This is a genomic window from Streptomyces dioscori (assembly GCF_003024195.1).
Lineage (GTDB): Bacteria > Actinomycetota > Actinomycetes > Streptomycetales > Streptomycetaceae > Streptomyces > Streptomyces dioscori.
Map to the genome: position 1 here is coordinate 1 of NZ_KZ679043.1, position 56685 is coordinate 56685.

56 protein-coding genes and 2 riboswitches (1 of these 58 only partly in view) are annotated in these 56685 nt (G+C 70.9%); of the genes, 36 read left to right on the forward strand and 20 right to left on the reverse strand.

Going from position 1 to position 56685, the window contains the following annotated elements; translation table 11 throughout:
• The 3 genes from C6Y14_RS16300 to C6Y14_RS16310 all read left to right on the forward strand — a co-directional run.
• Positions 1-501, forward strand: a 501-nt coding sequence (locus C6Y14_RS16300; RefSeq protein ID WP_199854756.1) for a cbb3-type cytochrome c oxidase subunit I, incomplete at its 5' end; no start/stop codon positions are given.
• Complete coding sequence (locus C6Y14_RS16305) at positions 498-896, forward strand: cytochrome c oxidase subunit 4 (RefSeq protein WP_107017427.1); 399 nt, start codon at positions 498-500, stop codon at positions 894-896. The genes C6Y14_RS16300 and C6Y14_RS16305, both read left to right, overlap by 4 nt.
• A gap of 130 nt (positions 897-1026) precedes the next feature.
• Entirely contained in the window at positions 1027-2328 is a 1302-nt protein-coding gene (locus C6Y14_RS16310; protein WP_107017428.1) for a L,D-transpeptidase, read from the forward strand.
• A 97-nt stretch (positions 2329-2425) separates the two neighbouring features.
• Here C6Y14_RS16310 and C6Y14_RS16315 read toward each other — a convergent pair whose 3' ends face one another.
• Positions 2426-2827, reverse strand: a complete 402-nt coding sequence (locus C6Y14_RS16315; RefSeq protein WP_107017429.1) for a response regulator transcription factor — start codon at positions 2825-2827, stop codon at positions 2426-2428.
• Positions 2828-3015: 188 nt separating this feature from the next.
• Here C6Y14_RS16315 and ctaE point away from each other — a divergent pair, with 188 nt between their 5' ends.
• From ctaE to C6Y14_RS16345, 6 genes are all read left to right on the forward strand, one after another.
• A complete protein-coding gene (gene ctaE / locus C6Y14_RS16320; protein ID WP_107017430.1) occupies positions 3016-3636 on the forward strand; it encodes an aa3-type cytochrome oxidase subunit III in 621 nt (206 codons plus the stop codon).
• 65 nt (positions 3637-3701) lie between these two features.
• Positions 3702-4511, forward strand: coding sequence for a cytochrome bc1 complex diheme cytochrome c subunit (gene qcrC, locus C6Y14_RS16325; RefSeq protein ID WP_107017431.1), 810 nt, complete (start codon positions 3702-3704; stop codon positions 4509-4511).
• Positions 4508-5581 (forward strand): cytochrome bc1 complex Rieske iron-sulfur subunit, encoded by a 1074-nt coding sequence (qcrA, locus tag C6Y14_RS16330; RefSeq protein WP_107017432.1) that lies wholly within the window; start codon positions 4508-4510, stop codon positions 5579-5581. The genes qcrC and qcrA overlap by 4 nt, the downstream gene beginning before the upstream one ends.
• A complete protein-coding gene (gene qcrB / locus C6Y14_RS16335) occupies positions 5578-7236 on the forward strand; it encodes a cytochrome bc1 complex cytochrome b subunit (protein WP_107017433.1) in 1659 nt (552 codons plus the stop codon). Before qcrA ends, qcrB begins: the two co-directional genes overlap by 4 nt.
• A 130-nt stretch (positions 7237-7366) precedes the next feature.
• On the forward strand, positions 7367-8431 hold the full coding sequence (gene trpD, locus C6Y14_RS16340) for an anthranilate phosphoribosyltransferase (RefSeq protein WP_107017434.1): 1065 nt from the start codon (positions 7367-7369) through the stop codon (positions 8429-8431).
• A gap of 229 nt (positions 8432-8660) precedes the next feature.
• Positions 8661-8777: riboswitch (SAM riboswitch) on the forward strand.
• 177 nt (positions 8778-8954) lie between these two features.
• Complete coding sequence (locus tag C6Y14_RS16345; protein WP_107017435.1) at positions 8955-10334, forward strand: aminotransferase class V-fold PLP-dependent enzyme; 1380 nt, start codon at positions 8955-8957, stop codon at positions 10332-10334.
• Between the two features lie 117 nt (positions 10335-10451).
• Here the strand turns inward: C6Y14_RS16345 and C6Y14_RS16350 are convergent, their stop codons facing one another.
• Both C6Y14_RS16350 and C6Y14_RS16355 read right to left on the reverse strand, forming a co-directional pair.
• Positions 10452-10733 (reverse strand): Lrp/AsnC family transcriptional regulator, encoded by a 282-nt coding sequence (locus C6Y14_RS16350; protein WP_107017436.1) that lies wholly within the window; start codon positions 10731-10733, stop codon positions 10452-10454.
• Positions 10730-11479, reverse strand: coding sequence for a rhomboid family intramembrane serine protease (locus tag C6Y14_RS16355; RefSeq protein ID WP_107017437.1), 750 nt, complete (start codon positions 11477-11479; stop codon positions 10730-10732). Before C6Y14_RS16355 ends, C6Y14_RS16350 begins: the two co-directional genes overlap by 4 nt.
• A gap of 157 nt (positions 11480-11636) precedes the next feature.
• Between C6Y14_RS16355 and C6Y14_RS16360 the strand changes: the two genes are divergently transcribed.
• The 6 genes from C6Y14_RS16360 to C6Y14_RS16385 all read left to right on the forward strand — a co-directional run bounded on the left by C6Y14_RS16360 (position 11637) and on the right by C6Y14_RS16385 (position 17547).
• Entirely contained in the window at positions 11637-11876 is a 240-nt protein-coding gene (locus tag C6Y14_RS16360; RefSeq protein ID WP_107017438.1) for a hypothetical protein, read from the forward strand.
• A 35-nt stretch (positions 11877-11911) separates the two neighbouring features.
• Positions 11912-13261: an NYN domain-containing protein gene (locus C6Y14_RS16365; RefSeq protein ID WP_107017439.1), complete on the forward strand. Its 1350-nt coding sequence runs from the start codon at positions 11912-11914 to the stop codon at positions 13259-13261.
• A gap of 352 nt (positions 13262-13613) precedes the next feature.
• On the forward strand, positions 13614-14645 hold the full coding sequence (locus C6Y14_RS16370; protein WP_107017799.1) for a C40 family peptidase: 1032 nt from the start codon (positions 13614-13616) through the stop codon (positions 14643-14645).
• A gap of 226 nt (positions 14646-14871) precedes the next feature.
• Positions 14872-15882 carry a C40 family peptidase gene (locus tag C6Y14_RS16375; RefSeq protein ID WP_107017440.1) on the forward strand — a complete coding sequence of 337 codons (1011 nt, stop codon included), beginning with the start codon at positions 14872-14874 and terminating at the stop codon, positions 15880-15882.
• Between the two features lie 32 nt (positions 15883-15914).
• On the forward strand, positions 15915-17147 hold the full coding sequence (locus C6Y14_RS16380) for a hypothetical protein (RefSeq protein ID WP_404828798.1): 1233 nt from the start codon (positions 15915-15917) through the stop codon (positions 17145-17147).
• 88 nt (positions 17148-17235) lie between these two features.
• The gene (locus C6Y14_RS16385; protein WP_107017441.1) at positions 17236-17547 is read left to right on the forward strand and encodes a DUF3253 domain-containing protein; all 312 of its coding nucleotides are present in this window, start codon (positions 17236-17238) and stop codon (positions 17545-17547) included.
• Here the strand turns inward: C6Y14_RS16385 and C6Y14_RS16390 are convergent.
• Complete coding sequence (locus C6Y14_RS16390; RefSeq protein WP_107017801.1) at positions 17533-18780, reverse strand: glycosyltransferase 87 family protein; 1248 nt, start codon at positions 18778-18780, stop codon at positions 17533-17535. The two genes, C6Y14_RS16385 and C6Y14_RS16390, sit on opposite strands and share 15 nt — an antisense overlap.
• Before the next feature lie 158 nt (positions 18781-18938).
• On the opposite strand from C6Y14_RS16390, the gene C6Y14_RS16395 reads away from it, so the two are divergent.
• Positions 18939-20081 (forward strand): glycosyltransferase family 4 protein, encoded by a 1143-nt coding sequence (locus C6Y14_RS16395; protein WP_107017802.1) that lies wholly within the window; start codon positions 18939-18941, stop codon positions 20079-20081.
• A 471-nt stretch (positions 20082-20552) separates the two neighbouring features.
• Here the strand turns inward: C6Y14_RS16395 and C6Y14_RS16400 are convergent, their stop codons facing one another.
• Positions 20553-22349: an AMP-dependent synthetase/ligase gene (locus tag C6Y14_RS16400; protein ID WP_107017442.1), complete on the reverse strand. Its 1797-nt coding sequence runs from the start codon at positions 22347-22349 to the stop codon at positions 20553-20555.
• Positions 22350-22636: 287 nt separating this feature from the next.
• Here C6Y14_RS16400 and C6Y14_RS16405 point away from each other — a divergent pair, with 287 nt between their 5' ends.
• The 6 genes from C6Y14_RS16405 to C6Y14_RS16430 all read left to right on the forward strand — a co-directional run bounded on the left by C6Y14_RS16405 (position 22637) and on the right by C6Y14_RS16430 (position 27955).
• Complete coding sequence (locus C6Y14_RS16405; protein ID WP_404828799.1) at positions 22637-23473, forward strand: metallophosphoesterase family protein; 837 nt, start codon at positions 22637-22639, stop codon at positions 23471-23473.
• 162 nt (positions 23474-23635) lie between these two features.
• On the forward strand, positions 23636-24169 hold the full coding sequence (locus C6Y14_RS16410; protein ID WP_225891127.1) for an SRPBCC family protein: 534 nt from the start codon (positions 23636-23638) through the stop codon (positions 24167-24169).
• A 42-nt stretch (positions 24170-24211) separates the two neighbouring features.
• Positions 24212-25417 (forward strand): ArsA family ATPase, encoded by a 1206-nt coding sequence (locus C6Y14_RS16415; RefSeq protein ID WP_107017443.1) that lies wholly within the window; start codon positions 24212-24214, stop codon positions 25415-25417.
• 58 nt (positions 25418-25475) lie between these two features.
• Complete coding sequence (locus C6Y14_RS16420; protein ID WP_107017444.1) at positions 25476-26000, forward strand: DUF5304 domain-containing protein; 525 nt, start codon at positions 25476-25478, stop codon at positions 25998-26000.
• Positions 26001-26053: 53 nt separating this feature from the next.
• Positions 26054-27007 carry an ROK family glucokinase gene (locus tag C6Y14_RS16425; protein ID WP_107017445.1) on the forward strand — a complete coding sequence of 318 codons (954 nt, stop codon included), beginning with the start codon at positions 26054-26056 and terminating at the stop codon, positions 27005-27007.
• Between the two features lie 171 nt (positions 27008-27178).
• Positions 27179-27955 carry an endonuclease/exonuclease/phosphatase family protein gene (locus tag C6Y14_RS16430; RefSeq protein WP_107017446.1) on the forward strand — a complete coding sequence of 259 codons (777 nt, stop codon included), beginning with the start codon at positions 27179-27181 and terminating at the stop codon, positions 27953-27955.
• A gap of 84 nt (positions 27956-28039) precedes the next feature.
• On the opposite strand, the gene C6Y14_RS16435 is transcribed toward C6Y14_RS16430, so the two are convergent.
• Together C6Y14_RS16435 and C6Y14_RS16440 are read right to left on the reverse strand one after the other, a co-directional pair.
• Positions 28040-28744 (reverse strand): hypothetical protein, encoded by a 705-nt coding sequence (locus C6Y14_RS16435; RefSeq protein WP_107017447.1) that lies wholly within the window; start codon positions 28742-28744, stop codon positions 28040-28042.
• The gene (locus tag C6Y14_RS16440) at positions 28737-29546 is read right to left on the reverse strand and encodes an alpha/beta hydrolase (protein ID WP_107017448.1); all 810 of its coding nucleotides are present in this window, start codon (positions 29544-29546) and stop codon (positions 28737-28739) included. Before C6Y14_RS16440 ends, C6Y14_RS16435 begins: the two co-directional genes overlap by 8 nt.
• A gap of 173 nt (positions 29547-29719) precedes the next feature.
• Between C6Y14_RS16440 and C6Y14_RS16445 the strand changes: the two genes are divergently transcribed.
• From C6Y14_RS16445 to C6Y14_RS16470, 5 genes are all read left to right on the forward strand, one after another.
• Complete coding sequence (locus C6Y14_RS16445; RefSeq protein WP_107017804.1) at positions 29720-30520, forward strand: lysophospholipid acyltransferase family protein; 801 nt, start codon at positions 29720-29722, stop codon at positions 30518-30520.
• Positions 30521-30558: 38 nt separating this feature from the next.
• Complete coding sequence (gene macS / locus C6Y14_RS16450) at positions 30559-31812, forward strand: MacS family sensor histidine kinase (RefSeq protein WP_199854757.1); 1254 nt, start codon at positions 30559-30561, stop codon at positions 31810-31812.
• 98 nt (positions 31813-31910) lie between these two features.
• Positions 31911-32558, forward strand: a complete 648-nt coding sequence (locus C6Y14_RS16460; protein WP_107017805.1) for a response regulator — start codon at positions 31911-31913, stop codon at positions 32556-32558.
• Between the two features lie 143 nt (positions 32559-32701).
• Entirely contained in the window at positions 32702-33730 is a 1029-nt protein-coding gene (locus C6Y14_RS16465) for a 6-phosphofructokinase (RefSeq protein ID WP_107017450.1), read from the forward strand.
• Between the two features lie 258 nt (positions 33731-33988).
• A complete protein-coding gene (locus C6Y14_RS16470) occupies positions 33989-34999 on the forward strand; it encodes a 2-hydroxyacid dehydrogenase (protein WP_107017451.1) in 1011 nt (336 codons plus the stop codon).
• Here C6Y14_RS16470 and C6Y14_RS16475 read toward each other — a convergent pair.
• Positions 34942-36837, reverse strand: a complete 1896-nt coding sequence (locus C6Y14_RS16475; protein ID WP_107017452.1) for an anthranilate synthase family protein — start codon at positions 36835-36837, stop codon at positions 34942-34944. The two genes, C6Y14_RS16470 and C6Y14_RS16475, sit on opposite strands and share 58 nt — an antisense overlap.
• 140 nt (positions 36838-36977) lie before the next feature.
• Positions 36978-37040 (reverse strand): trp operon leader peptide, encoded by a 63-nt coding sequence (locus C6Y14_RS45870; RefSeq protein WP_152776879.1) that lies wholly within the window; start codon positions 37038-37040, stop codon positions 36978-36980.
• Positions 37041-37182: 142 nt separating this feature from the next.
• Between C6Y14_RS45870 and C6Y14_RS16485 the strand changes: the two genes are divergently transcribed.
• Together C6Y14_RS16485 and C6Y14_RS16490 are read left to right on the forward strand one after the other, a co-directional pair.
• Complete coding sequence (locus C6Y14_RS16485; RefSeq protein WP_107017454.1) at positions 37183-38535, forward strand: class II 3-deoxy-7-phosphoheptulonate synthase; 1353 nt, start codon at positions 37183-37185, stop codon at positions 38533-38535.
• A 171-nt stretch (positions 38536-38706) separates the two neighbouring features.
• Positions 38707-38952, forward strand: a complete 246-nt coding sequence (locus C6Y14_RS16490) for a (2Fe-2S)-binding protein (RefSeq protein ID WP_107017455.1) — start codon at positions 38707-38709, stop codon at positions 38950-38952.
• Positions 38953-38966: 14 nt separating this feature from the next.
• Here the strand turns inward: C6Y14_RS16490 and bfr are convergent, their stop codons facing one another.
• Positions 38967-39446, reverse strand: coding sequence for a bacterioferritin (gene bfr, locus C6Y14_RS16495; protein ID WP_107017456.1), 480 nt, complete (start codon positions 39444-39446; stop codon positions 38967-38969).
• 183 nt (positions 39447-39629) lie between these two features.
• Between bfr and C6Y14_RS16500 the strand changes: the two genes are divergently transcribed.
• On the forward strand, positions 39630-40262 hold the full coding sequence (locus C6Y14_RS16500; RefSeq protein WP_107017457.1) for a sulfite oxidase-like oxidoreductase: 633 nt from the start codon (positions 39630-39632) through the stop codon (positions 40260-40262).
• A 126-nt stretch (positions 40263-40388) separates the two neighbouring features.
• Here C6Y14_RS16500 and C6Y14_RS16505 read toward each other — a convergent pair whose 3' ends face one another.
• The 6 genes from C6Y14_RS16505 to thiO form a co-directional block, all read right to left on the reverse strand.
• Positions 40389-40847 carry a DUF4396 domain-containing protein gene (locus C6Y14_RS16505; protein ID WP_107017458.1) on the reverse strand — a complete coding sequence of 153 codons (459 nt, stop codon included), beginning with the start codon at positions 40845-40847 and terminating at the stop codon, positions 40389-40391.
• 159 nt (positions 40848-41006) lie between these two features.
• Positions 41007-41876 (reverse strand): deoxyribonuclease IV, encoded by an 870-nt coding sequence (locus tag C6Y14_RS16510; protein ID WP_107017459.1) that lies wholly within the window; start codon positions 41874-41876, stop codon positions 41007-41009.
• A 96-nt stretch (positions 41877-41972) separates the two neighbouring features.
• Positions 41973-43901, reverse strand: coding sequence for a Stk1 family PASTA domain-containing Ser/Thr kinase (gene pknB, locus C6Y14_RS16515; RefSeq protein WP_225891128.1), 1929 nt, complete (start codon positions 43899-43901; stop codon positions 41973-41975).
• 183 nt (positions 43902-44084) lie between these two features.
• The gene (locus C6Y14_RS16520) at positions 44085-44879 is read right to left on the reverse strand and encodes a thiazole synthase (RefSeq protein ID WP_107017461.1); all 795 of its coding nucleotides are present in this window, start codon (positions 44877-44879) and stop codon (positions 44085-44087) included.
• Positions 44880-44882: 3 nt separating this feature from the next.
• Positions 44883-45089, reverse strand: a complete 207-nt coding sequence (gene thiS / locus C6Y14_RS16525) for a sulfur carrier protein ThiS (RefSeq protein WP_199854758.1) — start codon at positions 45087-45089, stop codon at positions 44883-44885.
• Positions 45086-46297 (reverse strand): glycine oxidase ThiO, encoded by a 1212-nt coding sequence (thiO, locus tag C6Y14_RS16530; RefSeq protein ID WP_107017806.1) that lies wholly within the window; start codon positions 46295-46297, stop codon positions 45086-45088. Before thiO ends, thiS begins: the two co-directional genes overlap by 4 nt.
• Positions 46295-46408, reverse strand: a riboswitch (TPP riboswitch). Its footprint overlaps the gene before it by 3 nt.
• Positions 46409-46459: 51 nt before the next feature.
• On the opposite strand from thiO, the gene C6Y14_RS16535 reads away from it, so the two are divergent.
• The 6 genes from C6Y14_RS16535 to C6Y14_RS16560 all read left to right on the forward strand — a co-directional run bounded on the left by C6Y14_RS16535 (position 46460) and on the right by C6Y14_RS16560 (position 51670).
• A complete protein-coding gene (locus C6Y14_RS16535) occupies positions 46460-46804 on the forward strand; it encodes a hypothetical protein (RefSeq protein ID WP_107017462.1) in 345 nt (114 codons plus the stop codon).
• Between the two features lie 79 nt (positions 46805-46883).
• Positions 46884-48113 (forward strand): NAD(P)/FAD-dependent oxidoreductase, encoded by a 1230-nt coding sequence (locus tag C6Y14_RS16540; RefSeq protein WP_107017463.1) that lies wholly within the window; start codon positions 46884-46886, stop codon positions 48111-48113.
• Between the two features lie 289 nt (positions 48114-48402).
• On the forward strand, positions 48403-48774 hold the full coding sequence (locus tag C6Y14_RS16545; RefSeq protein WP_107017464.1) for an Rv2175c family DNA-binding protein: 372 nt from the start codon (positions 48403-48405) through the stop codon (positions 48772-48774).
• A 118-nt stretch (positions 48775-48892) separates the two neighbouring features.
• Entirely contained in the window at positions 48893-49543 is a 651-nt protein-coding gene (gene thiE / locus C6Y14_RS16550) for a thiamine phosphate synthase (RefSeq protein WP_107017465.1), read from the forward strand.
• 147 nt (positions 49544-49690) lie between these two features.
• Entirely contained in the window at positions 49691-50614 is a 924-nt protein-coding gene (metF, locus tag C6Y14_RS16555) for a methylenetetrahydrofolate reductase [NAD(P)H] (RefSeq protein WP_107017466.1), read from the forward strand.
• A 57-nt stretch (positions 50615-50671) separates the two neighbouring features.
• Entirely contained in the window at positions 50672-51670 is a 999-nt protein-coding gene (locus C6Y14_RS16560; protein ID WP_107017467.1) for an SCO2102 family sporulation regulator, read from the forward strand.
• Between the two features lie 84 nt (positions 51671-51754).
• On the opposite strand, the gene C6Y14_RS16565 is transcribed toward C6Y14_RS16560, so the two are convergent.
• The 4 genes from C6Y14_RS16565 to C6Y14_RS16580 form a co-directional block, all read right to left on the reverse strand.
• Positions 51755-53269, reverse strand: a complete 1515-nt coding sequence (locus tag C6Y14_RS16565; protein ID WP_107017468.1) for a phytoene desaturase family protein — start codon at positions 53267-53269, stop codon at positions 51755-51757.
• A gap of 104 nt (positions 53270-53373) precedes the next feature.
• Positions 53374-53991, reverse strand: coding sequence for a DUF4126 domain-containing protein (locus C6Y14_RS16570; RefSeq protein ID WP_107017469.1), 618 nt, complete (start codon positions 53989-53991; stop codon positions 53374-53376).
• Between the two features lie 421 nt (positions 53992-54412).
• Entirely contained in the window at positions 54413-55054 is a 642-nt protein-coding gene (locus tag C6Y14_RS16575; RefSeq protein WP_107017470.1) for a TetR/AcrR family transcriptional regulator, read from the reverse strand.
• Positions 55055-55065: 11 nt separating this feature from the next.
• Positions 55066-56685, reverse strand: partial view of a YhgE/Pip family protein gene (locus C6Y14_RS16580; protein ID WP_107017471.1) — the 3' portion only. It continues 471 nt past the right edge of the window; only the last 1620 of its 2091 coding nucleotides appear in the window; the start codon falls outside the window, past its right edge; it ends in the stop codon at positions 55066-55068.

The window sequence follows — 56685 nt, forward strand, 5'->3', positions numbered from 1 at the left end:
GCGATGTTCTCCGGCTTCCACTTCTGGTGGCCGAAGTTCACCGGCAAGATGCTCGACGAACGCCTCGGCAAGATCACCTTCTGGACGCTGTTCATCGGCTTCCACGGGACGTTCCTCGTCCAGCACTGGCTGGGCGCCGAGGGCATGCCGCGTCGTTACGCGGACTACCTCGCGGCCGACGGCTTCACCGCGCTGAACACGATCTCGACGATCAGCTCGTTCGTCCTGGGCCTGTCGATCCTGCCGTTCTTCTACAACGTGTGGAAGACGGCCAAGTACGGCAAGAAGATCGAGGTCGACGACCCGTGGGGCTACGGCCGTTCGCTGGAGTGGGCCACGTCCTGCCCGCCGCCGCGGCACAACTTCCTCACGCTGCCGCGGATCCGTTCCGAATCCCCGGCGTTCGATCTGCACCACCCCGAGATCGCCGCTCTCGACCAGCTGGAGAACGCCGGTCACGGTGAGAAGGCCCTCGCCGGCGGCAAGGAGGCGGGCAAGTGAAGGTCCAGGGCAAGATGTTCATCTGGCTCGCCGTCTTCATCCTCGTCATGGCGATCGTCTATGGCGTGTGGTCGAAGGAGCCGGCCGGTACCACGGCGCTCTTCCTGGGCTTCGGCCTGAGCGTCATGATCGGCTACTACCTGTGGTTCACGGCCCGGCGGGTCGACACGGGCGCACAGGACAACAAGGAGGCCGACGTCGCGGACGACGCCGGTGAGGTCGGTTTCTTCAGCCCGCACAGCTGGCAGCCGCTCTCGCTCGGTATCGGCGGCGCGCTCGCCTTCCTGGGCGTCGTCTTCGGCTGGTGGCTGCTGTGGTTCTCGGCCCCGATCATCATGATCGGCCTGTGGGGCTGGGTCTTCGAGTACTACCGCGGAGAGAACCAGAATCAGTAACACGCGCTGAGCGCACGGAAGCCCGGACACCCCGTCAGGAGGTCCGGGCTTCCCCCTTTTGCCACGCGTTCCGTCCCTCGCACGGCTCAATGGGCGAGCCGTGACGGACCGCGGTTCCTACGCTCGGGACATGAGCCACTCAGCTTCCTCCAGGAGCGCCGAAGCCGGCCCGGCGCGCCCGCGGAACCGCACCGCCGCCGCCGGCTGCACGGCGCTGCTGGTCGCCATAGGCGCGGGCGTCACGGCCTGCGGCTCCGGCGGCCACCCGCTCACGGCCGAGCCCTACGACGCGGCGAAGGACCTCTCCTTCAGCGCCGCCGTCAGCGACGGGAAGAAGGCCGACCCGGACAAGCCCCTGGAGATCACCGCCAAGGACTCCGGCGGACGGATCACCGACGTGACGGCCACGGATGCCGCAGGACGGTACGTGGCGGGCGAACTCACCGCCGACGGAGCCCGCTGGCACAGCACCTCGCCGCTGGCCGCAGGCGCCCACTACACGGTGCGGGTGAGCACCGAGGACGACGACGGCGCGCCCGGGCGCAAGACCGTCGGCTTCGAGACCAGCGTCCCGAGGACCAAGAAGCGGCTCGACGTGACGTTCGGCCCAGACAAGGGCACGTACGGCGTGGGCCAGCCCGTCACCGCCGAACTCAGCGCCCCCGTCAAGGACAGGGCGGCGCGCGCGGTCGTCGAGCGGGCCCTCAAGGTGCAGTCGCAGCCCGCGGTCGAGGGCGCCTGGCACTGGGTGGACGACAAGGAACTGCATTACCGCCCCAAGGAGTACTGGCCCGCACACGCCACTGTGCGGGCCCACAGCAACCTCGCGGGCATCAAGGTGGCCGAGCGCCTCTGGGGCGGCGTGGCCAAGCCCCTGACGCTCACCACGGGCGACCGCCTGGAGGCCGTGACGGACGCCGCGGCGCACTCGATGACGGTCTACCGCAACGGTGAGGCGATCAACACCATCCCGGTCACCACCGGAAAGCCGGGCTTCGACACCCGCAACGGCGTCAAGGTGGTGCTGGGCAAGGAGTACTTCGTACGGATGCGCGGCACCAGCATCGGCATCGCCGAGGGCAGCGCGGACTCCTACGACCTGCCCGTCTACTACGCCACCAGGGTCACCTGGAGCGGCGAGTACGTGCACGCCGCGCCCTGGTCCGCCGGCTCCCAGGGGGCCGCCAACGTCAGCCACGGCTGCACCGGCATGAGCACCGCCAACGCCGAGTGGTTCTTCGAGACGGTCCGCGCCGGCGACATCGTCAAGGTCGTCAACTCGTACGGCGACATGATGGACCCGTTCGGCAACGGCTTCGGCGACTGGAACCTCACCTGGAAGAACTGGCGCAAGGGCAGCGCCCTCACAGCCGACACCCCGGAGGGCCCGCCCCCGGAGTCCCGCCTGAGACTCACCCCGGAACCGGCATAGGGCGGCCCCGCAGGGGCCCGCCCTCAGGGGCGCGGGGAACTGCGCGACCAGCCACAGCGGACCCGCAGTCGCCCCACCACGCCATCCAGGACGGCGCCTACGCGCTAAGAGCGGGCCTACTGCGAAGAAGCCCCGCCAGCGCGGCGGCGAACTCCACAGGCTCGACCGGCAAGGTCACAGCGGCCTCGGCCCGACTCCACGTGGCAAGCCAAGCATCCTGCGGCCGCCCGATCAGCAACAGCACGGGAGGACAGTTGAAGATCTCGTCCTTGATCTGCCGGCAGATCCCCATCCCGCCCGCGGGAACGGCCTCACCGTCCAGCACGCACACATCGATCCCACCGCGGTCCAGTTCCTTGATCACCGCCGCGGGGGTCGCGCACTCGATGAACTCCACCTGGGGGACATCGGTCGCGGGCCTGCGCCCCGTCGCGAGCCGCACCTGTTCGCGGGTGTTGGAGTCGTCGCTGTAGACCAGCACCGTTGCGGTCGGCTGCATTCTTCCTCCGGGACGTCAGCGTCGTAGAGACAGAGACGGACAGGGTCCGATGCGCGGATGCTACTCCCTCGATCACTTCGTCAACACCGGTTCGGACAGGGCTTCGATGGGCCATATGGGCTGGACACACCCCACAGACACCCCGAACGGCACCCCCCGAGGTGAGGGCGGGATAAGCGACCGACATAATGTCGGTCGTGGCGACAGCAACGACAGTAGATACCGGGCACGCGCACCCGTCGGTCAATCGGCCGAACCTCACCAGCGTCGGAACCATCATCTGGCTGAGTTCCGAGCTGATGTTCTTCGCGGCCCTCTTCGCGATGTACTTCACCCTCCGATCGGTGACCGGTCCCGACCACTGGAAGGAAATGGCGTCCGCCCTGAACTTCCCGTTCTCGGCGACCAACACCACGATCCTGGTGCTCTCCTCTCTCACTTGCCAGCTCGGCGTGTTCGCGGCCGAACGTGGAGACGTGAAGAAGCTCCGGATGTGGTTCATCGTCACCTTCGTGATGGGTGCGATCTTCATCGGCGGCCAGGTGTACGAGTACACCGAGCTGGTCAAGCACGAGGGCCTCTCGCTCTCGTCCGACCCGTACGGCTCGGTGTTCTACCTGACCACCGGCTTCCACGGCCTGCACGTGACGGGTGGTCTCATCGCCTTCCTGCTGGTCCTCGGGCGCACTTACGCGGCCCGCAGGTTCACGCACGAGCAGGCGACCGCCGCCATCGTCGTGTCCTACTACTGGCACTTCGTCGATGTCGTCTGGATCGGCCTTTTCGCCACGATCTACATGATCAAGTAGCCGGGCCAGTTCCCGCGTACATTCCAGAAGCATCGACGCTGAAGATCCTGACACCGGGGTAATCCGTGAAAAAGCTCTCCGCACGACGACGCCATCCGTTGGCGGCGGTCGTCGTCCTACTCCTCGCGCTGGCGGCCACCGGGGGGCTGTACACCGCGTTCGCGCCCGCGGACAAGGCACAGGCCGATACATCCGCCCAGTCCCTCGCCATCGACGAGGGCAAGAAGCTCTACGCCGTCGGCTGCGCCAGCTGCCACGGCACCGGCGGTGAGGGCTCGACCGACGGTCCCAGCCTGGTCGGCGTGGGCGCCGCGGCCGTGGACTTCCAGGTCGGCACCGGCCGCATGCCCGCCCAGCAGCCGGGCGCGCAGGTTCCGAAGAAGAAGGTCATCTACTCGCAGGCGGAGATCGACCAGCTCGCGGCGTTCGTCGCCTCGCTGGGCGCCGGTCCGAACGTGCCGACCGAGGAGCAGTACAACCCCGAGGGCGCGGACATCGCCGAGGGCGGGGAGCTGTTCCGTACCAACTGCGCGCAGTGCCACAACTTCACCGGCAAGGGCGGCGCGTTGACGAACGGAAAGTTCGCCCCGACGCTGGAGGATGTCGACCCGAAGCACCTCTACGAGGCCATGCAGACCGGCCCGCAGAACATGCCGTCCTTCCCCGACACCACGCTGACGGAGAAGAACAAGAAGGACATCATCGCGTACCTCGACGCGGTCAACAGCGACGACTCGGAGAGCCCCGGTGGTCTGGAGCTGGGCGGCCTCGGGCCGGTCAGTGAAGGCCTCTTCGGCTGGATCTTCGGTCTCGGCGGTCTGATCGCCGTAGCCGTGTGGGTCGCCGCCCGGACCGCAAAGGCCAAGAAGTCATGAGTAGCCAAGACATTCCAGAAGAGAACCTGCCCGCCGAGCGGGCCGCCGACGAGCACGCTCACGCGCACGGTGACGTGAGCGTGGCGCACGAGAAGGATCCCTTCGCGGATCCCGGTCTGCCGCCGCACGAGCACCGCATCCAGGACATCGACGAGCGGGCCGCCAAGCGCTCCGAGCGCACGGTCGCCCTGCTGTTCACGCTCTCGATGCTCTCCACGGTCGGCTTCATCGCGTCCTTCGTGACGATCCCGGCCGACCGAATCGTCTACATCTTCCCGCTCGGTCACATCAGCGGTCTGAACTTCGCCCTGGGCATGACGCTCGGCCTGGCGCTGTTCTGCATCGGCGCGGGCGCGGTCCACTGGGCCCGCACCCTGATGTCCGACGAGGAGATGACCGACGAGCGCCACGCCATCGCGGCGGAGCCCGAGGTCAAGGCCAAGGTGCTGGCCGACTTCAAGCAGGGCGCCAAGGAATCCGCGCTCGGCCGCCGCAAGCTCATCCGCAACACGATGTTCGGCGCGCTGACCCTGTTCCCGCTGTCCGGCATCGTCCTGCTGCGCGACCTCGGTCCGCTGCCGGAGGACAAGCTCCGGCACACGCTGTGGTCCAAGGGCAAGCTGCTCGTCAACATGAACACGAACGAGCCGCTGCGCCCGTCCGACGTCGCCGTGGGCTCGCTCACCTTCGCCAAGCCCGAGGGCCTGGAGGAGGAGGACCACGAGTTCCAGACCGAGATCGCCAAGGCGGCCCTGATGATCGTCCGGCTCCAGCCGGAGAACATCAAGGACAAGCGTGAGCTTGAGTGGTCCCACGAGGGCATCGTGGCGTACTCGAAGATCTGCACCCACGTCGGTTGCCCGATCTCCCTTTACGAGCAGCAGACGCACCACGTCCTCTGCCCGTGCCACCAGTCCACCTTCGACCTCGCCGACGGTGCCCGAGTGATCTTCGGCCCGGCCGGTCACGCCCTGCCGCAGCTGCGGATCGGTGTGAACGACGAGGGCTACCTTGAGGCGCACGGCGACTTCGAAGAGCCCGTCGGTCCTTCATTCTGGGAGCGCGGATGAGCACTACGACCACCCCGAACCCCTCGGGCGCAGGTGCGCCGGGCCGTTCGCGAGAGAAGGCGCCGGCCGGCGAGAAGATCGCCGACTGGGCCGACGGCCGGCTGGGGATCTACTCCCTGGCCAAGGCCAACATGCGCAAGATCTTCCCGGACCACTGGTCCTTCATGCTGGGCGAGATCTGCCTCTACAGCTTCCTGATCATCATCCTCACGGGTGTGTATCTGACGCTGTTCTTCCACCCCTCGATGAACGAGATCGAGTACCACGGAAGCTATGTCCCGCTCCAGGGGCAGCTGATGTCGGAGGCGTTCGCCTCCACGCTGGACATCAGCTTCGACGTCCGCGGCGGTCTGCTCATCCGGCAGATCCACCACTGGGCGGCGCTCGTCTTCCTGGCCGCCATGTTCGTGCACATGATGCGCGTCTTCTTCACGGGTGCGTTCCGCAAGCCCCGTGAGGTCAACTGGCTGTTCGGCTTCCTGCTGTTCGTCCTCGGCATGTTCACCGGGTTCACCGGTTACTCGCTCCCGGACGACCTGCTCTCCGGCACCGGTGTCCGCTTCATGGAGGGCGCGGTCCTGGCCGTGCCGGTCGTCGGCACGTACCTGTCGTTCTTCCTGTTCGGCGGGGAGTTCCCCGGCGGCGACTTCGTGGCCCGTTTCTACTCGGTCCACATCCTGCTGCTGCCGGGCATCATGCTGGGTCTGGTGGTCGCCCACCTGATCCTGGTCTTCTACCACAAGCACACGCAGTTCGCGGGCCCCGGCAAGACGAACAACAACGTCGTGGGCATGCCCCTGCTGCCGGTCTACATGGCCAAGGCCGGAGGCTTCTTCTTCCTGGTCTTCGGCTTCATCGCCGTGCTGGCGGCGGTCGCGTCCATCAACCCGATCTGGGCCCTGGGGCCGTACCGGCCGGACCAGGTGTCCACGGGCGCCCAGCCCGACTGGTACATGGGCTTCTCCGAGGGCCTGATCCGTGTCATGCCGGGCTGGGAGATCAACTTCTGGGGTCACACGCTCGCCCTGGGCGTGTTCATCCCGCTGATGATCTTCCCGCTGGTCCTGGTCGCGATCGCCGTGTACCCGTTCATCGAGGCGTGGGTGACCGGCGACCAGCGCGAGCACCACATCCTGGACCGCCCGCGCAACGCGCCGACCCGTACGGGATTCGGTGTCGCCTGGATCACTCTGTACATGGTGCTGCTGGTCGGCGGTGGGAACGACCTGTGGGCCACCCACTTCCACCTCTCGATCAACACCATCACCTGGTTCGTCCGGGTCGCGTTCTTCGTCGCCCCGGTGCTCGCGTTCATCGTCACCAAGCGGATCTGCCTCGGCCTGCAGCGCCGGGACAAGGACAAGGTGCTGCACGGCCGCGAGTCGGGCATCATCAAGCGCCTGCCGCACGGTGAGTTCGTCGAGGTGCACGAGCCGCTCAGCCAGGAGGCCATGCACACCCTCACGGCGCACGAGCAGTACCAGCCGGCCGAGATCGGCCCGACGGTCGACGAGAACGGTGTCGAGCGCAAGGTGAAGGGCCCGCAGAAGCTCCGCGCCAAGCTCAGCACCGCCTACTACGGCGAGGACGGCCAGATCCCCAAGCCGACCGCCGAGGAGTACAAGGAGATCACGAGCGGCCACGGCCACCACTGATCACCACCTGTTCGCCACGGCAGGAGCCCCGTCCATTGCATGGACGGGGCTCTTTGCCGTCCCAGGGGCTGGATAGGGTGGCCTCGTCCCTGAAACCTCACGCCCACGAACACGAACCCAGGAGCGGCAGATGAGTGCTGTGACCCCCGCTGGAGGCGACTTCGCGGCGGGCCGTTCCTGGCCCGCCCTCCTGAACGGCCTGCTGGACGGGCGCGACCTGAGCGCCGACGACACGGCCTGGGCGATGGACCTGATCATGCGGGGCGAGGCGACCGACGCGCAGATCGCCGGGTTCGCGGTGGCGCTGCGGGCCAAGGGCGAGACCGTCGAGGAGATCTCCGGCATGGTGCGCACGATGTACGCGCACGCCAACGTGATCGAGGTACCGGGCGACACCGTCGACATCGTCGGTACGGGCGGCGACGGCGCGAAGACGGTCAACATCTCCACCATGTCGGCCGTCGTCATCGCCGGTACGGGTGCCAAGGTCGTCAAGCACGGCAACCGCGCCGCGTCCTCCGCGTCCGGTGCCTCGGACGTCCTCGAAAAGCTCGGCGTCAATCTGGAGCTGACTCCGCGGCGGGTGGCCGAGGTGGCCGAGGAGGCCGGGATCACCTTCTGCTTCGCCGTGAAGTTCCATCCGGCGCTGCGGCACGTGGCGGCGGCGCGTGGGCAGCTGGGGATCCGGACGACCTTCAACTTCCTCGGTCCGCTCACGAATCCGGCCCGGGTGAAGTCCCAGGCCGTCGGGGTCGCGCACGCGCCCATGGCGCCCATCGTGGCCGGGGTCCTCGCGGAGCGCGGCAACTCCTCGCTCGTCTTCCGCGGCGACGACGGGCTCGACGAGCTGACCACCACGGCCACGTCCCGGGTGTGGATCGTCCGGGACGGCAAGGTGCGCGAGGAGGCCTTCGACCCGCGGGACGTGGGGATCGAGCTGGTGCCCGTGGAGGCGCTGCGGGGGGCTGACGCGTCGTACAACGCGGATGTCGCGCGACGGCTGCTGGGGGGCGAGCGGGGGCCCGTACGGGACGCCGTGCTGCTGAACTCGGCGGCGGCGCTGGTGGCGCTCGCGCCCGGCCCTGGATCGCTCGCCGAGCAGATCCGCGGCGGGATGGCTCGCGCCGCGGAGGCGATCGACTCCGGCGCGGCGTTGCGGACGCTGGAGCGGTGGGTGGCGGCGACCAACGCGTAGGCGCTGGCGCTGGCGGTGCGGGTTGGCGGGGCGGGCGTAAAAGATTGCGCAGTTCCCCGCGCCCCTAAAGGCCAAAAGACTGCGCAGTTCCCCGCGCCCCTGGGTACCCAGGGGCGCGGGGAACTGCGCAGCGGGGGGGCGGAGCGCCCAGGGGGTGACCGGCACCCAGGGCGTCCCGGGATGCGGACAGGGGGTTGCTGTCCGATCATCGTGTGGCATGATGCTGGCAGGTCATGAGTGACAGTCAACAGGCCCCGGCCGACTGTCCGGCAACCCTCCGTCCGTGGCGGGGTGCCCCGGGTGAAGACCAGGTCGTAGGCAGTGAGGTCTACGGCAAGCGCGGACCCCTCGCCGCCCGTCAGGGCGGATGCACCAGGGGTCCTGGTCGTTCGAGGGAGCCTTTCATGAGCAAGCGAATGCGATAGGGCGCAGAGCCCCACTTCCGCGTACCCCTTTCACCTTTCCCGTGCTGAGCCCTGTCCGCTCGCACGGTGATCTCGCCTGCCTCTCACAGGAGCTCGCCATGTCTGTCTCCACCGCTGCCGCCGACCGGACCGCCCACTGTGACACCGACACCTCGGGGTCGCTGCCCGTGCTGGGCCGGGACGTCACCGTTCCGCTCGTGACCGGCGGCGAGGTCACCTACGCGGCCCTCGACTACGCCGCCAGCGCCCCCGCCCTCCAGCGGGTCTGGGATGACGTGGCCGCGTACGCCCCCTACTACGGCAGCGTGCACCGCGGGGCCGGATATCTGTCCCAGCTCTCCACGGATCTCTTTGAGAACGCCCGCCGGACCGTCGCGGAGTTCCTCGACTGCCGCGCCGACGACGAGGTCGTCTTCACCCGGTCCACCACCGACTCGCTGAACCTCCTCGCCGCCGCCCTGCCCGCCGACTGCCAGGTCTTCGTCTTCGAGACCGAGCACCACGCCTCGCTGCTGCCGTGGCAGGACGCCCGCGTCACCTACCTCAACGCCCCGCGCACCCCGGGCGAGGCCGTCGCGACGCTGGAGAAGGCGCTGGCCGGCCGCGACCCGTACGGCCCGGCGCTCGTGTGCGTGACCGGCGCCTCGAACGTCACCGGTGAGCTGTGGCCCGTACGCGAACTGGCCGCCGCCGCCCACGCCCACGGCGCCCGGATCGTGCTCGACGCGGCCCAGCTCGCGCCCCACCACCCCGTCTCCGTACAGGAGTTGGACGTGGACTGGGTCGCCTTCTCCGGACACAAGCTGTACGCGCCGTTCGGTTCCGGCGTGCTCGCGGGACGCTTCGACTGGCTGCGCGAGGCCGACCCGTACCTGGCCGGCGGCGGTGCCTCGAAGAAGGTGTCACGGCGTACGGACGGCGGGGTGGACGTGGAGTGGCACGAGAGCGCCGCACGGCACGAGGCCGGGTCGCCCAACGTCATCGGCGCCTACTCCATCGCCTCCGCCTGCAAGGCCCTCACCGAGGCCGGCTTCGACACGCTGGTCGCCCGTGAGCAGCAGCTCGTCGGACGGGTCCGGCAGGGCCTCGCCGAGGTGCCCGAGGTCCGGGTGCTCTCGCTCTTCGGTGACGACGCGCCGCGCGTCGGCGTCATCTCGTTCGTCGTCGAGGGCTGGAACAGCTCGCACTTCGCCGCCGCGCTCTCCGCCGAGTACGGCATCGGCGTCCGCGACGGCCTCTTCTGCGCCCACCCGCTGGTCCGTACGCTCCTCGGCAGCGACCCGCAGTCCCAGGGCGAGTGCGGTGCCCCCGAGGCCGCCCCCGGCGAGAAGTCCCTGAACGCCATCCGTGTCAGCTTCGGCGTCGGCACCCCCGACGAGCACGTGGAGCGTTTCGTGGCAGCGGTCAAGGAACTCGTCGCGAACGGCGCGAGCTGGAACTACCGCACGGAGAACGGCCGCTGCGTGCCGGCTGCCTGACGGGCCGCGCCCCTGAAGGACTGCGCCGTTCCCCGCGCCCCTGGGGTGCCTTGGGGCGTACGTGTCGTGCGGGTGCGTGGGGGTTGCTCGCGCGGTTCCCCGCGCCCCTGACCGGGCCTAGTTGTCGCCGCCGATGGCGAACGCGGCCTCCAGGTCGTGCTGCGAGTACGTCCGGAACGCCACATGCGTGTCCGTCCCCTCCACGCCCGGGATCTTGCTGATCATGCCGGGAATGACGTCCGCCAGATCGTCATGGGCCTTCACCCGGACCATGGCGATCAAGTCGTACGTCCCGGTCACGGAGAACACCTCGCTGACGCTGTCCAGCGCCGCGATCGATTCGGCGATCTCGGGAATCCGGTCCACGCTGGTCTTGATGAGCACGATCGCGGTGATCACGGCTGGTTTTCTCCCTCGGTGGCCGTCGCTGGGGATTTCACTCTAGCCGGACGCCCGTACCGCACCCACGCGTAGAGGAACCCGGCGGAGAAGCCCAGCAGGTGCGCCAGATAGGCGACCCCCGGGCCCTGTGACGCGCGCCCCGCGGCCAGCCACTGCAGGGACACCCAGAACGGCAGCACCACCCACGCGGGAAACCGCAGCGGGAGGAAGAAGAGGAACGGGAAGAGACTGGTCACCCGGGCTTTGGGGAACAGGTACAGAAACGCGCCGAGGACCGCGGAGATCGCCCCCGACGCGCCGACGAGGGTCTGCGCCGAGTCGGCGTGGACGCCCGCGTAGCCCAGCAGGGCGAGGTATCCGCAGCCCAGATAGAAGAGGGCGAACTCGAAGTGGCCCATCCTCTCCTCGGCCATCGCCCCGAAGACGTAGAGGAAGAGCATGTTCCCCAGCAGATGCAGCCAGCTGCCGTGCACGAACAGCGCGGTGGCCGGGGTGCCGAGGGCCCGCAGCGTCCCCTGGAACAGTTCGACGGGCACCACGCCCCACCGTTCGAAATAGGCCCGCTGCGCGGAGAGAAGCTCGTCACCGGTGCCGTACGAGGGACTGAGCCCCGAGGCCGGACCGATCACGAAGATCGCGCAGCACAGGGCCATCAGTCCGTAGGTCACCGGAGCGGGGTGGCTCCGGATCGCCCTGACCGTTCTGACCGTCCTGTTGCCGGGGGCACCCCAGTTGCCGAGCATGCACAGAGCATGACGTAACGGGACCGAACCACACAGAGCGCCTCGCCGCTTCCGGTGGACGGGCGTCGAGTACCCGCCAGGCCGTAGGGTTACGAGCCACACGCACCGGGGAATCCGGTGCGGCACGAGGACTCAAGGAAAGAGAGCGACTGCCACGATGACGGTTCCCCTCCCGACGGCCGAGACCCGGTGGCGCTGCACGCTCTGCGGCAACCTCACGCGATTCGACGTGACCCGTTCGTCGAAGGTCGTCGAGTACGTACATCTGGACCTGGCCGGGGAACCCAAGGTCGAGGAACGCAACGTGGTCAGTGAGACCATCGACTCCGTGCGCTGCCGGTGGTGCAACGCGGTGGATCAGGTGGAACTGGTGGACAGGCCGGGCGCCCGCTCCTGACAGGAGCGGGCCCCGCACGGACGATGGGGTGAAGGATGGTGGAGACCACAGGCGGTGAGCCGGACGACGGCGACGCCGAGGTGCTCGACCGTCCGCTGCCCGACGGGGTGCGCCGCAGGGTCGTACAGATCGTGTCGGACGGGTTCGGCGGGCTGACCGTGGCCGAACTGCCCACACAGCTGCGGCAGTACGCCCGGTTCGCCCCCAATCGCCGTGCCAAGTTCGCGGGGACCGCGATGGCGGCGGCCATGGAGACCGATCCGCTGTTCAGACAACGGATCGCCGAGAAGCTCAGAGACGCCCAGCCCGAGCTGGCCGGCGCTCTCGACTCCGGTTCGCCGCCCCCGGCCGCGGACCCGCTCGACGTGGCGGCCGCGGCCTATGTGCTGCGCCCCACGGGCTGGGTCAAGTTGGTGACCGCCGCCGGCGAGGAGGCCCTGCGGGCGGACGCCGAGCGTGCCGACGAGGAGAGCCGCGTCGAGCTGGAGCGGCTGCGCGAGGAGCTGGCCGAGGCCCGTGGGCAGACCCGGGCCGAGACGGAGCGGCTGCGCGCCGAACTCGACGCGGCGAAGAAGGAAGCGGAATCGCTTCACCGCAAGCTGCGCGGGGCCTTCAGCGACGTCAAACGGGGCGAGGCGGCCCTGCGCAAGCTGCGCGGCGAGATGGAGGCCGTGCGGGGCGAAGGGCAGGCCCAGGTGTCCGCCGCCGAGAGCGAGAGCCGGCGGCTGAAACAGCGGCTCGGCGAGGTCGAGGGCTCCCTGGAGGCCACCCGCCGCGCGGCGCGCGAGGGGCGCAGCGTCGAGGACATGCGGGTGCGGCTGCTCCTGGACACCGTGCTCGAAGCCACCCAGGGTCTGCGGCGCGAACTCGCCCTGCCGCCGGTGTCGGTGCGGCCGGCGGAGACCGTGGACGCGGTCGAACCGGGCCGGATGACACCGAAGGACATCGCGGCCCGTGCGCTGTCCGACAGTGATCCCGCCGTCCTCGACCAGTTGCTCGCGCTGCCGCAGGCGCATCTGGTCGTCGACGGGTACAACGTCACCAAGACCGGCTATCCGCAGATGCCGCTGGAGAAGCAGCGGCTGCGGCTGCTCGGTCAGCTCTCCCAGCTCGCCGCGCAGACCGGCGCCGAGGTCACCTGTGTCTTCGACGGGGCCGAGCTGGCCGCCCCGGTGCTGCTCGCCCCGCCGCGCGGGGTGCGGGTGCTGTTCTCCAAGCCGGGTGTCACCGCGGACGAGTTGATCCGCCAGCTGGTGCGCGCCGAACCGCCGGGACGGCCCGTCATCGTCGTCTCCACGGACCGCGAGGTGGCCGACGGCGTGGCGAGCGCGGGCGCCCGTCCGGTGGCCTCCGTGGTGCTGCTGAAGCGTCTTTCGAGGGGTTGAGAGCCGCTCTCCGCGGGCACCCTCACGCCTTCGCGGTCCGCCGTCGCCGTTCTGCCCCGTACGTCCCATAGGTCCCTGACGCACCAAGAGCAACGCATGGCCGTCTTGCCCGACTTGGCGAAACCTTCACGCAACGTAGTGTCAAGAGAGCGTTACTGCACGTGAGTTGATTGTAAAGAATGCGATCGGTGACCGAGATTTTTCCGGGGAGGATTTGAACTGATCACAGGTGGTCACTAGGGTCAGGCGTCGAACCTCCACTCGGGTGATCACTCATTGGGAGTGACGGTGGAGGGGCACCGCCAACCGGCGTCTTCGGTGGGCGGCTGAGGTAATGAAGGAGCTCGCCTCCGTGGCGTCCCACCGTCGACCGAAGCAGCCGAGCCGCACCCGTGTGACCGTGCTCACCACCGCCGCCGCTGCCGCCGTTGCTCTCAGCTCGCAGGCTGCCAACGCCGCCCCCAGCGAGAAGCCCAGCAAGGACGAGGTCAAGGCCAAGGTCGACGCCCTCTATGAGGAGTCGGCGCTGGCCACGGACAGGGCCAACGGCGCCGAGGAGAAGCAGGAGAAGCTGGAGAAGGAGATCGACACTCTCCAGGACCAGGTCGCCCGCGGCCAGGACGATCTCAACTCCATGCGTGACGGCCTCGGTCTGATGGCCAGCTCCCAGTACCGCACGGGCGCCGTCGACCCCTCCGTCCAGCTGTTCCTCTCCTCGGACCCGGACGACTACCTCGACAAGGCGTCCGCCATCGACCAGTTGAGCGCTCAGCAGGTCGAGGCGCTGAAGAAGGTCCAGGACAAGCAGCGGGTCCTCGCCCAGCAGCGGCAGGAAGCGGCCGGCAAGCTCAAGGAGCTCTCCGACACCCGCGAGACCCTGGGCAAGAAGAAGAAGGAAGTCCAGGAGAAGCTCGCCAAGGCGCGCCAGCTCCTCAACACCCTGACGGCCGCGGAACAGGCGGCCATCAAGACCGCCGACACGCGTGCCAGCCGCGACGCCGGTGACCGCGTGGAGCTCGGCAACGAGGCGCCCGCCTCCGAGCGCGGTGCCGCCGCCCTCGCCGCCGCGAAGACCCAGATGGGCAAGCCGTACGTGTCCGGTGGCAGCGGCCCCAACTCGTACGACTGCTCCGGTCTGACGCAGTGGGCGTACAACCAGGCCGGTCAGTCCATATCCCGGACCACCTACACGCAGCAGAACGACGGCACGAAGATCGGCATGAGCGCCCTCAAGCCCGGCGACCTCGTCTTCTTCAACAGCCTCGCGCACGTCGGCCTGTACGCCGGCAACGGTGTGGTCCTGCACGCGCCGAAGCCCGGTGCCGTCGTCCGGCTTGAGTCCATGAGCACGATCGGCTCCTTCCAGTTCGGTGTCCGCGTCTGATCCGAGCGCCTCAGGGTTTTCCTGAAGGCCGGTCGCCACGCCGCCCGAACGGGCGAATTCCGGTGACTCCCGCTGACCCCACGCCCCGCCCATGACCTGCGTCTGGGGCGGGGCGTCGCGTTGTGTACCCGTATGGGTCTTTGGCCACCGCGTAGTCGCACGACTACTGTCTGGCGCGTTTCCCCCAACTCCGGGGGTCCGTCAGCGGAAGGGAGTGCGGCTTCCTGTGGGGTCCCATCGCCGCCCAGCACCGTCCGGCTTCGACCGGGGCGCCCGAGGCGCCACCCTGTGCGTACTGACCGTCGCGGCCGCGGCCCTCGGCGTCCTGCCGGCCGGCGCCGCGCCGCAGGACGACAACCGCGCCGAGGTGGACCGCCTGTACGAGGAGGCGGAGCACGCCACCGAGTCGTACAACAAGGCCGACGAGCGCGCCGATCTCCTGCACGACGAGGTGGACAGGGCGCAGGACCGGATCGCCAGACAGCAGGACCGCATCAACACCATGCGGGACGCGCTCGGTTCGCTCGCCGGGGCCCAGTACCGCTCCGGCGGCCTCGACCCCTCGCTGGCGCTGATGTTCTCCGACGACCCCGACGAGTACCTGGACAAGGCCGCCGCGATCGACCGCATCGGCGCCCGCCAGGCCGGGGAGCTGAGGAAACTGCAGACAGCCATGCGCGACCTCGCCCAGGAACGTGCGGAGACGACGAGCAAGCTCGACGAACTGGACAGGAGCCGCGAGGCCGTCGCCCGGCACAAACGCACCGTCGAGCGGAAACTGTCCAAGGCGCGGCAGCTGCTCAACTCGATGCCGGACGCCGACCGCGCCGCCTACGACCGGACCTCCCGCTCCGGCCGGACCCCCGACCTCACCGGCGCCGTCCCGTCCTCGGGGCGCGCGGCGTCCGCCGTCGCCGCGGCCCGCTCCGCGGTCGGCCGCCCGTACATCTGGGGCGCCAACGGGCCGTCCGGCTTCGACTGTTCGGGCCTCACCCAGTGGTCGTACGCGCAGGCCGGTGTCGGTCTGCCGCGCACCTCGCAGGCCCAGGCGCACGCCGGGCGGCAGGTGCCACTCTCCCAGGCGCAGCCCGGTGACATCGTCACCTACCGGGACGACGCCAGCCATGTAGGGATGTACGTGGGCAACGGCCAGGTGGTCCACGCGCCGTACCCGGGCGCCGCGGTGCGCTACGACCCGGTGGGCATGATGCCCGTCTCGGCCGTGACGCGCCCCTGACCCGTCGCCCCCTGCGCCGTACGATCAGGATCGTGGCTGGTCGTGGACGTGCGCCGAAGAGGGTCGTGGGGCTGTTGCTGGCGGGCCTGACGGGTCTGGCGGGGCTGGTCGGCTGCGGCGGCTCCGCCGGGACCGACGCCGCGTCCGCCGAGGTCCGCCAGGTGCTGGACCGGCGGGCGGCGGCGGTGCGCGACGGCAGCGAGAAGGCCTTCGTGGCGACGGCTCCGCCCGGCTCCGTCGCCGCCGCCGGACGGGCCGCGGCGCGCACCGGGTTCAGGAACCTGCGGGCGGTCCCGCTGACCGACTGGTCGTACCGTGTGACCGGCTTCCACCGCTCCGGCGACCGCGCCACGGCAGACGCGGAACTGCGCTACCGCATCGACGGCTATGACCGGGCACCCGTCGTCACCCCGCGCACGCTGAGCCTCGTCCGCGCCGGCGGACGCTGGTACGTGAGTGCCGACCGGCCCGCCGGTGACGCGAGCCGGCAACTGTGGGAGCAGGGGCCCGTGGTGGCCGTACGCGGCGAGCACAGCCTCGTCCTGGGGGTCGGGCAGTCCCGCGGCACGTTGCGCGGTTACGCGGGCCTGGCCGACCGCGCGGTGCCCGCGGTACGGGAGGCGTGGGGCGAGAAGTGGCCGGGGCGGGTCGTCGTCCTCGTACCGGAGTCGCTGGAGGGCATGGCGGAGCTGCTGGGGGCGCCCGCGTCCGGGTACCGGGGGATCGCCGCGGTCACCACGGGGGAGGTGGGCAGTTCCGGGAAGGCGCCCGCCGACCGGATCATCGTGAACCCGGACGCGTACGGGGTGCTGGGCTCCTTCGGGCGGCAGGTCGTGCTCACGCACGAGACGACCCATGTCGCGACCCGCTCCTCGACCTCGGCGGCGACCCCGCTGTGGCTGTCCGAGGGGTACGCGGACTGGGTCGGCTATCTGGGCAGCGGCCGTACGGTGGCACAGGTCGCGCCCGAGCTGACACGCGCGGTGCTGGACGGACGCGTGCCGGACGCGCTGCCGAAGGACGGGGACTTCGGCTTCGGCGGGGACGCGGGGAAGCTGGCGCGGGCGTACGAGAGCGGGTGGCTGGCCTGCCGCATGATCGCCGAGCGGTGGGGCGAGGTGCGGCTGGGCGAGTTCTACCGGGCCGTGGGGGCGCACGAGAAGCGTGCGGGGGCAGTGGAGGCGGGGCTGCGGGAGATCCTGGACACCTCACCGGAGGACTTCACGGCGCTGTGGCGGACGTATCTGCGGGACCGGCTCGGGTGACGGGCGGGGATCTGTCTCTCGGCCCTCGCCCCGGGCATCCGGCCCCGCCGCGATGGCCGGGCGGCGGGGCCGGTGCGACCCTGACGGAGTGACGGACAGCGAACGGCAGGTTGACCGGCAGCTGGAACGGACGATCCTGGAGCTGCTGGAGCGCCGTGCCCCGACCGCGACGATCTGCCCCTCCGACGCCGCGCGGGCGGTGTACACGGGTGCCGACGACGGCTGGCGCGCGCTCATGGAACCCGCCCGCCGCGCGGCCGGGCGGCTGGTCGAGGCCGGCGAGGTGGAGATCACGCAGGGCGGCCGGGCCGTCGAGCCGGCGAAGGCCCGGGGCCCGATCCGAATCCGCCGCGTGCGCCGAGGCGCCGGGGGCGGGCCCGTGACGTCAGGAGGTCAGTGATTCCTCGTCGGCGGGCGTCTCCCGGCTGGGCGCCGGGGCCGGGTCCGCGTACGACACGGTGTCACGCCACAGGAGCACACCCGCGGTGACGGTCGCGGCGACCAGCAGGCCGTTGCGGACCACGAGCAGTTCGATGCCGAGATCGGTGCTGGCGACGACGTCCGCGAAGAAGACGGGGAACTCCAGCACGGTGAAGAGGCACGCCACCAGCACCATCACCGCCGGCCACCCCATCCGGCTGCCGCGGAAGACCAGGCACACGGCGGCCAGACCGACCAGCCACACCAGATACTGCGGGCTGATGACCCGGCTCGTCGTGGTGAACAGCAGGACCGCCATGAACGCGGCGTCGGCGGCCGTGTGCACCAGGAACCGGGTCGCGCACAGCCGCCACAGGAGCAGCCACCCGAAGGCCAGCCCGGTCAGCATCAGCGCCACCGTGCTCACCACGTCGACGTACGGGCCGAGGAACTCCACCGAGCCGTAGTTGAGCAGGACCTGGCCCTCCCAGCCGTGGTGCCGGGCGATGTGGAAGACCAGCGAGCCGAGCGACTCGACCTCGGTCCCGCGGTCGCGCTGGAAGGTCAGGAACGCGAACGCGCCCGGCATCGACACGACGAACGCCAGCGCGATCGCCGCCGCGGTGGCGGCGGCCGCGCCCCAGGCCCTGCGTCCGGTCGTGCCCACGAGCAGCAGCAGCGGCCACACCTTCAGCATCGCGCCGAGCGCGGCGAGGACGCCCATCACCTTCGGGTGCCGTACGCCCGCGAGGAGAGCGGCCACGGCGACGGCGGTCACCATGACGTCGTAGCGCGAGTACACGGTCGGCCCGAGCAGGGGGACACCGATCACCCACACCCAGACGCCACGCACCGACACCGGCACCGGACTGTCGGGGCGCCGGGCCGCGTACAGGAGCAGTCCCAAGGCGATCAGGTCGGCGGCGAAGGCGAGGACGAAGAACGCCTGCGTGTAGGCGAGGAAGGGCAGGAGCGCCGGGGAGAGGATCGCGAGCGCGGCGGCCGGCGGGTACTGCCAGGTGACGTCGTCCAGCGGGAAGGTGCCCGTGCGCAGGATCTCGTACCAGTTCTGGTAGGTCACCGAGACGTCGCTCGTGACGTCCGGGCCGGGGAAGACGAACACCTTGAAGACGAAGAGGAGCAGCAGCAGTCTCGTCAGGCCCCAGGTCGCCAGCAGTACGTACGGGAACCTCGGCCCCCTGGCTCCCGCCATGCCCACCTGCCCTTTTCCGTACGGGTCCGCCGTGCCGCTCCGCCGCCGTCCCGCTGTGCGGTCATGATCCCCCGCGCGGCTGTGCGAGAGCCGTGAAGCGTGGCCGGGCCGGGCTGTGAAGTACGGGTTCGGTACTGTCGACGGCGATGCGCGAGACCATGCACAAGACCCTGATCGTGACCAACGACTTTCCGCCGAGACCGGGCGGTATCCAGGCCTTCCTGCACAACATGGCGTTGCGCCTGGACCCCGAACGGCTCGTCGTCTACGCCTCCACCTGGAAGCGGGGCCAGGAAGGTGCCGAGGCCACAGCCGCCTTCGACGCCGAACAGCCCTTCGTCATCGTACGCGACCGAACAACCATGCTGCTGCCCACTCCGCGGGTCTCACGGCGGGCCGTCGGACTGCTGCGGGAACACGGCTGCACCTCGGTGTGGTTCGGTGCGGCGGCGCCGCTCGGGCTGCTCGCGCCCGCGCTGCGCAAGGCGGGCGCGGAGCGGCTCGTGGCCACCACGCACGGGCATGAGGCGGGGTGGGCGCAGCTGCCCGCCGCGCGTCAACTGCTGGGCAGGATCGGGGAGTCGACGGACACGATCACGTATCTCGGGGAGTACACCCGGTCGCGGATCGCCACCGCGCTGACACCCGAGGCGGCCGGGCGGATGGTGCAACTGCCGCCCGGGGTCGACGAGAAGACCTTCCACCCCGGGTCCGGCGGGGACGCCGTGCGGGCGCGCCTCGGGCTCACCGACCGGCCGGTGGTGGTGTGCGTGTCGCGGCTGGTCCCGCGCAAGGGGCAGGACACGCTGATCCTCGCCATGCCGCGGATCCTGGCGAGCGAGCCGGAGACCGTGCTGCTGATCGTGGGCGGGGGGCCGTACGAGAAGGACCTGCGCCGGCTCGCGTACGAGACCGGTGTCGCCGACTCCGTGCGCTTCACCGGAGCGGTGCCCTGGTCCGAACTCCCCGCCCACTACGGAGCGGGTGACGTCTTCGCCATGCCGTGCCGTACGCGGCGCGGGGGGCTGGACGTGGAAGGGCTCGGCATCGTCTACCTGGAGGCTTCCGCCACGGGGCTTCCCGTGGTCGCGGGCGACTCCGGGGGCGCGCCGGACGCGGTGCTCGACGGGGAGACGGGGTGGGTCGTCCGGGGCGGCTCGGCCGAGGACGCCGCGGACCGGATCGTCACGCTCCTCGGCGACGCGGAGTTGCGGCGGCGGATGGGGGAGCGGGGGCGGGCCTGGGTCGAATCCCGCTGGCGGTGGGATCTGCTGGCGGAGGGGTTGCGGGGGCTGCTGTAGCGCGGCCGCGCCAGCTGCCATCGATCACCTGCGGGCCGGTGACGGCCGCACCCCAAGGACTGCGCAGTTCCCCGCGCCCCTGGGAGTGCGGGCCGGTGGGGGTGTGCCTCAGGGATTGCGCCGTTCCCCGCGCCCCTGAAAGCGCGCCTCCCGCTCGTCCTTCGGCTGCGGGGCGGTGGGGGTTGCCCGCGCCGTTCCCCGCGCCCCTGAAACGTGCCCTGCGGGCGTTTCAGCAGGGGCGCAGCCCTGCTCCCAGGGGCGCGGAGAACGGCGCAATCGGTAAGGCGCGGCCATCGCCGGCCCGCACTCCCAGGGGCGCGGGGAACTGCGCGATCGGTAAGGCGTCACCCCACCGGGCCGCACTCTCAGGGGCGCGGGGAACTGCGCGATCGTTAGGGGCAACCCCCACCGGCCCGCACCTCTAGGGGCGCGGGGAACTGCGCGATCTTTTACGTGCGCCCCCACCGGGGCTCAGGCCTGGTAGATCGCTTCGATTTCTGATGCGTAGTCCTTCGCCACCACGTTCCGTTTCAGCTTCAATGACGGGGTCAGATGCCCCGAGTCCTCCGTGAACTGGTGCGACAGCACACGGAACTTCCGCACCGACTCCGCCTTCGACACCGCCGCGTTCCCGTCGTCCACCGCGCTCTGGACCGCCGCGAGCAGCTCGGGATCGAGAGCCAGGGACGCCGCGGTCGAGCCGGCAGGCTTCCCGTGGTCCTCGGCCCACCGCCCGAGGAACTCCTCGTCGATGGTGACGAGCGCGCCCACGAACGGCCGCCCGTCACCGACGACCATGCACTCCGCGACCAGCGCGTGCGCCCGGATCCGGTCCTCGATGACGGCGGGGGCGACGTTCTTGCCGCCCGCCGTGACGATGATCTCCTTCTTGCGCCCGGTGATCCGCAGGTACCCGTCCTCGTCGAGCGTGCCGATGTCACCGGTGTGGAACCAGCCGTCGGCCAGCGCCTCCTCGGTCGCGCCCTCGTTGTTCCAGTACCCCTTGAACAGGTGCTCGCCGTGCAGCAGCACCTCGCCGTCGTCGGCGATACGGACCACCGAGCCGGGCAGCGGCTGCCCGACCGTGCCGATCTTCTGCCGGTCCCACGGGTTGAACGCGGTGGCCGCGCAGGACTCGGTCAGCCCGTACCCCTCCAGGACCGTGAAGCCGATGCCGCGGAAGAAGTGGCCCAGGCGCTCGCCCAGCGGCGCGCCGCCCGAGATCGCGTACTCGCCCTTGCCGCCGAGCACGGCCCGCAGCTTGCTGTAGACGAGTTTGTCGAACGTCTTGTGCTTGATCCGCAGGCCGATCGAGGGTCCTGCCGGGGTGTCCAGCGCGCGGCTGTACGCGATCGCCGTGTCCGCGGCCTTGTCGAAGATCTTGCCCTTGCCGTCGGCCTGCGCCTTGGCCCGAGCCGAGTTGTAGACCTTCTCGAAGACGCGCGGCACACCGAGGATCAGCGTCGGCCGGAACGAGGCCAGTTCGTCGGTGAGGTTCTTGATGTCCGGGACCATGCCCAGTTTGATCGGCGCCATCATCGGCGCGACCTGCACGAGCCGCCCGAAGACGTGCGCGAGCGGCAGGAAGAGGAGCACCGAGCACTCGCCGGTGCGGAACAGCGGCCGCAGCCGCTCCACGATGTTGCCGCACTCCGCGAAGAAGCTGCGGTGGGTCAGCACACAGCCCTTGGGGCGCCCGGTCGTACCACTGGTGTAGACGATCGTCGCCGGGTCGTCGGCCTTGGCGAGCGAGCTGCGTTCCTCGACCGCCGCGTCCGAGACGTCCTTGCCGGCGCGGTCGAGCTCGTCGATCCCGCCGCCCTCGATCTGCCAGACGTGCTTGAGGTGCGGCAGCCGGTCGCGCACCGACTCCACGGTGGCCGCGTGCGCGTCCAGCTCCACGACGATCGCGGTCGCTCCCGAGTCGCCGAGGATCCACTGCACCTGCTCCGGGGAGCTGGTCTCGTACACGGGTACGGTGACGGCGCCCGCGCTCCAGATGGCGAAGTCGAGCAGCGTCCACTCGTACCGCGTGCGGGACATCAGCGCGACGCGGTCGCCGGGCAGGACGCCCGAGGCGATCAGGCCCTTCGCGGCGGCCTGCACCTCGGCGAGGAAGACGGTGGCCGTGACATCCGTCCAGGTACCGCCGACCTTGCGGGCGATGACCGCGACATCGGGATGCTGCGCGGCGTTTCTGCGGACGATGTCGGTCAGATTGCCGTCCGCAGGGACCTCGTACAAAGCCGGAAGGCTGAACTCGCGCAAGACTGCTGCTCCTCATAGGGCGCCGACGCCACGACTTCGTGTGATGCGACGGAGCGGTCCAAGGCTCGGGCAGGTGCTCCGGGAGTCGGTTGTTGAAACCCTGAGCACGACTGGACTGCCCGGACGTTACCCGCCGGTAGTGCCTCTACGACAGGGGGGTCCGGCGAGATGTTCCCCGCGTCACACGTGTTGGCGTTCCTTGGCGCAGAGTAGTCCAACCCGTTACTGACTGGGTAGTAACCGCAGGTCCGCCCGCGTCTACACACCTTTGCTCCACAGGCCTACCCTTGATCGCCATGGCAGGTACACAAGGCGGCGGCGACAGCGGCGGCGAGCGAGAGACCCCGGGGGCACCCCCCAGGACCCGGATCCACGTCGTGAGCGACGTGCACGGCAATGTCCGTGACCTGGTCAGGGCCGGTGAGGGCGCGGACGCCCTGATCTGTCTGGGCGACCTCGTCCTCTTCATCGACTACGCCGACCACTCCCGCGGCATCTTCCCGGACCTCTTCGGCACCGAGAACACGGACCGCATCGTCGAGCTGCGCACCGCCCGCAGGTACGAGGAGGCACGGGCCCTCGGTGCCCGGCTGTGGGCGGGCGTCGACCGCGGCCCCGCCATCGAGAAGGCCGTACGCAAGCAGTACGCCGAACTCTTCGCGGCGTTCCCCACCCCGACGTACGCCACCTACGGCAACGTCGACATCCCGTCCCTCTGGTCGGAGTACGCAGGACCCGGCACCACCGTGCTCGACGGACAGCGCGTCGAGATCGCCGGCCGGGTCTTCGGCTTCGTCGGCGGCGGACTGCGTACCCCCATGCGGACCCCGTACGAGATCAGCGACGAGGAGTACGCGGCGAAGATCGAGGCCGTCGGGGAGGTCGACGTGCTCTGCACGCACATCCCGCCCGAGGTGCCCGAGCTCGTCTACGACACGGTGGCGCGGCGCTTCGAACGGGGCAGCCGGGCGCTGCTGGCCGCGATCCGGCGCACCAGGCCGCGTTACGCGCTCTTCGGGCACGTCCACCAGCCGCTCGCCCGGCGGATGCGCATCGGCGCCACGGAGTGCGTGAACGTGGGTCACTTCGCCGGGACGGGGAAGCCGTGGGCGCTGGAGTGGTGAGGGCCGCCGGGGCTACCGGCGGTCGCAGGGCCGGGGGCGGCGGGGCCTCCCCAGCGCGGTAGCGTTCACGCTGCGCACACAGGTAGAAAGCGTTCGTACCCCGCAGAACCCTCGTGCCCCGCAGAACCCCCTGTCCGGACCGCATCTGGAGGAGCCACAGCGATGGCGGAAAACACCAGTTCGAGTATCACGATCGAGGCGGCACCGGCCGATGTCATGGCGGTCATCGCCGACTTCGCCCGCTACCCCGACTGGACGGGCGAGGTGAAGGAGGCGCAGGTGCTCGCGACGGACGAGAAGGGCCGTGCCGAGCAGGTGCGCCTCGTCATGGACGCGGGCGCCATCAAGGACGACCAGACCCTGGGCTACACCTGGACCGGTGACCATGAGGTCTCCTGGACCCTGGTCAAGTCCCAGATGCTCCGCTCGCTGGACGGCTCGTACATCCTCAGGCCCGCCGGTCTGAGCGCCACCGAGGTCACCTACCGGCTCACCGTCGACGTCAAGATCCCGATGCTCGGCATGATCAAGCGCAAGGCGGAGAAGGTCATCATCGACCGCGCGCTGGCGGGCCTGAAGAAGCGCGTCGAGTCGGGCGACGCCGACAAGGAAGCCGCCGGGGAAGCCGGCACGGAAGCGGTCGAGGAAGCCGAGTCGGGGGACGCCGGGAAGAAGGCGGGGCCGGGCGACAAGTAGCGGCCCGTCGCCGCGCCGCCGCACCACGTACCGTTCACCTCCATGCGCACCCTCCTGATCACCGGCCCCGGCGGCTCCGGCCGTACGACCGTCGCCGCGGCCACCGCTCGGGAGGCCGCCCGCCGGGGCACCCGCACCCTGGTGCTCTCCGCGGACCGCACCGACACCCTCGGTGCCGCCCTCGGCACCCCCACCGGCTCCACGCCCGCCGAGACCGCCCCCGGGCTCACCGCCTGGCGGCCGGACGCCGGCGAACGGTTCCGGGCGGACCTCCTCGCCCTCCAGGAACAGGCCTCCACCGCCCTCGACCTGCTGGGCTCGGCCCGTCTGGACGCCGAGGAACTCACCCCGCTGCCCGGCGCCGAGGAACTCACCCTGCTCCGCGCCCTGCGCGACGCGGCCGCCGCGGACACCTTCGACCTGCTGGTCGTCGACCTCCCGCCGACCCCGCAGGCCCTCGCCCTGCTGGCCCTCCCGGAACAGCTGCGCCGCTACCTGCGCCGCCTGCTGCCCGCGGAACGCCAGGCGGCCCGCGCCCTGCGCCCCGTCCTCGGCCGCCTGGCCGGCGTCCCCATGCCGACGGACCGGCTGTACGAGACGGCGGCCCGCTGGGACGTCGAACTGGCCGCGGTCCAGCTGACCGTCGAGGACCCGGCCACGACGGTACGGCTGGTCGCCGAGCCGGGACCCGCGGGCGCCGACGCCGTACGGTCGGCCGTCACCGGACTCGCCCTGCGCGGGCTGCGCACCGACGCCCTGATCGGCAACCGCGTCCTGCCCGACGCGTCCCCCGACACCTGGCTGGCCGCCCTCGCCGCCCAGCAGCGCAAGTCCCTCGACGGATGGCGTGACGAGTGGGGCTCCGCCGGGACGTGCACGGTGCACGAGGTACCCCACCTGGGCCGCGACCCGCGCGGCGCCGAGGACCTGGCCCTGCTTCCCGTGCCCGGTCCGGACGGCGATGCCGATGACGGTGCCGCTGCCGGACCGCTCGTCTGGCCCGTCGTCGACCGGCTCGCGGAGGACGGCGTGCTCGTCTGGCACATCCCGCTGCCCGGCGCGATACGCGAGGAGCTGGACCTCGTACGCCGCGGGGACGAACTCGTCGTCACCGTCGGGCAGTTCCGCCGGATCGTCGCGCTCCCGTCCGCCCTGCGCCGCTGCGCGGTCGACGGCGCGTCCCTGCGCGAGGGCGAACTGCGTGTCCGGTTCGCGCCCGACCCGGATCTGTGGCCACGGACACGGTGAACGGCCTACCCCGTTCGGGTAACGTCGAGAGACACAGAGCCGATGCTTGGAGTCCGCCATGAGCGATGAGCGCCCCACGTCCGACGCGGGGGAGGACGCGCTCGACCCGGTGCAGGACGGCACGGTGCACGGCGAGGAGCGCGACGAGGTCCGGGCGACCGACGACGACGCCTGGGCGAAGGCGTGCGCCGAGGACCTCGCGGCCGAGAAGGCCCGCCGCCGCACCCAGTACGGCCAGCCGCCCGGCTCGGCCGCCGAGGAACTGCGCAAACTCGTCGACGCCGTCGCCGACAAGCTGTCCGGACTGCAGTCGCCCCTGCTCGGCGCGGTCGCCGGCGGCGCCGCCCAGCAGATGGTGAACCAGGTCGTGCAGCAGGCCAAGGCCGCCGTCGAGCCCGTCATCGAGCGCAACCCCGACGTGTTCGACCACCTCGCGAGCGCCGGCTCCGAGCTGCTCGCCGCGTACCGCTCCGCCGTCGAGGCGCAGGAACGGCGCTGGACCGCCCGCGACACCGCCGCGCGCCCCCGGGACGAGGGCACCGGCAAGGGCACCGGCAGCGGTGAACACATCGACCTCGACTGAAGCCGCTCGGGTACGGTTGGCCATAGCGGGGCTCGACCGAAACTGAGGGATTCATGGGACTCACCATCGGCGTCGACATCGGCGGCACGAAGATCGCGGCCGGGGTGGTCGACGAGGAAGGCAACATCCTCTCGACCTTCAAGGTGCCGACTCCCACGACGCCGCAGGCGATCGTGGACGCGATCGCCGCGGCCGTCGAAGGTGCCAGGGCCGGGCACGAGATCGTCGGCGTCGGCATCGGCGCCGCCGGATACGTCAACCGGCAGCGCTCGACGGTCTATTTCGCGCCGAACATCGACTGGCGGCAGGAGCCCCTGAAGGAAGCGGTGGAGGCCCGGGTGGGCCTGCCGGTCGTGGTCGAGAACGACGCGAACGCGGCGGCCTGGGGCGAGTACAAGTTCGGCGCGGGCAAGGGGCACCGGAACGTCATCTGCATCACGCTCGGCACCGGCCTGGGCGGCGGCATCATCATCGGCAACAAGCTGCGCCGCGGGCACTTCGGGGTCGCCGCGGAGTTCGGCCACATCCGGATGGTCCCGGACGGGCTGCTGTGCGGCTGCGGCTCGCAGGGCTGCTGGGAGCAGTACGCGTCCGGTCGCGCGCTCGTCCGCTACGCGAAGCAGCGGGCCAACGCGACGCCGGAGAACGCGGACATCCTGCTGTCGCTGGGCGACGGCTCGCCCGACGGCATCGAGGGCAAGCACATCTCGATGGCGGCGCGGCAGGGGGATCCGGTGGCGGTGGACTCGTACCGCGAGCTGGCCCGCTGGGCCGGTGCGGGTCTTGCCGACCTGGCCTCGCTCTTCGACCCCTCCGCGTTCATCGTCGGCGGGGGGCTCTCCGACGAGGGCGAACTGGTCCTTGACCCGATCCGTAAGTCGTACAAGCGGTGGCTGGTGGGTGGGAACTGGCGTCCCGTCGCCGATGTGATCGCCGCGCAGCTGGGGAACGAGGCGGGGTTGGTGGGCGCGGCGGACCTGGCGCGCGAGCCCGACCCGATCATGTAGCGGATCGCTACGCGGGGTGCGGGGACGTGCGCCGTCTGCGGCCGAGTGGGGGTCGCCCGCGCAGTTCCCCGCGCCCCTGAAAAGCGGGGCTGCGCCCCTGCCTTTCATCTTTTAGGGGCGCGAGGAACTGCGCGACCAGCCCCTACCGGCCCGCGGGATATCTTGATCCGTATGTCGACCATTCCGGCAGGAAACCCGTTGCCCAGCTCCCGGACAGAGCCCGACGGTTCGGTCGTCGTCCGGGTGCTCAGCTACAACATCCGGTCCATGCGGGACGACACCACCGCCCTCGCCCGAGTGGTCGCCGCCTGCGACCCGGACCTGGTCCTCCTCCAGGAAGCCCCCCGCTTCTTCCGCTGGCGCAAGAAGCTGGCCCGCCTGGCGGCGGCCTCCGGCCAGGTGGTCCTCTCCGGCGGAGCCACCGCCTCCGGCCCCGCCCTCCTCTGCTCCCTGCGCGCCACGGTCGAACGTACCGAGGACGTACTCCTCCCCCTCACCCCCGGCCTGCACCGACGCGGCTTCGCGACCGCCGTCGTACGGTTCGGCGGGGCGCACGGCCCCCGCGTCGGCGTACTGAGCTGCCATCTGTCCCTGCAGAAGGACGAGCGGGAGAAGCAGGGCGCGCTGCTCCTGGACAGCCTCGCCGCCCTGAACACCCCGCACGCCGTCGTGGGCGGCGACCTGAACGAGCGACCGGCCGGCCGGACGTTCAAGCGCCTCGCGGCAGCGCTCCAGGACGGCTGGGCGGTGGCCCCCTGGGGCGGGGAGCACACGTCCACGCCCGGCGACCCCCATCAGCGCATCGACGCGCTCTTCGCCACGGCGGGCGTGGAGATCCTGGGCTGCGGCGTACCCCTGGACCAGCCCGGTGTGACCGAGGCGGACCTGAGGGCCGCCACGGACCATCTCCCGGTCCTGGCAGCCCTCAGAATCCCCACCGCTCAGTAACGCCAACCATTCAATGGCCGGCCGTCAGAAACGCCGGGCGTCAGAAACGCCGAGTCAGGAACGCCGAGTCAGAAACGCCTGGAGTCAGACGACCGCGCCGCGGCCCGGATCGTCCTCGTCCTCCTCGTCGCCCCGCATCCGCCCCACCAGCGTGGCGAACCCGCCGAGGAAGCCGCCGATGCCCAGCGTGGCGAGGTACCACGTCATCTCCCAGCCGAGCAGCACCGCGAGAAGCAGCAGCACCGGGCCGCCGATCACGCCCAGCCAGGCGAACTTGGCCGTGGCGTCCGCGGCGGGCAGCGGGGGCGGCTCGGGCGGCACGAAGTGGCCCTCGTCGTCCTCGTCGAAGTCCTCCTCGGCCGGTTCGGACACCGAGAAGTCCCGGGGACCGGCGACACCGGGCGCGAACGCCACGGAACTGCCGAGCGGCTTCCCGGCACCCGGCTCGTCCTTGGGGGAGGCCTTCGCATCGGTCCTCGCGTCGGTCTCCGAGTCGGCCTCCGGACCCGTGGTGTCCGTACCGCCCTGCTTGCTCTTGGCGCCCTTGGGCGTCGCGGCGTTCTTGCCGCCGGAGTCGCCCGCGCCGCCGGCATCGTTCGTCTCGGGCTCCAGGAGCGCCAGGTCCTCCACGGACTTGAAGGGCTTCGCGCCGGGCGGGTCCGGCGGTTCGTCGCCGTATCCGGCCACGATGGCCTCCCAGGCCGCGGTCTCGTCGAACGACGGGCCCTGCTCCCCGCCGGGCGCCGCGTCCTTCTCGTCGGGCTCGCGGTCCGCGTCGTGCTCAGCCACCAGTGGCCGTCCCTTCCTGCTGACTCGCCTGACCCGCGCCGGCCTCCTTGCCGGCACCGGGTGCGAGCCGGGAGACGAAGGCGAAGCTCTCCTCGAAGATCCGGTCCGCGTCGTGGTCCAACGTCGCGACGTGGTAGCTCTGTTCCAGAAGTATCTCCGTGACATCCACGGACGACACCCGGCTGAGGATGCGGGCCGAGTCGGCGGGCGGCACGACATGGTCCTGCGGGCTGTGCAGGAGCAGCATCGGCTGGGTCACCTGGGGCAGTTCGCCGTCGAGGAGCCGGTAGAAGTTACGCATCGAGTGGGCCGCGTGCAGGGGCACCTTGTCGTAGCCGATCTCGATCCCGCCGTCCTTGGCGATGTCGCTGGTGATGCCGTCCACCGTCCGGACGAAGTGGCGGATCACCGGCAGTGCGTACGCAGCGAGGCCGTGCACCTTGTTCGCCGGGTTGACGACCACTATGCCGCCGACCTCGTCACCGTGCTTGGCGGCGAGCCGCAGGGTGAGCGCGCCGCCCATGGAGAGACCGAAGACGAAGACCCGGGAGCAGCGCTCGCGCAGGGCGCGCAGCTCGCGCTCCACTTCCGCGTACCAGTCCTGCCAGCCCGTGAGCTGCATGTCCTCCCAGCGCGTGCCGTGCCCGGGCAGCAGCGGCAGCGAGACGGTGAGACCGCGCTCGGCGAGATACTCCGCCCAGGGGCGCAGCGACTGCGGGGAACCCGTGAAGCCGTGGCAGAGGAGGACCCCGACCTCTCCCCCCTCGTGGTGGAACGGCTCAGCTCCGGGAAGGACCGGCACCTTCGGTCTCCTGTTCGTTCAAGGGCGACGCGACGATCACCCCGAAGCTTCGAGGCGTACTTCACCGTACGCGACGGCACTGACACCGACCAGGGCCGTCGGGCCCATTGACGGTGCTCCGGGTTAAGGTCTGATCGACATACACAGGAGGCACTCGGGTGATCTACGGCGCAATGAAGTTTTCCATCGGAGGGCCCCTGAAGCTCGCCTTCAGGCCCTGGGTGGAAGGCCTCAGGAACATTCCCGCCGAGGGCCCGGCCATCCTGGCGAGCAACCACCTGTCGTTCTCGGACTCGTTCTTCCTCCCCGCGGTCCTCGACCGCAAGGTCACCTTCATCGCGAAGGCGGAGTACTTCACCACGCCAGGCGTGAAGGGCAGGATGACCGCCGCCTTCTTCAAGGGCGTCGGCCAGCTGCCGGTGGACCGCTCCGGCGGACGCGGCGCGGGCGAGGCGGCGATCAAGAGCGGTGTCGACGTCCTGGAGCGCGGCGAGCTGTTCGGTATCTACCCGGAGGGCACCCGGTCGCCCGACGGCCGCCTCTACCGGGGCAAGCCCGGCGGACTCGCGCGCGTGGCACTGGCCACCGGGGCGCCCGTCATCCCGGTCGCCATGATCGACACCGAGAAGATCCAGCCGCCGGGCAAGGTGATGCCCAAACTGATGCGCCCGGGCATCCGCATCGGCGAACCGCTGGACTTCAGCCGCTACAACGGCATGGAACACGACCGTTTCGTGCTGCGCGCGGTGACCGACGAGGTCATGTACGAAATCATGAAGCTCTCCGGACAGGAGTACGTCGACATCTACGCGACGGCCGCCAAGCGGCAGCTCGCGGAGGCGGCGAAGGCACAGAAGCAGGCCCAGAAGGAAGTCCAGAGGGAAGCGCAGAAGGAAGCCGACCGGGTGCGCCAGGCGGCGGACCAGGAGCGGGCCGGCCGGGAGCAGGCCGACAAGGAGCAGACCGGCTCGTAGACCTGGACGCGGCCGCGGGGGATGGGGTACTGGGGGACATGGCCAAGCGCGAGAGAGTCATGAGGATGTCGGTCGAGCAGCCGCTGTGGCGCGCGCTCACGGGGTACCGCGTCCTGACGCTGTTCTACGCGATCGGTCTCTTCGTCGCGAAGAACGACGAGTTCGTCCGCCCCGGAGTGGCCATCGGCTACTACGTGCTGCTCGCCGCCTGGACCTTCGCGACCCTGCCCAAGGTGGCGAACGCGCAGAGCTGCACCAAGCCCTTCCTCGCGGCCGATCTGACCGTCGCCCTCACGGGCATCCTGCTCACCCCGGTCGCCGACGCCCACGACCGGATCGTGGCGGGCGGCCCGACCCTCCCCTCGATATGGACCGCGGGCGCGGTGCTGGCGTTCGCCATCAAGGGCGGCTGGCGCTGGGCGGCTTTCGCCTCGGCGCTCGTCGGCGTCGCCAACGTCGTACAGCGCGGCGCGCTCAGCGAGGACACCCTCCACAACGTGCTGCTGGTCTGGGTCGCCTCGATCGCCATCGGATACGTCGTCGAGGTCGCCCGTGCCTCCGAGCGCACCCTGGCCCGCGCACTGGAGATCGAGGCGGCGACCCGCGAACGCGAGCGGCTCGCCCGTGACATCCACGACGGTGTCCTCCAGGTGCTCGCCATGGTGCAGCGGCGCGGCTCCGCGATCGGCGGGGAGGCCGCCGACCTGGGCCGTCTCGCCGGCGAACAGGAGGTCGCGCTGCGCACCCTGGTCTCCGGCGGACTCGTGCCCGTCTCGCGGCTCTCGGAGGACGAGGCGGAGGGAGCCGTCGTCCGCACGGTGGACGAGCCGGACCCGCAGGACGACTCCGTCCCCCGCGATCTGCGTCCGCTGCTCGCCCCGTACGCCACCGCGAAGGTGACGTTCTCCGAGCCGGGCACCCCGGTGCCGCTCCCGGCCGGGGCCGTGAGAGAGCTGGCCGCGGCGGTCGGCGCGGCCCTGGACAACGTCCACCGCCACGCGGGCGCGGACGCGCGGGCCTGGATCCTGGTCGAGGACGAGCCGGACGAGGTGATCGTGACCGTCCGGGACGACGGCCCCGGTATCCCCGAAGGACGGCTCGCCCAGGCCGAGGGGGAAGGGCGCCTCGGGGTGGCCCTGTCGATCCGGGGACGGCTGCGGGAGATCGGGGGCACCGCCGAGCTGATCTCGGTGCCCGGCCAGGGCACGGAAGTGGAACTGAAGGTACCGAAGCAGGCACCGAAGGCCTCGAAGGGGCCCAAGGGCACACGGGGGAAGGCGGAAAAGGCATGACCGAGGGACAAGGACAAGGGCAGGGGCAGGGGCAGGGGCAGGGGCCGGGGCAGGGACCGGGATTGGAACAGGGACAGGGACAGGCCGCGATCCGGGTCATGGTGGTCGACGACCACCCGATGTGGCGTGACGCGGTCGCCCGCGACCTCGCCGAGTCCGGATTCGACGTGGTCGCCACCGCGGGCGACGGCGAGCAGGCGGTGCGCCGGGCCCAGGCCGCCGGACCCGACGTCCTCGTGCTGGACCTGAACCTGCCGGCCAAGCCCGGTGTGCAGGTCTGCAAGGAACTCGTCGGCCTCAACCCCGCCCTGCGCGTCCTGGTCCTCTCCGCGAGCGGCGAGCACGCCGACGTCCTGGAGGCGGTCAAGTCCGGCGCCACCGGCTACCTCCTCAAGTCGGCCTCCACGGAGGAGCTGATCGACGCGGTGCGCCGCACGGCCGTCGGAGACCCCGTCTTCACCCCGGGCCTCGCGGGACTGGTCCTCGGCGAGTACCGCAGGCTCGCCTCCGACCCCGGCCCCGCCACCGGCGGCGACGAGCCGAGGGCCCCGCAGCTCACCGACCGAGAGACCGAAGTACTGCGCCTGGTGGCCAAGGGCCTGAGCTACAAGCAGATCGCCGAGCGTCTCGTGATCTCCCACCGCACCGTGCAGAACCACGTCCAGAACACCCTGGGCAAGCTGCAGTTGCACAACCGCGTGGAGTTGGTGCGCTATGCCATAGAGCGGGGCCTCGACGACGCGTAAACCCGCCGATACACACCAACGAGTGATGACGGGTGATCAACTCCCGCACATTGCACCGGAATTGACCTTCCGCCCTCTCCTGAAGTGACCTGGATCACTATTAGCGTGAGTTCCGTCAGCCAACCATGGCGAAGGGACTTTCCATGCGGGTCGGAGTACTGACCGGTGGCGGCGACTGCCCCGGGCTCAACGCCGTCATCCGGGGCATCGTCCGCAAGGGCGTGCAGGAGTACGGCTATGACTTCACCGGCTTCCGGGACGGCTGGAGGGGTCCGCTGGAAGGCGACTTCGTCCGGCTCGACATTCCCGCCGTGCGGGGCATCCTGCCGCGCGGCGGCACCATCCTCGGCTCCTCGCGCACCAACCCCCTCAAGGCCGAGAACGGCATCCGCCGGATCAAGGAGAACCTCGCCAAATGCGAGGTCGACGCCCTGATCGCGATCGGCGGCGAGGACACCCTCGGGGTCGCCGCGCGCCTCACCGACGAGTACGGGGTGCCCGTCGTCGGCGTACCGAAGACCATCGACAACGACCTGTCCGCCACCGACTACACCTTCGGGTTCGACACCGCCGTCGGGATCGCGACCGAGGCGATCGACCGGCTGCACACCACCGCCGAATCGCACATGCGGGTGCTGGTGTGCGAGGTGATGGGGCGGCACGCGGGCTGGATCGCGCTCCACTCGGGGCTCGCGGGCGGCGCGAACGTCATCCTCATCCCGGAACAGCGCTTCGACGTCGACCAGGTCTGCGCCTGGGTGACCTCGCGCTTCAAGGCCTCGTACGCGCCGATCGTGGTCGTCGCGGAGGGTGCGATGCCCAAGGACGGCGACATGGTCCTCAAGGACGGGTCGCTGGACTCCTTCGGGCATGTGCGGCTGTCCGGTGTGGGGGAGTGGCTGTCCAAGGAGATCGAGCGGCGCACGGGTAAGGAGGCGCGGACGACCGTCCTCGGTCACGTCCAGCGGGGTGGCACTCCCAGTGCGTTCGACCGGTGGCTGGCCACGCGGTTCGGGTTGCACGCGATCGAAGCCGTCCGGGACGGGGACTTCGGCAAGATGGTCGCGCTCCAGGGGACCGACATCGTGCGCGTCCCGATCGCGGAGGCGACGGCCCGCCTGAAGACGGTGGATCCGCGACTGTACGAGGAGGTCGGGGTCTTCTTCGGCTGACTTCTACTCGCCCCCGCCGCCCCTACCCGTTCCCGTCCACGCATGGGGGCTGCGCCCCCTCGCCCCCTTTGTCCTCAAACGCCGGACGGGCTGAAAGATGCCTTTCAGCCCGTCCGGCGTTTGAGGACCGGGGGTTCGGGGGCAGCGCCCCCGAGGCAGGTACGGGAACGGGTAGGGGCGGCGGGGGCGAGAACAGTCCGGGGTTCGTATATTCGGCGGGGTAAGCGTACAAACACCGCCAAACCCCCGGAGGGCCCCGTGGAGATCCTCGCCTTCGGCGTCCAGGCCGACGAGAAGCCCCTCCTCGAAGAGGCCTTCCGGGCGGAGGGCCACCACGGCGTCCGCTGCCTGGACGTGTTCCTCAACCAGGACACCGCCCCCATCGCCGCCGGCTACGAGGCCGTCTCCACCAGCGTCAACTGCGAACTGGGCGGCCCCGTTCTGCAGACCCTCACGACCGGCGGCACCCAGCTGGTCGCCCAGCGCTCCACCGGCTTCAACAACATCGACCTCCAGGTCGCCGAGCGCCTCGGTATGACGGTCGCGCGGGTCTCGTACTACTCGCCGTACTCCGTCGCCGAGTTCGCCTGGACCCTCGCCATGGCCGTCAACCGCCGCATCGTCCGCGCCTCCAACCGCACGCGCGACTTCGACTTCCGGCTGGACGGGCTGATGGGCCGCGACATGCACGGGCGCACCGCGGGCATCCTCGGCACCGGCAAGATCGGCGAGGCGTTCACCCGTATCGCCCATGGCTTCGGGATGGATCTCCTCGGCTGGGACGCCGTCGAGAACCCCGCCTGCGTGGAGCTGGGCATGAGGTACGTGTCCAAGGAGCGGCTCCTCGCCGAGTCCGACCTGGTCAGCCTGCACGTACCGCTGCTGCCGGAGACCCAGCACCTGATCGACGCCGCCGCCCTGCGCACGATGAAGGACGACGCGGTCCTGGTGAACTCCAGCCGCGGCGGCCTCATCGACAGCCGGGCCCTGGTCGCCGAACTGCGCGCCGGCCGCTTCACCGGCGTCGGCCTCGACGTGTACGAGGCCGAGGCCGGGCTCTTCTTCCTCGACAAGTCCCTCGAAGTGGTGGACGACGACACCCTGGCCCGCCTGGTCACGTTCCCGAACGTCGTCGTCACCTCCCATCAGGCGTACTACACCGTGGACGCGGTCGGCCAGATCATCGCGGCCACGGTGGACAACGTCCTCGACTACCTGGCGGGCCGCCGCTCCGAGAACGTGCTGGCGCCCGCCCCGGCGCGGACCTGAACCAGCAGCTCCCGTACGACGTCCGTGCCGCGCAGGGTCAGTACCGACTCGGGGTGGAACTGCACCCCGGCGAAGCCGGGCCCGCGCAGCGCGTGCACCTCCTGGCTCCGGCTTCTGGCGACCTCCACGCCATGGGCCGCCAGCTCCAGCGCGGCCTCGTCGTCGCAGCGCGCCACGAAGCTGTTGTAGAAACCGACGGTCTCGGTCCGCCCGAACAGGTCGATATCGCTCTGGGCCCCTTGGTACGGGATCTCCTTGCGCACGGTCTCCAGGTCCAGCTCCGCCGCGATCAGCTCATGACCGAGGCACACCCCCAGGACGCCGTGCCGGTGCCCGCGCAGCACCTCAGCGGTGAGGCCGCGCAGGAAGGCCATCTTCGGGTCCGCCAGGTCGGACGGATCGCCGGGGCCGGGGCCCAGCACCAGCGGGCCCTCGTGGGCGAGGACGGCCTCCCGCAGGCCCTCCTCGTCGTACCGCCGCACGGTCACGGTCAGACCGGACGAGCGCAGCAGATGCGCGAGCATCGCCGTGAAGGTGTCCTCCCCGTCCACGACGAGCGCATGGCCCGACAGTTCGGCGGACGGCTCCTGCATCCGCAGCCAGAACGGCGCCAGCGAGGCCCGCCGCCCGTCGAGCGCGGCCCGCACCCGCGGATCGTCCGCGAGGCGCGCCCGCGCCTCCTCCCCGCCCGGCCGCCCGGGGCGTACGCCGAGAGCGGCCAGTACGCCCGCCGCCTTCGCGTGTGTCTCCGCGACCTCGTTCGCCGGATCCGACCCGCGGACGAGAGTCGCGCCCACCGGTACGCGCAGCCGTCCGCCGCCGTCGATGTCGGCGGTCCGGATGAGGATGGGGGAGTCGAGGGTCTGGGCGCCGCCGGAGTCGCGCCCGATGAGGGCGAGGGCCCCGGCGTAGTAGCCGCGTCCGCCGACCTCGTGCCGCTCGATCACCCGGCACGCGTTCTGCACCGGCGACCCGGTGACGGTCGCGGCGAACATGGTCTCCTTCAGCACCTCGCGCACGTCCAGCGACGACTTGCCGCGCAGCTCGTACTCGGTGTGCGCGAGGTGGGCCATCTCCTTGAGCCGCGGCCCGATCACGACGCCGCCCATGTCGCCGACCGTGCACATCATCTTCAGCTCCTCGTCGACGACCATCGAGAGCTCCTCGACCTCCTTGCCGTCGGCCAGGAACTCCAGCAGGTCCTCGGGCGTCGGCCCCTCGGCGGGATAGCGGTACGTGCCGCTGATCGGATTCATCACGACGGTCCCGCCGGACATCCGCACATGCACCTCGGGGCTCGCGCCGACCAGCGTGCGCTCCCCGGTGTGCACGACGAACGTCCAGTACGCCCCCCGCTCGCCCACCAGCAGCCGCCGGAACAGCGCCAGCGCGTCGGCCCGTCCGAACCCGGGGACCGATCCCTCGTACGTCCGCCGGATGACGAAGTTCGCGCCCTCGCCCCGTCCGATCTCCTCCCGCAGCACCCGCCCGACGATCCGCGCGTACTCCTCGTCCGCGACGTCGAAGCCGCCGTCCTCGACCCGCACGTCGTGCGCGGGCAGCTCCGCCAGGACCTGCTCCAGGGAGAACTCGTACGACTCCTCCGGGACGAGCACCGACAGGGGAGTGCCGTCGTCGTGGACGTCGAAGCCGCGCTCGCGGATCTGGCGGTACGGGACGAGGGCGAGCCCTTCGGGGAGGTCGGCCAGCCGCTCGTGCTCGGTGACCGGCCCGAGCAGCAGCTCGACGGTGTCGGCTCTTCCGGCGGGGCGGCCCGGCGTGCGGCGGCGCAGCAGGGCGAACGGGCGGGGATCGTCCAGCAGATCGAGCAGGTTCATGGGTTTTTGTTCCTTCTCGGAGTCTCGGCGTCTCAGTGCGGTGCATGAGGGGGGCGAGAGGTCGTGAGGAACGGTCCCGGTCGCGAAAACACCGAAGGCCGCCCCTCGGGCGGCCTTCGCGAAGTCCTGCGTACGCGCAGTCAGTGGGCCGCCGGGTGAGCGGTCCACCACCAGTTCTGGTTCTGGGTCGGGTGCGCGAACATGCGCCGCACCCTACCCCACGCCGGCGCCGCCGCGGGATCCGTGCGGACGGTGGCCGGTTCGTGGCGCTTCGATCGAGCACGATCCGTCTCAATTGATGAGCATGGGGAGGGATGCCCGACACGACCCCGTAATGTTGACGCCGTGACCGTGAACGCTAAGTCCAGCGCGAGCGCTGGCAACACCTGGCGAGACCTGCCCGCGGCGCAGCAGCCCGAGTACCCCGATGCCGAGGCTCTGCGCGAAGTGATCGCGGACCTTGAGTCGTATCCGCCGCTCGTCTTCGCCGGCGAGTGCGACCAGCTGCGCGCCCGGTTGGGAGCAGTCGCCAAGGGCGAGGCGTTCCTTCTCCAGGGCGGCGACTGCGCCGAGGCCTTCGACGCCGTGTCCGCCGACCACATCCGCAACAAGCTCAAGACCTTGCTGCAGATGGGCGCCGTCCTCACGTACGCGGCGTCCGTGCCGGTCGTGAAGGTCGGCCGGATCGCCGGCCAGTACTCCAAGCCGCGCTCCAAGAACACCGAGACCCGCGACGGCGTGACCCTGCCGACGTACCGCGGCGACTCGGTCAACGGCTTCGACTTCAACGAGAAGGCCCGGATCCCGGACCCCGAGCGGCTGAAGCGGATGTACAACGCCTCCGCCTCCACGCTCAACCTGGTCCGCGCCTTCACCACCGGCGGTTACGCGGACCTGCGCCAGGTGCACGCCTGGAACCAGGACTTCGTACGGACCTCGCCGTCCGGCCAGCGCTACGAGCAGCTGGCGCGCGAGATCGACCAGGCGCTGCACTTCATGAACGCCTGCGGGGCCGACCCGGAGGAGTTCAAGACCGTCGAGTTCTACGCCTCCCACGAGGCGCTGCTCCTCGACTACGAGTCGGCGCTGACCCGGGTCGACTCCCGCACCGGGCACCTGTACGACGTCTCGGGCCACATGGTGTGGATCGGTGAGCGCACCCGGCAGCTGGACGGCGCGCACATCGAGTTCGCCTCGAAGATCCGCAACCCGATCGGGATCAAGCTGGGCCCGACGACCACGGCCGAGGACGCGCTGCAGTACATCGAGCGGCTCGACCCGGACCGTGAGCCGGGCCGGCTGACCTTCATCGTCCGCATGGGCGCCGACAAGGTCCGCGACAAGCTGCCCGAGCTGGTCGAGAAGGTCACCGCCTCGGGCGCGACCGTCGCCTGGATCACCGACCCGATGCACGGCAATACGTACGAGGCGGCCTCCGGCCACAAGACCCGCCGCTTCGACGACGTGCTCGACGAGGTCAAGGGCTTCTTCGAGGTCCACAAGGGCCTCGGTACGCACCCGGGCGGCATCCACGTCGAGCTCACCGGTGACGACGTCACCGAGTGCGTGGGCGGCGGCGACGAGATCTTCGTCGACGACCTGCACCAGCGCTACGAGACGGCCTGCGACCCCCGGCTGAACCGCAGCCAGTCGCTTGACCTGGCCTTCCTGGTCGCGGAGATGTACCGGGACCAGTAGCAGATCAGCAGCCGTTCCGGCTGTTACAGACACGCACATTGGGGCGCGGATCACATACGATCCGCGCCCCGTCGCACTTTTGCGGCTCAGACTCGGCGGGTAAGGTTAGGTTAGCCTCACCGATCTTCGGGACGGCACGACCTATCGAATCCCGTCGGGAGGTGGCACCGCGTGTTCGTCTGCAACTGCTTCGGAGTGACCGAGGCACAGGTGAAGAAGCACGCGGCGGACGGCGCCTGCACCCCCCGGCAGATAGCGTCCGCCTGCAAGGCGGGCACCGACTGCGGATCCTGCGTCCGGCGCATCCAGGCCCTGCTGGGCCGGGGCGCCCTCCCCGGCCGGGACACGGCCAAGCAGGACATACCGGCGCTCGCGGAGGCGGGCCGCCGACAGGAGCGGCTGGACGAGGCGGCCTAGGGGCTTCCCGGGTCCTAGCTCTCCGGCTGTTCGATGAGCTGCGCGATGTAGAGCGCCTCGCCGAGCTTCTCCACCAGCTCCAGCTGGGTGTCCAGATAGTCGATGTGGTGCTCCTCGTCGGCGAGGATCGACTCGAAGATGTTCGCGGACGTGACGTCGCCCTTGGCCCGCATCACGTCGATACCGCGCCGGAGCCGGTCGATCGCCTCGACCTCGACCTGGCGGTCCGCCTGGAACATCTCGGTGACCGTCTGTCCGACCCGGACGTGGAAGAGCCGCTGGTAGTTCGGCAGGCCGTCCAGGAAGAGAATGCGGTCGGTGAGCAGCTCCGCGTGCTTCATCTCGTCGAACGACTCGGAGCGCGTGTACTTCGCGAGCTTCGTCCAGCCGAAGTTCTCCTGCATCTTCGCGTGCAGGAAGTACTGGTTGATCGCGGTGAGCTCGGCGGTCAGCTGCTCGTTGAGGAATTCGAGAACCTCGGGGTCGCCCTGCATCGCGAAGGCTCCTTCCAAGCGGGGGAACTGGTGGGTTGCGCCGCATGATTGCACCGGCGTTGAAGATCGTCCAGTAAGTGCATGCTTAGTAAGTAAGTACAGGCTTAGTCCGACTTGTCGCGGTTGACCGGGAGGGTACGGACCTGGTCATGTCCACCTCCCCGGGTCTGTCAGGATGGAGTCATGGGTCAGCCGGTGGGTCGTGAATCTGGAGAAGCAGCGCAGTCGGAGCTTCCGCCGGGGCAGCGACTGCAGCGGGGCTGGCCGGTCACGCACTACGGGCCCGTACCGAAGTTCCGCCCCGAGCGCTGGGAGTTCAGGATCTTCGGCGCCACCGCAGACGGTGAGAAGTACTGCTGGACCCATGACGAGTTCACCGCGCTGCCGTACGCCACGGTCGTGGCCGATCTGCACTGCGTCACGAAGTTCAGCATGGTCGGCGCGGAGTGGGGCGGGGTGCCGACCCGTACGATCCTGGAGATCGCCCCGCCGTCGCCCGCCGTCACCCATGTCATGGTCTGGGCGGAGTACGGCTTCAGTTCGAATCTGCGCCTGGATGACTTCGCGTCCGAGCGCTCGATCTTCGCCACCCGCAAGGACGGCGAACTGCTCACCGCGGAGCACGGCTTCCCGCTGCGTCTCGTCGTGCCGCAGCTGTACGCCTGGAAGGGCCCCAAGTGGGTCCGCGGTGTGGAGTACATGACCGCCGACCGCCGCGGCTTCTGGGAGGAGCGCGGCTATCACAACGTCGGCGACCCCTGGCGCGAGCAGCGCTACTCCTACCAGGAGGAGCCCGGGGACGGCCCCGAGCTCTGACCGTCCCGAGCCCTGATCCGTCCCGAGCTCTGACCGTCCCACGCCCTGACCCGCCCCGAGCCCTGGCCGTCCCGTCCCGCGACCGTTCAGGGTTCCGCCCGTCCCGGCAGCCGCTGTTTCAGCTGTTCAGTGGTGGTATTGGTGCACCACGGCGTGGCCCTTGCCGCGGCCGATCATCCACTTGTTGACCGGTGTCGTGACCACGAACGCGGCGGCCAGCGCGATCGCCAGCACCCACCAGAACAGCGCGTCCCCGAGCCCGGCGTCCATCGCGCCCGGCCAGACGACGATCACGCCGTTGTCGATCAGCTCCATCACGGCGATGGAGAGCGTGTCCGCGGCGAGCGCGACCCGGATCGCGGCCCTGAGGTCGACGCCCGCTTTCAGGACGCCGCGCAGGGTGAGCGCGTAACCGAAGAAGAAGGCCAGGGCGATCGCCAGGGCGAGCGTCGGCACGGAGCCCCAGCCGAGGGCGGTGCCGATCACCATGCCGAGCACCTCGCCGATGGCGCACCCGGTGAGGCAGTGCAGGGTGGCGCGGACGGCCATGGACCAGCTCGCGTGCGGGTGTCCGTCGTGCTGCATCAGAGCCCCCCAATGTTGAGTGACGGTCCTGTTTCAGAATCGGAACCCTATACCCCTAGGGGGTATTCTCTCAAGAGAGTTCACCCGCCGGGGAGCCGGGAGCCGGGACCGGGCGGGGTGGAGTGCGGTGGGGCGGGGCGGAGTGCGGGGAGTGTCCGCTCAGCCGTCCCTGAGCTTCTTCAGGCGCTCCACGTCCGCCGCGTGCCCCTCCTTGCCGCCGGGCGTCTCGATGACCAGCGGTACGCCCTCGGTGGCGGGGTGGGTCATCAGGGCGCGGAACGGGTCCTCGCCGATGTGACCGGCGCCGATGTTCTCGTGGCGGTCCTTGTGGGCGCCGGCCACGTCCTTGGAGTCGTTGGCGTGGATCAGCTTCAGCCGGCCCTCGCCGACCGTGTCCACCAGTAGATCGAGGGTCTGGTGCATCCCGCTGGGCCCGGTGAGGTCGTGGCCCGCGGCGAAGATGTGGCACGTGTCCAGGCAGACACCCAGCTTGGGATGGGCGTCGAGCGCCTCGAAGTACGGCCCGAAGTCCCAGGTCCGCGAACAGAGCGAGGAGCCCTGGCCGGCGGTCGACTCCAGCAGCAGGAACGGGTCGTCGTCGTGGGTCAGCTCGTCCAGCAGCGGCAGCAGATACTCACGCACCTGCCGGAGCGCCACCGAGCGCTCCCGGCCGCCGGTCGCCGAGCCCGTGTGCACGACCACGCCCAGCGCCCCGATGGCCCGGCCCCGGCGCAGTGAGTGCCGCAGCGACTCCACCGACCTCTCCACGGTCGCCTCGGTGTGCGAGCCGAAGTTGATCAGGTAGGGCGCGTGGACGTACGCGGGGATGTTCTCCACGGCGCAGGCCGCGCGGAACTGCTCGTCCTGGGCCGGGTTCCCGGGCGGTGTCGCCCAGCCGCGCGGGTTGGCGACGAAGACCTGGACGGTCTCGGCGGCCAGTTCACGCGCGTACGAGAGGCCTACGGAGGCAAGGCCTCCGGCGACCGGGACATGGCCGCCGACGGGGTTGCGGGACTGCTGAGTGCTCACCCTCCAAGGGTGTCACGCGGTCCCGGCCGTCCCGTCGGCGGCCATGTGCCTGCAAAAGCCCTGCCCTGAAACTCGGCCGCTCAGCCGCTCAGCCGCTCAGCGGATCTTGATGGTGATCCTCGATCCCTTGGGCGCCTGCTCGCCGCCCTCGGTCGACTGGCTGTCGACCGTGTCGCCGAAGAGCCCGAGCAGCCCGCGGTCCACCTCGACCTCGAAGCCGGCCTCTTCCAGTGTCTGCTTGGCGTCGTCGACGCTGTCTCCCACGACGTCCGGCACCTCGATCATCGGCGGCCCCTTGGACACCGTCAGCTTGACGGTGTCGCCCTGGGCCACCCGCTTGTCGGGATCGGGCGACTGCTCGGCGACCTGGCCGGCTTCATAGTCGGAGGTGATCCGTCCGGAGGCGACCTCGACCGTCAGGCCCGCGTCCTCCAGCTCCTGCCGGGCGTCCTCCACGTCGTAGCCGAGCACGTCGGGCACCTCCACCGGGCTGCCCTTGCTGACGACGAGCGCGATCGCCGAACCGCCGCGGCGCTCGGTGCCCGCCCCCGGCTTCGTGCCGATGACCTGGCCCACGACGACGTCTTCGCTGAAGGCCTTGGTGACCATGCCGGCCGCCAGCCCTTCCTTCTCCAGCCGCTCCTTGGCCTTGCTGAGCACGAACCCCCTGAGGTCCGGGACCCGCACGGTGTTCGGGCCCTTGGAGATCGTCAGCGTCACGGTGCCGTTGTCGCGGATCTTGGCGGTGGGCTTCGGGTCGGTGCTGATGACCCTGCCGAGCTTGACGGTGTCGCTGTACGCCTTCTCGGTCTTCACGCCGAGACCGGCGCCCTCGACGCTCTTCCTGGCCTGCGCCTCGGTCTTGTCGAGCACGGCGGGGACCTCGGTGAACTGGCCCGAGTTGATGTACCAGACCCCCGCGCCGACGCCGAGGACCAGCAGCACCGCGGCGACGATCGCGAGCACACCCCGGCGAGGTGCCCTCATGCGGACACGCCGCGGCGGCTCGGGCGGCGGGGACGGCAGGAAGCTGGTGCGGTGCAGCTCCGCGTCGTCGTCCTCGTTCACCGGGAGCATCCGGGGCACCGACAGCGAGCGCGGGATCACGCTCGTACGGTTCTCGGCGCCACCAGGGCGGTCCCCGGCGAGGGCGCCCGGGGGCACGGCGTCCAGCTGGTCGTCGCTCAGCGCACTGCGCGCGTCCAGGGTCAGGGCGAGCAGCGCCACCGCGTCGTAGGGGCGGACCCCGGGGTTGCGGGCGGTCGCCGAGGTGACCAGCTCGTCGAGTTCGTAGGCGAGGCCCGGCACGAGCGCCGACGGCGCGGGCACGTCCTCGTGGAGGTGCTTGTAGAGCACCGCGGCGGGTGAGTCGCCCGAGTGCGGACGGTCGCCGGTCAGCATCTCGTAGAGGAGGATGCCGCACGCGTACACGTCCACGCGGGGGTCGGCCGTGCCGTGTTCTATCTGCTCCGGCGCGAGATACGACACCGTGCCCAGGACGGCGCCCGTCGTGTGGGTGACCGTGTCCACGGCCCGTACGAGCCCGAAGTCCGCGACCTTCACCCGGCCGTCGTCCCCTATCAGGACGTTCTCCGGCTTCATGTCGCGGTGCACGAACCCGGCGCGGTGCGCGGCGCCGAGCGCGGCGAGGACCGGCTCCAGGATGTCCAGCGCGGCCCGTGGCTGCAGCGCCCCGCGCTCGCGCAGTACGTCACGAAGGGTGCATCCGGCCACGTACTCCATCGCCAGATAGACGTACGGGCCGTCGGTCCCCTGGTCGAAGACCTGCACCACGTTCGGATGGGCGAGCCTGGCCACCGACTTGGCCTCGCGGATGAAACGGTCGACGAACGAGACGTCGGCCGCCAGGGTCGGGTGCATCACCTTGAGCGCGAGCACCCGGTCGAGACGGGTGTCCACGGCCCGGTAGACCGTGGCCATCCCGCCGACCGCGATGCGGGCCTCGACGCGATACCGACCGTCGAGCACATGCCCGACCAAGGGGTCTTGAAGGGTCGTATCCACGCAGGTGAGTGTACGAGCCGCCACTGACGGAGCCGCCCGTGCGGGCGATTCCGGGGCGGTACTGAAGCCGACCTGTGACGCACCCCGCATGCCGGCAGGCACGCTACGGCATACACATTTGGTACGGATTCGGGCGCGCGTTCCCGCCAAAGGCCGGAAAGCCCCGAAGAGCCCGATGAAGCGTCAGAAAGCGGGGCGCTCCGGGTCGAGTCGTGCGATTCCGTCCGACGTGGACGAGGCCTCCGCGAAGTGGCGGCGCGGAATGCGCCCCGCCCGGTACGCCAGGCGCCCGGCCTCGACCGCGTGCCGCATGCCCTCGGCCATGAGGACCGGCTCCTGCGCCCGGGTCACCGCCGAGGCGAGCATCACACCGGCACACCCCAGCTCCATGGCGAGCGCCGCGTCCGACGCCGTACCCGCTCCCGCGTCCAGGATCACCGGCACGCGCGCGTGCTCCACGATCAGCTGGAAGTTGTGCGGGTTGCGGATCCCGAGCCCCGACCCGATGGGCGACCCGAGCGGCATGATCGCGGCGCAGCCCACGTCCTCCAGCTTCCGGGCGAGGACCGGGTCGTCGTTCGTGTAGGGGAGGACCGTGAAGCCGTCGTCCACGAGGGTCTCGGCGGCGTCGAGCAGCTCGATCGGGTCGGGCAGCAGGGTGCGCTCGTCGGCGATGACCTCCAGTTTGACCAGGTCCGTGCCGAGCGCCTCGCGCGCGAGGCGGGCCGTCAGGACGGCCTCCCCGGCGGTGAAACAGCCCGCCGTGTTGGGCAGTACGCGGATGCCGAGCCGGTCGAGCACGGAGAGGACCGAGCCGTGCGACCCGGGACTCACGCGCCGCATGGCGACCGTCGTCAGCTCCGTGCCGGACGCGACGAGCGAGCGCTCCAGGACGTCGAGGCTGGGGGCACCGCCGGTGCCCATGATCAGACGGGACGTGTAGGACGTACCGCCGAGGAAGAAGGGGTCGTCGGCCATGGGTCAGCCTCCTTGGACGGCGGTGAGTACTTCGACGCGGTCTCCCTCGCGCAGGAGGGTCGTCGGCCACTGCGTGCGCGGGACGACGGTCTCGTTGAGCGCGGCGGCGACACCGGAGGGGGCCGCGCAGAGCGCGGTCACGAGGGTGTCGAGAGGGGTGTCGGCGGCGAGCTCCCGCCGCTCCCCGTTGACGAGGACGGTCACGCTCATGCGGGCTGCTCCGTGAGTGCGGCGGCGGTGTCGAACCGGCCCGGGGTGAACGGACGCGCCACTTCCGGGAGTTCACCGGTGGTCAGCGCGTGCGCCAGGGCGTCGCCGGTGACCGGGGTGAGCAGCACGCCGTTGCGGTGGTGGCCGGTCGCCAGGAGCAGCCCGGGAAGGTCCGTCGGGCCGAGCAGGGGCGCGTTGTCGGGGGAGCCGGGGCGCAGTCCGGCGCGCGTCTCGGTGAGCGGCAGTTCGGTGATGCCGGGGACGAGTTCGTGGGCGTCCCGCAGCAGTTCGTACACACCGCCCGCGGTCACCGTGGTGTCCCAGCCCAGTTCCTCGCTGGTCGCGCCGACGACCAGCTCGCCGTTCTCGCGCGGCACCAGGTAGACGTGGCTGCCGCGGACCACGGCCCGCACGGTCCGGCTCAGGAAGGGCGCGCCCCGGCTCTGTGACGCGGGGGCGGGCTCCGGCATGGCCAGCCGCAGCACCTGCCCCTTCACGGGCCGCACCGGCGGCAGTACGTCCTCGGGCACACCCGCGAGACGTCCGCTGAGGCTGCCCGCGGCGAGGACGACCTGACCCGCGGACAGCTCGGTGCCGTCCGTGGTGACGACTCCGGTGGCCCGGTCCCGTACGACGGTCAGGCGCTCGGCCCACGTCCGGTGGAGGACCACTCCGGCCCGCTCGCAGGCCGTGACGAGGGCCGCGGCGAGCCGTCGCGGGTCGATCTGGTGGTCGCCGTCCACCCGCAGTCCGCCGCGTACCCCGGGCGCGAGCATCGGCTCCAGACGGCGGCACTCGCGGCCGCTCAGCCACTCCGACTCCAGGCCCGACCGGCTCTGCAGGGCGTGCAGTTCGCGCAGATGCGCGCGGTCGTCGGCGTCGAGCGCGACGGTCAGCGTGCCGCACCTGCGGTAGCCGAGATCCTGGCCGGTGGCCTCCGTCAGCTCCGCGACGAAGTCCGGATAACGCTCCGCCGAGGCCAGGTTCAGGCCGAGCAGGGTCTCCTCGCCGTAGTGCAGCTCCGTGACGGCGGCCAGCATTCCGGCCGCGACCTGCGCGGCGCCGCCGCCGGGTTCGGGATCCACCAGCGCGGTCGTCAGCCCGCGCTGCACGGCCCGCCACGCGGTGACCAGGCCGATGATCCCGCCTCCGACGACCAGGACATCGGTGGTCGGGATGCTCGGGGATGCTTGCGGTGTACGCGACATGGGCGTCCAGCCCCTCCCTTCGCCGGCATGACCCGGATCAGGTTCGTACGGTCGGAGGCCGTCCCAGCCTCCCTCTCAGCCCGGTACGCCCGGGCTCCCGCGAGTGCTTTACGTTGGCCACCCTAGCTCTTCGCCCCGCGCCCCAGTAGGGAGCCTCACGGCATGGCCCGCTCGCTCGACGGACTCGTTCTCGCCCCCGTGGCCGACCAGGCACCGGGTCAGGTGGGTACGCGCACCCGGTTCTCGTACCACGAGAAGGACGGTGAGATCTGGGCCGAGTACGCGGGCGGCGACGTCGTACGCGGCCACCTCGTCGGCACCCGCGAGGGCGACCGGCTCGACTTCCGGTACGTACAGCTGAAGACGGACGGGACCACCTCCTCCGGGCACTGCGTGTCCCAGGTCGGCGAGACCCCTGACGGCCGGGTGCGGCTGGCGGAGACCTGGGAGTGGGAGTCCCAGGAGGGCAGCGGGACGAGTGTGGTCGAAGAGGTCACCCTCGGCTGACGCCGTGACGGGGCGTTGTGCAACAGCTCACCGACCGCGCCCCTGACCGACGATTTCACCGACTGTCTATGGTGACCGGGTGAGCGAGCTGACACAGGAAACGGGCCCGGCGGCGGGCGTACGCGTCGTGATCGTCGGCGCGGGCATGGCAGGGGTCCAGACCGCCGTCGCCCTGCGGGAACAGGGCTTCCCCGGCAGTGTGACCCTGATCGGCGCGGAACCCCACCAGCCGTACGACCGGCCGCCGCTGTCCAAGGCCGTCCTGCTCGGCAAGGCCGAGGGATCCGCCTTCGACGTCGACTTCGAGACCCTCGACGTGGAACTGCGCCTGGGCCTGGAAGTGACCGGCGTCCGCCCGGACACCCGCGAACTCGACACGGCCGAGGGACGCGTCCCGTACGACGTCCTGGTCGTCGCCACAGGAGCGGAACCCGTCCGGCTGCCGGGCACCGAGGGCGTACCCGGAGTCCATCTGCTGCGCACCCTCGACGACGCCGAGCGGCTGCGGCCCGTCCTCGCCCGGCAGCACGACATCGTGGTGGTGGGCGCGGGGTGGATCGGCGCGGAGTTCGCCACGGCGGCGCGCGAGGCGGGGTGCTCGGTGACCGTCGTCGAGGCCGCCGACCGGCCGCTCGTCGGCGCGCTGCCGGCCGAGGTGGCCGCGCCCATGACCGCCTGGTACGCGGACAGCGGGGCGTCGCTGCGCACCCACGCGCGCGTGGAGCGCGTCGAGCCCGGCGCGGTGGTGCTGGACGACGGCTCGCGGCTGCCCGCGGGCGCCGTGGTCGTCGGGATCGGGGCGCGGCCCGCGACGGGCTGGCTGGCCGGTTCGGGCATCGAACTGGGCGTCCACGGGGAGATCGTCGCGGACGACCACCTGCGCGCCTCGCTCCCGGACGTGTACGCGGTCGGAGACTGCGCGTCGTTCCCGTCGGGCCGGTACGGGGAGCGGCTGCTGGTCCACCACTGGGACAACGCGCTCCAGGGGCCGCGCACGGTCGCGGCGAACATCGTGGGGGAGACGCCGGCGCCGTACGACCCGGTGCCCTACTTCTGGTCCGAGCAGTTCGGCCGCTTCGTCCAGTACGCGGGGCACCACGGGGGCGCCGACGCGCTGCTCCGGCGGGGGGATCCGGCGGGGCCCTCCTGGTCGGTGTGCTGGCTCCGGGAGGGGCGGCTGGTGGCGGTCCTGGCGGTGGGGCGACCGCGGGACCTGGCGCAGGGGCGCCGGCTGATCGAGTCCGGCACCCGAATGGACCCCACGCTCCTGACGGACCCGTCACGCCCCTTGAAGAGCGCGGCGCTCTGACCGGCCGTTCGTCGTCTGCGGCCCCGGTGGGGGCGGGCCGCGCAGTTCCCCGCGCCCCTGAAAAGCGGAGCTGCGCCCCTGCTTAGCGCCCCTAAGGGGCGCGGGGAACTGCGCGCTCAGCCACGTCCGGCCCGCACCCGACGTACAACCGGGGGTTTGAGGGGCGCGGGGAACTGCGCGACCGGCCACGGACGGCCCGCACCCGACGTGCGGACGGTGTGCGCGCCGGCCGGGGCCGGGCGGACCGCCCGGGTACCGGGTGTCAGTGGGAGATGGCAGGCTTGTACCCGTGACCGAGATTGACGCAAAGATCGATGCTCTCGTCCCCGCCTGGCTCACCCTCCCCGACATCGCCGAAAAGTTCGGCGTCGAGGTGACGCGCGTCCGGCAGCTGGTCAGGGAAGGCCAGCTGATCGCCGTACGCCGTGGTGAGAACCGCGCGCTGCACGTCCCCGCCGCTTTCATCGACGTGGACGAACAGAAGGTCGTCAAGGGCCTCGCAGGCACCCTGACGCTCCTGCGGGACGACGGCTACAACGACGAAGAGATGCTGGAGTGGCTCTTCACCCCCGACGAGAGCCTGCCCGGCACCCCCGCGCAGGCTCTGAGTGAGAATCGCGGCACGGAGGTGAAGCGCCGCGCCCAGGCGCTCGCCGTCTGACCTGAGGACACCGCACCACCGCAACGCCGCACGGCGTACGGGCCGCGGGCCGCGAGCTGTGAAGACAGGACCGGGCCCGCGGCCCGTACGCCACCGACACCACACGGGGGACCCACGCATGCCCGAATCCACCGCACGCGCGCAGCTCGCCGACGCCAGGGTCTACCTCTGCACGGACGCCCGCAGGCGCCAGGGCGACCTCGCCGCCTTCCTGGACGCGGTCCTCGCGGGCGGCGTGGACATCGTGCAGCTGCGGGACAAGGGCATGGAGGCCGCCGAGGAGCTGGAGCACCTCGCGGTGTTCGCGGACGCCTGCCGCCGGCACGGCAAGCTCCTCGCGGTGAACGACCGCGCCGACGTCGCCCACGCCGCCGGAGCCGACGTCCTGCACCTCGGCCAGGGAGACCTCCCCGTCCCCGCCGCCCGCGCGATCCTCGGCGACGAGGTCCTGATAGGCCGCTCCACGCACGCAGGACCGGAGGCCTCGGCCGCCGCCGTCCAGGACGGCGTGGACTACTTCTGCACCGGCCCCTGCTGGCCGACCCCCACCAAGCCCGGCCGCCACGCGCCGGGCCTCGACCTGGTCCGGCACACGGCCGCGCTCGGGACGGACCGCCCCTGGTTCGCCATCGGCGGCATCGACCTCGGCAACCTCGACGAGGTGCTCGAAGCGGGCGCCCGCCGTGTCGTCGTCGTACGGGCGATCACCGAGGCCGACGACCCGGGCGCGGCGGCGGCGGAGTTCGCCAAGCGGCTGCGGACGGCCTGAGCCGAGGGCCGATCGCGTGCCGGTCAGGGCCCGCGCTCCAGGATCGGTCGAGCGCCGGTTGTCCGAGGAGTGGACAACAAGTCGACAAATCGGGCAAATTCCCCACGCCCGGTTGGGGGACCGTCTCCCCCTGGCTAACCTGCGGGTATGGCCCTCGGATCTGCTTCCACCAGGACTGACCGCGCACGCACCGTGCGTGACATGCTCGCGACCGGCAAGACGACCTTCTCGTTCGAGTTCTGGGCGCCGAAGACCGAAAAAGGCGAGCGGAACCTGTGGAACGCGCTGCGCAGGGTCGAGGCGGTCGCCCCCAGCTTCGTCTCCGTGACCTACGGCGCCGGCGGCACCACCCGCGCGGGCACGGTCAAGGCGACCGAGCAGATCGTCGCCGACACGACCCTCACCCCGGTCGCCCACCTCACCGCGGTCGACCACTCCATCGCGGAACTGCGCAACATCATCGGCCAGTACGCGGACGCCGGGATCCGGAACATGCTCGCGGTGCGCGGCGACCCGCCCGGCGACCCCATGGCCGACTGGGTGGCGCACCCCCAGGGCCTCACGTACGCGGCCGAACTGGTCCAGCTCATCAAGGAGTCCGGCGACTTCTGCGTGGGTGTCGCGGCCTTCCCCGAGATGCACCCGAGGTCCGCGGACTGGGACGCGGACGTGGCGAACTTCGTCGACAAGTGCCGGGCCGGCGCCGACTACGCGATCACGCAGATGTTCTTCCGCCCGGACGCCTACCTGCGGCTGCGTGACCGGGTCGACGCGGCGGGCTGCGCTACGCCGGTCATCCCCGAGGTGATGCCGGTGACCAGCGTGAAGATGTTGGAGCGATTGCCGCAACTCAGCAACGCATCCTTCCCGGATGCCCTGAAAGAGCGGATCCTCACAGCCAAGGACGATCCGGCGGCTGTACGCTCCATTGGCATCGAGTTCGCCACGGAGTTCTGCGCGACACTGCTGGCCGAGGGAGTCCCCGGACTGCATTTCATTACGTTGAACAACTCCACCGCGACGCTGGAAATCTACGAGAACCTGGGCCTGCATCACCCACAGCAGGCCTAGACCGGTCGCATCGTGATACGACACACTGCGTAGCGGCCATCTGGGAGAGGGGCGTACATGGGCTGGACGGTCCTCTACATCGCATTCGGCATCGTCGCGCTGTGGCTGCTGGGCGAGGTGCTGCTGCAGTACAAGGCGCGGCTGCGCTGGCGGCTGCTGGCCTTCGGCGGCTTCCTCGGGGTGGTCATCGGTGTCCTGATCCCGTCGGTGGTGGTCATCGGTCTGGGCGCCGCCGCCTTCGCCGTCGGGCAGACGTACGTCACGCTGTCGTTCCGCAGCGGCTTCGCGGCCGGCTGGGCCGTCGCCGGACGGCCGGGCATCACCAAGCGCCGCCGCGGCGAACCCGAGCGCCAGGAACCGACCCTGGAGGTCACGGACCTCCAGGCCGCGCAGAGCGGAACGTATCCTCAGGACGACTTCGGCCGCGGCGAGAGCTTCGGCGGGGACGACGCCTTCGGACGTGAGGAATCGGTTTTCGGGCAGCGCCCCGCGAACGCCGCCGAGTCCACCGCCGTCTACGAGCCGCAGCCGCTGCCCGACGACACCGGCCAGTACGGCGTCTACAGCGAAGCCGCCTACGCGGCCGCCGCCGACGCCGCGTACGCCGCCTCCGCCCAGGCGCAGGCACAGGGCGGCCAGGCCGACCAGGGCCAGTCCCAGGACCAGTTCGCCCAGAACTACGGGTACGACGGCTACTCGGGCTACGACCAGCAGCAGTACGGCTACGACACCGGACAACAGCAGCAGTACGCCCCCTACTCCGACCCGTACGTCGGCTCGCAGTCCTACGACGCCTCCTACGGCCAGTCCTACGACACCTCGCAGCAGCAGTACGGGCAGCAGGGACAGCAAGGGCAGCAGGGTTACGAGCAGGACCAGTACGCGGCGGGCGCCTACAACGGCGCCGAGAACACTCCGCCCGGCGGGGTCTGGGTGCCGCAGCAGCGGAACACCGAGGACCCGTACGGCGGCGAACTCCCGCCGGAGCAGCCCTATCCGTACGAGGGCAACGGTCAGCAGCAGGGCGGGTACGACGAGCAGCGGTACCGGTACTGACACCGGCACCGGCACCGGCGTCGGCACCGATGTGCTCTCACGTCGGAGTCTCTGGCCCCGTCCCCGTCCCCGTCTCCGCCCCCGTCACTGCGAGCCCCTGAAGTCCGGCCCCTCCACGATCAGTCCGGCGACCAGCGATCCCGACATCCCGGCGTGCGGAAGCCCGCCGCCGGGGTGCGCCCAGCCGCCGACCGCGAACAGCCCCGGTATCCGGGTGGTGTTGCCCGGCCGCAGCCGGGTGCCGCCCTCGCCGGCCAGCGCGGGAGCGGGTATACCACCGCCCGGGGCCCCGGTCTCCCGCTCCGTGTGCAGGGGCGTCCGTACCTCGCGCCACAGCACGCGTCCGCGCAGCCCTGGCACGGCCCGCTCCGCGGCGGCGACCATACGGTCCGCGAAGGCGTCGGCGGCACCGGCCGCCGCCCAGTCGTGGTGTGCGAGGGACGGGACCGTCGCCGTGAGCACCACGGACTCGTGGGCGTCGTCCGGGCGCAGCAGCGGATCGTCCGGACGGTCCACCCACACCGTGGGCCGCGGCGCCGCCGTACCCGCCGTGAAGGTGTGGTCCAGCTCCTCGGTCCGGTTCGGTGTGTGCACGACCGTGCGGTGCGCGGCGCCCGCCTCGCGCGGGCCGCGCAGGGCGAGGCAGACCACGGCCTTGCCGCGGGACGGGGACGTGGGCTGCGGCCCGGGTGCCTCGCCCCCGTACAGATCGTCGCGGCCCGTCAGGCTCTTCAGCAGCTCCGGCGGACCGCCCACCACGAAGTCCGCCTCGGAGACGGTTCCGTCGCGCAGTTCCACGCCGGTCGCCCGGCCGTCCTTCTCGGTGATCGCGACGACCTCGGCCCCGAAGACGAACTCCACCCGGCGGGCCACGCACCGCTCGTGCACGGCCCGCGCCAGCTCGCGGATCCCGCCGCGCACGTACCACGCGCCGAAGGCGTGCTCCATGTACGGCAGGACGGCCGCGCTCGCCGGGACCGCGCGCGGGTCGAGGCCGTACGCCAGCGCGTAGCTCTCCAGGAGGGCGGCGAGGCGGGGGTCGCCCAGCTCCCAGGCGCCGACCTCCGCGAGCCGGGCCGCCGTGCGGGTGCGCAGCAGGCGCCGCTGCCGCAGCGCGGGGTAGGGCTCGCGCTCGCCCAGCACCTGCCAGTCCGCCCACAGCGGCTCCTCCAGGAGCGGCCTGCGCGTCCGGTCCCAGGCCTCGCGGGCCCGCACCAGGAAGTCGCCCCAGCGCTCACCGGCGCCCGCGCCCAGTGCCCCGTCCAGGGCCGAGACGACCCCCGCGCGCGAGGCGTTGGGCAGCGACACCTCCGTGCCGTCGGCGAAGACGTGCCGTGCCGCCGGGTCGACCTGGACCAGGTCGACGCACGCCTCCAGGGGCTCCTTGCCGGTCTTCACGAACAGATCGCGGTGAACCGCGGGCAGCTGGAGCAGCCCGGGGCCCGTGTCGAAGGCGAACCCGTCGCGCTCGAAGCGGCCCAACGCTCCGCCGTACGTCGCCGCCCGCTCGTACACCGTCACCCGGTGGCCCGCGACGGCCAGCCGGGCAGCGGCCGCCATCGCGCCCATCCCGGCGCCGATCACCACAATCCGTGCCATGCCAGGGACTGTATCGGCCGCCACCGACAACGGGGCCGCGGGCCCGGGCGCCCGCCGGGAGGCCGGGGTCAACCGCGAGGCCAGGGTCGGCCGGGAGGCCAGGGTCAGCCGGGCGGTGGCGGACCGAGCCGGTTCACGAGCCGTTTCTCCTCACGGCGCTGGGCCCGGCGCCGCAGGAACCGTCTGATCCGCGAGACGAGGAACCAGAGCACCAGCAGACCGGCGAGCAGCAGGACGCCCGCGATGATCGCCGCGGCCTCGGGGTGGAACATCGCGAAGGTCAGGATCCCGGCGACCCCGAGATCCTCCGCGGTGCTCATCACGACGTTGCTGAACGGCTCCGGCGAGGTGTTGATCGCCATCCGCGTACCGGCCTTGACCGTGTGGCTGGCCAGGGCCGAGGAGCCGCCGATCGCCCCGGCCGCCAGTTCGGACAGCGAACCGCTCTGCCCGGCGAGCAGCGCCGCGACGACGGCGCCCGACACCGGGCGGATCACGGTGTGGACGGTGTCCCACGCCGAGTCCACGTACGGGATCTTGTCGGCGAAGGCCTCGCAGACGAACAGGACGCCGGCCACGACGAGGACTTCGGGGCGCTGCAGCGACTCGGGGACCTCGTCGGTCAGTCCGGTCGCGCCGAAGAGGCCGAGGAGCAGCACCACCGCGTACGCGTTGACACCGCTGGCCCAGCCGCTGGTGAACACCAGGGGGAGTACGGACACGGACGCGATCGTAACCAGTCGGCAACGGCGTGTCCTGGGCATGAGTGCGCAGGACTGAGTACGCGTACCTAGGGAGTGAGTTGAGTACGCGCGCGGATGGGTTCCCACCTGCGCGAACGAGAGAGTGGAGGCACGGAAAGGGGCGCGGCTCCGGTACCGCCGACACGGGGCGGCGGAACGGCGCGGCGCCCTCTACCGCTCCTTCCGCCGATCACTCGGCGGGAGCGAGGCACGGGGGGCCCGGGGGAGACCGGAACGGGGGGAGCCGTCGGGGGCCACCGGGGGATGCACGGGGGTGCATGGGGGAGTACAGGAGGAGCGCCGGTCCGGCGTGGCCCGCGGGGGACGCGGCCACTACGGACCGGCGCTCACCTGTGTCCGCCGTGCCCGTCGGGACTCCGGGGCACCTGCGTCGCCTGTGTCACCGGGGTCCCAGGCGCCCGCCGCCGACCCTCCCCTGGAGCAGCAGCGACAGTGCCGCGTGGATGTCGTCCAGGGAACGCTGCGGCTGGAACGCCTGCCAGTCCAGGGCGGCCACCAGCACCATGCCGACCAGTGCCGCCGCCGTCAGCGGGGTGTCGATCTCGTCGCTCAGTTCGCCGTTCGCGATCCCGTCGCGCAGGACGTCCTCGACGACCGCGACCGCCTGCTGCCTGACCACCAGCAGCGTGGACTGCCAGGCCCGGTTGGTGCGCCACAGCTCCGCCACGTACAGCTGGGTGAAGGCCGGGTAACGGCCGATGAAGACGAGGCCCGCTCGGATCATCGCGTCCAGCGCGTCGACCCTGCTGCCGCCCTCCTCGTCGGTCTTCTCGACCGCTTCCCGCAGCGAGGCGGTGAGCAGTCCCACCCCGTGCCGGAGCAGCTCCTCGAAGAGGACGGACTTGCTCGCGAAGTTGTAGTAGACCGTGCCCTTCGCCACTCCGGCACGCTCGGCGATCTCGTCCACGGTGGTGGCGGAGAAGCCCTGCTCGGCGATGAGGGTCACCGCCGCCTCGTAGAGCTTCTGCCGGGTCGCCTGCCGCCGGCCGCCGCCGCTGTCCACCGTCCTGCTGCTTTCCATGGCCCTGATTGTCACAGGCTCAGCTCCGGGTGAAGTCGGTCGAGGGTCCACACCTGCCGGCGCCGCGCGGACACCGCGGTGAGCGCGAGGGCGCCCAGGGTGAAGGCGGTCAGGACGGCGCACGCCTGCCAGACAGGGCCCAGACCGCCGCCCGTGATGAGTCTCCTCAGGGCGTCGACGACGTAACTCATCGGCATGAAGGGGTGGATCGCGTTGAAGAAGCCCGGACTGGTCTGCACGGGATACGTGCCGCCGGCCGAGGTCAGCTGGAGCATCAGGAGCGCGAGGACGAGGATCCGGCCGGCCGCTCCGAAGCGTGCGTTGAGCCACTGCACGATCGCCGCGAAGCAGCCCGTCACCAGGAACAGGAAGGCCACCGTCCCGGCCGCCCGCACGGCCTGAAGACCGATCGCCCAGTGCAGTACGGACATCAGCGCGACCGTCTGCAGCACCCCCAGGGCGGCCACCGGCAGCCAGCCCGCCAGCGCGATCCGCCAGGCGGGGGCGCCCGCGGCGAGCGCGCGCCGGTTGAGCGGCGGGATCAGCATGTAGGCGACCATCGCGCCCACCCACAGGGAGAGCGGAATGAAGTACGGGGCGAAACCGGTGCCGTAGTTGGGCGCCTTGTGCAGGTCCTTCGAAGCCAGCTGTACGGGGTCGGCCATGACCCCGGTGCGCTGATCACGGTCCTTCTTGTCGTAGTCAGGGATCTTTCCCGCGCCGTCGTGGAGTCCGCCGGCGAGCTTCCCCGAGCCGTCGGCGAGCTTGTACATGCCCCCTTCGAGGTCGTTCGCGCCCGTCCCGAGCCTGCCGATCCCGCTGTCGAGGTCGGTGGCGCCCTTCTTGGCCGTGCCGAGCCCCGTGTGCAGGGTCTCGGCACCCTTGGCGACCTTCCCGGCTCCCTTGTTGAGCTGGTTGATCTTCGAGACGGCCGTGGCGAGGTCCTCGGACAGGCGCGGTGAGCGGTCGGCCAGCGCCCGCGCCTGCTTCTCCAGGGTGGCCAGGTGCCTGTCCAGCGACTTCAGGTCGCCGTTCTGGCCGGCCACCAGCGTGTCGACGTCGTCGGCGACCTCCGCCACGTCCGCCGCCGCGTCCCTGGCCTTCTTCAGGTCCGGGCAGGCGGCGTCGGGCAGCGGCAGGTCCTGGTCCTCGCAACGCGCCTTGTAGACGCCGTTCAGCGTGTCGGAGGCCGTGTGCGCGCTCTTCGCGGCGGCCGGGGCCGTCCTCGCCAGCGTGTCGAGGTTGCCGCGGATGACCGAGGCCGAGTCCGCGACGAGCCGGGCGGTGTCGCCGATCTCCTTCTCGTTGCCCTTCAGGAAGGGCCCCACCTTGTCCGCGACGCCGTTGACCTTGTCCGCGAGCGTCTGCGTGCCCTCGGCGACCTGTCGTGAGCCGTCCTCCAGGTCACCCGCCCCCGTGTCGAGCTTCCTCAGCCCGGTGGCGAGCTTGCCGCTGCCCTTCTCGGCGTCCGCGAGGCCGTCCGCGAGGTCCTTCGAGCCCTTCTTCGCCTTCCCGATGCCACCGGAGAGCGTGTCGGCCCCCTCGGCGGCCTTCTGGGTCTTCCCGTGGAGGTCGGAGAACGAGACATAGATCTTGTCGAGGAACGACCGTGCAGCCTTGGTCGAGGCGGC

Coding starts and splice junctions, on each gene's coding strand:
- thiO (WP_107017806.1), bottom strand. CDS start 46,297: ATGTCGCGTACACCGCAAGCATCCCCGAGCATCCCGACCACCGATGTC.
- thiS (WP_199854758.1), bottom strand. CDS start 45,089: ATGAGCGTGACCGTCCTCGTCAACGGGGAGCGGCGGGAGCTCGCCGCC.
- C6Y14_RS16445 (WP_107017804.1), top strand. CDS start 29,720: ATGAAGTTTTCCATCGGAGGGCCCCTGAAGCTCGCCTTCAGGCCCTGG.
- C6Y14_RS16460 (WP_107017805.1), top strand. CDS start 31,911: ATGGTGGTCGACGACCACCCGATGTGGCGTGACGCGGTCGCCCGCGAC.
- C6Y14_RS16475 (WP_107017452.1), bottom strand. CDS start 36,837: ATGAACCTGCTCGATCTGCTGGACGATCCCCGCCCGTTCGCCCTGCTG.
- C6Y14_RS16365 (WP_107017439.1), top strand. CDS start 11,912: ATGGTGGAGACCACAGGCGGTGAGCCGGACGACGGCGACGCCGAGGTG.
- trpD (WP_107017434.1), top strand. CDS start 7,367: ATGAGTGCTGTGACCCCCGCTGGAGGCGACTTCGCGGCGGGCCGTTCC.
- C6Y14_RS16575 (WP_107017470.1), bottom strand. CDS start 55,054: ATGGAAAGCAGCAGGACGGTGGACAGCGGCGGCGGCCGGCGGCAGGCG.
- thiE (WP_107017465.1), top strand. CDS start 48,893: ATGCCCGAATCCACCGCACGCGCGCAGCTCGCCGACGCCAGGGTCTAC.
- ctaE (WP_107017430.1), top strand. CDS start 3,016: ATGTCGGTCGTGGCGACAGCAACGACAGTAGATACCGGGCACGCGCAC.
- C6Y14_RS16505 (WP_107017458.1), bottom strand. CDS start 40,847: ATGCAGCACGACGGACACCCGCACGCGAGCTGGTCCATGGCCGTCCGC.
- C6Y14_RS16415 (WP_107017443.1), top strand. CDS start 24,212: ATGCGCACCCTCCTGATCACCGGCCCCGGCGGCTCCGGCCGTACGACC.
- C6Y14_RS16395 (WP_107017802.1), top strand. CDS start 18,939: ATGCACAAGACCCTGATCGTGACCAACGACTTTCCGCCGAGACCGGGC.
- C6Y14_RS16425 (WP_107017445.1), top strand. CDS start 26,054: ATGGGACTCACCATCGGCGTCGACATCGGCGGCACGAAGATCGCGGCC.
- qcrA (WP_107017432.1), top strand. CDS start 4,508: ATGAGTAGCCAAGACATTCCAGAAGAGAACCTGCCCGCCGAGCGGGCC.
- C6Y14_RS16355 (WP_107017437.1), bottom strand. CDS start 11,479: ATGCTCGGCAACTGGGGTGCCCCCGGCAACAGGACGGTCAGAACGGTC.
- C6Y14_RS16565 (WP_107017468.1), bottom strand. CDS start 53,269: ATGGCACGGATTGTGGTGATCGGCGCCGGGATGGGCGCGATGGCGGCC.
- C6Y14_RS16500 (WP_107017457.1), top strand. CDS start 39,630: ATGGGTCAGCCGGTGGGTCGTGAATCTGGAGAAGCAGCGCAGTCGGAG.
- macS (WP_199854757.1), top strand. CDS start 30,559: ATGGCCAAGCGCGAGAGAGTCATGAGGATGTCGGTCGAGCAGCCGCTG.
- C6Y14_RS16520 (WP_107017461.1), bottom strand. CDS start 44,879: ATGGCCGACGACCCCTTCTTCCTCGGCGGTACGTCCTACACGTCCCGT.
- bfr (WP_107017456.1), bottom strand. CDS start 39,446: ATGCAGGGCGACCCCGAGGTTCTCGAATTCCTCAACGAGCAGCTGACC.
- C6Y14_RS16315 (WP_107017429.1), bottom strand. CDS start 2,827: ATGCAGCCGACCGCAACGGTGCTGGTCTACAGCGACGACTCCAACACC.
- C6Y14_RS16535 (WP_107017462.1), top strand. CDS start 46,460: ATGGCCCGCTCGCTCGACGGACTCGTTCTCGCCCCCGTGGCCGACCAG.
- C6Y14_RS16465 (WP_107017450.1), top strand. CDS start 32,702: ATGCGGGTCGGAGTACTGACCGGTGGCGGCGACTGCCCCGGGCTCAAC.
- C6Y14_RS16430 (WP_107017446.1), top strand. CDS start 27,179: ATGTCGACCATTCCGGCAGGAAACCCGTTGCCCAGCTCCCGGACAGAG.
- C6Y14_RS16560 (WP_107017467.1), top strand. CDS start 50,672: ATGGGCTGGACGGTCCTCTACATCGCATTCGGCATCGTCGCGCTGTGG.
- qcrB (WP_107017433.1), top strand. CDS start 5,578: ATGAGCACTACGACCACCCCGAACCCCTCGGGCGCAGGTGCGCCGGGC.
- C6Y14_RS16310 (WP_107017428.1), top strand. CDS start 1,027: ATGAGCCACTCAGCTTCCTCCAGGAGCGCCGAAGCCGGCCCGGCGCGC.
- C6Y14_RS16360 (WP_107017438.1), top strand. CDS start 11,637: ATGACGGTTCCCCTCCCGACGGCCGAGACCCGGTGGCGCTGCACGCTC.
- C6Y14_RS16390 (WP_107017801.1), bottom strand. CDS start 18,780: ATGGCGGGAGCCAGGGGGCCGAGGTTCCCGTACGTACTGCTGGCGACC.
- C6Y14_RS16345 (WP_107017435.1), top strand. CDS start 8,955: ATGTCTGTCTCCACCGCTGCCGCCGACCGGACCGCCCACTGTGACACC.
- C6Y14_RS16420 (WP_107017444.1), top strand. CDS start 25,476: ATGAGCGATGAGCGCCCCACGTCCGACGCGGGGGAGGACGCGCTCGAC.
- C6Y14_RS16410 (WP_225891127.1), top strand. CDS start 23,636: ATGGCGGAAAACACCAGTTCGAGTATCACGATCGAGGCGGCACCGGCC.
- metF (WP_107017466.1), top strand. CDS start 49,691: ATGGCCCTCGGATCTGCTTCCACCAGGACTGACCGCGCACGCACCGTG.